The sequence below is a fragment of the Photobacterium frigidiphilum genome, from assembly GCF_003025615.1.
GTDB lineage: Bacteria > Pseudomonadota > Gammaproteobacteria > Enterobacterales > Vibrionaceae > Photobacterium > Photobacterium frigidiphilum.
The window spans coordinates 1-48,245 of the sequence record NZ_PYMJ01000040.1 but is presented as its reverse complement, the minus strand read 5'-3'; the positions used below and the strand labels follow the sequence as shown (position 1 = coordinate 48,245).

The following is a 48,245-nucleotide window of genomic DNA, read 5'->3' as shown; positions in this document are numbered from 1 at the left end:
TAATATTCAAGAGGTTATCGATTTTCTGCTAAGCGATATTGAAATCGATTTTTTGGCTGCAGCCTAGTGATACCAAGGGTTACAGAGGAATCTGGTGACAAACCGTTCTTTTAGTCAGAGAACCCTTGTTATCAATGTAACTAATCACACAACTATACGGTCTGCCATACTATATATTAATATCCTCTCATAAGAAGGCAGTAATTGACAATAAACATATCGTCTTTTGCATCATCTCACACGCATATTGTTCCTGCCCACGTGCCACTTTTTTAATTATCATCGTCATTAGCTTGGGCTGTTGGTATTAGCTGAGGTTCATATCTCGTTAGAAACCTTGAAGCTAATCACCTGCCATATTTCACACGCAGAATTAGTTGTACTTATTATTGTACAATAATATACTATTCCTAAATGAACACACCAAAGGTGAATTAAATGGAAATCTACACTTACTCAGAAGCTCGACAAAACCTGAAGTCTGTAATGGATAAAGTTGAATCAAACTGTGAAGAAGCAATCATTCATCGTCGTGACGGTGAGAATATGGTTCTAATGAGCGAGTCAGAATACAACGGTTGGATTGAGACAATGAGAATTTACTCTAACCCTGCTCAACGCAAGCACATTGAAGAGTCTATCGAGCAATTCAAATCTGGTGATGTAAGTGTCTTCTCGCTTGAAGAACTTGAGCGATTATCTAATGACTAGGCTTATAGCATTCAGTGTCAAATCACTTGCTGACTATAACGAATGGGCGTTAATGGACAAAAAGGTGTTCAAGCGCATTGGTAAGCTAATTGTATCTATCCTTCGCGACCCATACCAAGGAGAAGGAAAGCCTGAACCACTCAAACACAATCTGTCTGGTTATTGGTCGCGTCGAATAACGCAAGAGCACAGGTTGGTTTACCAAGTAACCGAAACCCACATAAACATAGTCTCGTGCAAAGAGCATTACAGCTAATCACTACACATACAAAAAAGCGTAAACAGACTTACCGCGAGGCAATTTGATGAATCATTCAACTCAAGTAAAGACGCATCAAGGGAGGATGATACAACCTAGGGTGCTCGACTACTCCTGTCCCTAAGCCTGATTCACCGTACCACTACAGTATGCTTTCGCTTATTCCTACCTTTCTTCCTGTAACATTCTCATTAACAGTTTACATTCTGGTGGTCTTTCTTGACCTCTATCCCATCGCGTGATGGTTCTTACACTAAAACACAACACGTAGTGACGGTGTAACTAGCAAAGCTTACAACTAGACCCCGCCTACCCTTGAAATCTATTTATCCCTGTAAGAAGGTAAACTTTTTTCTTCGGTTGCGGTTGCGTTCAATGCATCGTTCGCTTAACTATGGCTTCATTTGACGCCTTAAATTGGCGATTTGAGCGATCTTAACTTGCTGTTTTTTATGGGGTTGTTTTTGTTGGTACGGTTGATATTAGGTGATAACCTTCTGGTTCAATATTAACGAGGAATACTGATGGCAAAAGATTACGAGGTATTTGATCAAGTCGATTTTTCTAATCAAGATCTGAGTGATTCATATTTTAAGGGATGCCAATTTTTTAGGTGTGACTTTAACCGCACAAACCTAAGAGATGCTAAATTTGATGACTGTGTCTTTATAGAGCAAGGTGCTATTGAGGGCTGCCATTTCGATTATAGTGATTTGCGCGACTCATCGTTTAAGAACTGCAAACTTTCATTGTCTAATTTCAAAGGTGCTAAGTGTTTTGGTATTGAATTTAGAAGTTGTGATTTAAAAGGCGCTAATTTCATACAAGCAAGCTTCTCGAACCAAATTAGCAATAGTATGTATTTCTGCTCGGCTTATATCACAGGCTGTAATCTCTCTTACGCGAACTTTGAACGACAATGTATAGAGAAATGTGACTTGTTCGAGAATAGGTGGATTGGTGCTAATCTACAAGGCGCTTCATTAAAAGGGTCAGATCTAAGCCGTGGTTCATTTTCTGAAGATTGTTGGGGGCAGTTTTATATACAAGATTGTGATCTCAGTAATTCAGAATTAAACGGCTTAAACCCACGGAAAGTTGACTTAAGTGGTGTAAAGATCTGTGTATGGCAACAAGAGCAATTACTTGAACAGCTTGGGTTAATCGTATTGCCTAATTAATGTATGCGGTGCGCTTGGTAGATACATCGTAGCGCACCGTTAACAATATTGTGGCCAATCAAAAAGATTATTACGCACTTGGATTTTTGAACTACCTTACATAGTAGTTTTTGGCTAGCGCCGATGTTTACACGTACTCGAATGCTGTTCTTCACTTTATACAGGTAGTTATACATGATTAGATTTCTTACATTTACTCTTTTAGCGGTGTCGATTAGTGCCAATGCTGCAACGTCTACAGATTTAGTAAAAAGCACGACAACATGGGATGGCCATAAACTTCCACCCTATTCACTTGTGCAACCAGAAGTGACTATAAAAGAAATCATAATAGAACCAGGAGAAAAACTGCCATGGCACCAACACCCTGTTATAAACGCAGGCGTACTGATCAGTGGTGAGCTAACTGTTCATACAGAGGAGAAATCTTTAAAGATGAAAGCGGGTGATAGTCTTGTTGAATTAGTTAACACCTCTCATTATGGTGAGAATACAGGTAAGGTGCCGGCTAAAATTATTGTGTTTTATCTGTCAGAAAAGAATCAAAAAGTAACAGTTATTGATAAAACACAGTAATAACGTTGCTTAAAGCAATAGATATACCTTAAGGGAATGCGGTAATTAAGCGTTCGTTAATCGAGTAACCAAGTAGAAAGCGAAGCTCTTACATCAGAACAATGCCCAAATTGCACTAAAGGTCTATTTGGGTAGTCTTGATCTTTTAACTGACTAATTTGAATAAATGTTTCAGCTTTTACGTCGATATGGCTTACCAAAACCCCATTATCATGTTGAAATATAAGGTTATTTCTTGTTGCAAAAATCAAATCATCTGCTGTATATGTTAATTTTTCATTTGAGTTTGATATGGTGCAGATGATGGGAAGCTCCTGAGCTACAACGCTAGATACTGAAAACAACATCGACGCTAGAATAATCCCCTTAAATATCCGCATAATTATACCTATATACCTTTGATAATAAGAAACGTGCAGCGTTACTCATCAGATTAACGTCTTTAGACCAAAGTATTATACCTATTTATCAAGTTATTATACTCAACGCGTAGTATATGTAATGACGGTGTGTTAATGTTTCTTGGTGTTACAGATAAGTATATAATAAGTAACGGCGTGTAATTTAGAGTTAGGGGAATGATATGGAAATCAAAAAAGCTGAGACTCAAACTTTTGACGCAGATGTAATCCAGCTCTATTTGCGAGAAATCGCTTTAAAGCCTCTTTTAACTAAACATGAAGAAATTTTGTATAGCCGAAAAAGCCTTACTGGTGACAAAGAAGCCAAAAAAGTTATGATCGAGAGTAACTTGCGTCTTGTTGTTAGTATTGCCAAGAAGTATCGTGGAAGTGGCATGCAACTCAGTGATCTAATTGATGAAGGAAATATCGGTTTAATTACTTCAGTTGAAAAATTTGACCCAGAGCGTGGATTCCGTTTTTCTACCTATGCAACATGGTGGATTAAACAAACTATCGAGCGTTGTATTCATAATCAAGCGCGTACAATTCGCCTTCCTGTTCATGTTTCTAAAGAAATTAATACAATCATTAGAACGCATAAGCAGCTAATGAAGAAAAATAACCAAGAGCCAACACGCGAAGAAGTCGCTGAAAAGTTGGAACGTAGTGTTGATGATATTTCTTCTGTATTAGCTTACGATGCCCCTATTGTTTCTTTTGATCAAACAATTAACGACGATGCTAATTCGCAGTCAATTTCAGTCTTTATTGCTGACGACTCTTCTGATAAGCCAGAAAGCCAAGTCGATAAAGACGATATAAAAGGCCTTGCTTTAGCAATGCTAGAAAACTTAAACCAGCGAGATCGTGAAATTTTGTGTCGTCGCTTTGGTTTACTTGGCTATGAAGTTCAGACGCTTCAACAAGTTGCGAATGAAGTGGGGTTAACCCGCGAACGTATTCGTCAGCTGCAAGTCAGTTCGTTGAAAAAGCTGAAAAATACGCTAGAAAGAGATAATTACGACTTAGAGTTATTGTTTGCTCAGTCTGCTTAACGCATATATAGAAAAGCATCTAATATAATTAGGTGCTTTTTTTATACCTCTTAAAAGTTACACCGTAGCATTTCCTTTCCCAAATAGTCTCGAGCCTCCGTTTTATACAAATAAATGCTCGAAAAACAACCGGATAACACTTGTTTAAGCAAATTATTAAATTTGTGATAGAAATATAAATGATCAATGCTGATAATTATGTAGTTACTTTAATTCATTTGTATTGAGTAGGCCTTATTTTGAAATACATTATTATTTTGTTGGTACTGTGTGTATCTGGATGTGCAAGTTACAGTGTCACGGAGGGTGAGATTCAAGATTATCTAGATAGCCGCACAACATTTGAAAGAACAGTTGGAATTAAAGGTATCGCTCACGCCAATGTTCAGTTTAATGATGTAAAAGTGGGAATTGGTCGCGTTGCAAATGATCGTGTAAACCTTTCTTCAAAAGCGCAAGCAGAAATCATGATATCAGGGCAACCAAAACAATCTGTAGAAGTTGATGTTGATTTTAGTGCTATCCCATTTTATGACAAAGATGAAGGTGCTATTTTTCTGAAAGATTTAAACGTAGAGTCATTGAATGTAACACCCGATAACCTTGGGATTTTTGCAAATAAACAGCTCATCGCACCCATTGTTAGTATTGTTGGGCAAATATTATCTACCCGCCCTGTCTATCGTTTAAATGATGATGATTTCAAAGAATCATTGTTGAAGACCGCTGGACCAGAATTGAAAATCAAAAATCATGAACTTGTTGTAGGGCTTTAACGTCGATTAAAATAGGCTCGCTCATTTAGGAGCCTATTAATGAATAGCTATTTCGTTTGTTTAGACTGCTCTAGAAAATTTGTACCTGCAGCTTCATCAATAATATAAACGGCTCGCTCTGCTTCGAATGCTTTTTTCATTGCTTCTGCGGCATAATTCCTAACAGTTTTACCTTGCGTTGAAACCACTAACGTTATTATCATAAAAATACTAAAAACGGTACAAACAGCCGTTAATACCATTTTTTTCATCACGCGTTTTTCTGATTCTCGCAATTCACTTCGCACCATTTCAAGTACATCATAATTGGTCAAATTTGGACGAACCTTTCTATTAAGCGACATAATACCAAGCCTTTTTATTATTATTAGGCCGAATTATATCAACAACAACTTAACGATAGCTTAATCATATGCTTACTAAACATATAGTGATAAATCATTGAATTATAGATATTATTCTTTTACTGCTATATAGTTATAGTGCATTAGGATGTAGGGTTATAAGTTACGTAAACCGTAACTTATAACTTTTGGTACGATATCACCTTAAATCAAAGCATCCATCACTACCTTATAAACAACAAATACCACGGCAAGTAACCATACTGGGCATCGTTTGTATTTCAATAATACATAGCCGCTGATAACTGAAACAATATCAAAAATAGAGCTAATCGATGTCGTGATAACAGGCGTAACAAAAGCGCTGCCCAGTAAACCAATGACACTAGCGTTAACCAAAACAATAGAAACTTTTAATCTTGAGTGACTAAACAGCGCTTTCCAAGCGGGTAAAAAAGCAAATAGCAGTAAACAACCCGGCAAAAATACGGCAACAGTTGCAAGAAAACTACCGAGAATAGGCATAGAAGGTAATGCAGATGCACCTAAATAACTCGCCATTGTAAACATAGGACCAGGAACTAACTGTGCAGCAGCATAGGATGTTAAGAAAGTATCAGGCTCAACCATTCCTTCCATCATTGGCTCTAGTAAAGGTAAAACAACATGTCCTCCCCCAAATACAAAACTACCCGCCTGATAGAAAACATTGATCAGGTTTAACGTTTCAGCCTGATTTGCAACCAGAGGTAGCCCGATAAGTAATCCAACAAATACCGAGAGTATAAAAACATTAGGACGAATAGGATCGTTCTTTATGGCCGTAGCATTTACAGCACTATTTGTAGTCCTAAAAGACATTAAATAACCGACTAAGGCTGCAATCATAATCGGGGCAACTTGCCCAAGTAGACCAGAACTAAAGAAGACCCAAATGGCCGTTAGGCTTGCAACAAATAAGGTAAGTAATGTTGTGATATTCTTTTTTGCCATCCCCCAAAGCGCATCAGCAACCACAACAACTGCCAATAATTTAGCGGCATGAATGACTGTATCAATAATCGCCATTCCAGTTACTTGGTTATTAGCGATTGCCAAAAATGTTAGCAAAACGAAAGAAGGCAACGTGAATCCGATAAATGCTGCAATCGCCCCCAAGTAACCAGCTCGTTTAAATCCTATGTACATGCCCAACTGACTACTAGCAGGGCCAGGTAAGAACTGGCACAAAGCGACAGCATGAGTGAAGTCATTTTGTTTTAACCATTTTTTATTTTCAACAAACTCTCGTTGAAAATAACCAATATGCGCAGCTGGTCCACCGAAACTATACAAACCAAGCACGAAAAAATTCCACAAAACGTTGAACATATTACCTCCTAGAAAAAGATATTTTACGTCACAACAAATAATTAATTAAATCGTTTGGAATGATAATTATCATGTTTAATTTTAATAGTTAAAAATCAATAAATAGCCATGGTGTGAATGAATATAATGCTCGTTGTTATTAAATTACGAAATACACCTAGTTACTGTGCACGCACGGAAACAGAGGCGGTACATTGTTGTTTTTAAAGGAATAAATTCCATTTCTGATGTTTGTGAATTAGCCGGTTACCTGAATGCTAGTGCACGAAAAAGTAGTCACTAACAAAAAGAAGCAACCAAAGTATTTAGAATTTGAGTTAGTCGAATATTATTTTATAAATTTAGAATTAGGCGCCTTCTATCTTCTCGATAATGTGGTTATTTGATTTGTTACGGTGTGACATTTATTCGCTGTATTATTAATGTCTTACATATATCAGTGTTATAATCGTGATATTGATAATCAAGGTTCTTCCCTATGCTAGAAAATCTTCAACAAATGGTGATTCTTGCCACCGTCGGTAATGAACAAAACTTCACTCGTGCTGCCGAGCGTCTTGGCATTTCCAAATCACAGGTAAGTAAACAAATTCGTTTTCTTGAGGAAAGGCTTGGTTGTCAGCTTGTTCAGCGAAGTACAAGAACCGTTGCTTTAACAGATATTGGTTTGCAGTATTCCGAGTATGGACAACAACTTGTCGATACAGTAAATGAAGCAGAAGCAATGGTGGCAGGTTACAGAGATGAGGTGAAAGGCGTATTGCGTGTTGGTGTTGCTCAATCTTTTGGAAATTCAAACATCACATCAGCCTTAGCCGAATTTCAAAAAGCACATCCCGATCTTGAACTAGAGGTCAGCTTATTTGATCACCGCCCTAACCTACTTGAAGAAGGCTTCGATTGCTGGGTGGCAATTCATGAACACCCACCTGAAGGTATGGTCGCACGCAGATTAGCCAACTGTAATTTTGTTGTTGTTGCCTCTCCTGAATATCTTGCCGAGCATGGTGTACCTCAACTACCCGGTGATTTACGGCGTCATAATTGTATTACTTACCAAAGTCGTGAGCGCAAGTATGTAAATTGGGAATTTACACGTGATGGTGTACACCAATCGATTCGTGCGCGTGGTAATTACCGTATTGATAATGCCCCTGCAGTACTTGATGCGGCAACAAGTGGCTTAGGTATAGCGTACTTATCGACATATCTAATCACCGATGAATTGGTTAATAATAAATTAGTACAGCTTTTGCCAGAGTGGAAAGCCGACGTTGAATTACCGATTTATGCCGTCTATCCAAGACGTAAATACCTAGCGCCGAAAGTTCGAAGTTTTATTGATTTCATGGCTGAACGAATGGCCAAACCGCCTTTTAAAGAACTCAATCCAATTACTTCATAACCTCATCAATTTAAAAGGTGATTTCTCGTCACCGTTTATACCCAAGCTACCTCAATATGCAGGATTCAGAGTGATCTCAGCGTGTTTAATTCGAGGAAAATGTGTGTAGGAATGGCATTCCCTTTCAAACACATTTGACACAGAAGTAGATACGCTGAATCACTCCCGAAGGGCGAGTTTTGTTGGGCTCTATGCGGTGTTACTTATTTTCAACGTAGAACGACTAGGTCTATAAATAAGTGCCTTGCCTAGAGCACAACAAATTCTCGCTGAAACGAGCATCTTGAGGTAACTTGGGTATAAAGAACGTATATGATTCTCAATTATTCAGTTGTGCTTTCCTAGATATGATCTAAACCTAAAAGATAATCGTCTTAGTTTAGGTTGATATGCGTGCTTTCAATTATTTATTTACGAGCTCTATAATCCTAATAAGTTGCGTATTTTTATTCGCTTGCACAACGACTAGCGAACAAAAAAGTGACAGCGTCACTGAAAAGTCACAGGGTAACACTGAAAACACAACATCTTCACTGAATATTTATACGTCAAGTAATGAACTTAACACTTCTCGTAACTCAGCGGTTGTCACTGACTCTATAACATATACAGCAACACCTGATGCAAGTATTCTTCTTGCTCAATTACCCGAACAAAAAGAGGTAATCTACTTCGATAATATGAATTATGAATTATCGGTGAAAAATCAACAATTACTAGACCCTATTGCTTTACGCTTAAAGCTTCATCTTGATAGTTACTTAATCGTGATTGGTCATAGTGACGACGCTGGTTCAAAAGAAGAAAACCTTGTCTTATCATTTGAGCGCGCCTTCAGTGTCGCTATTTATATATCATCTGTATTTGGAATCGAAGAAGAAAGAATTCAAATTATCGCGCTGGGTGATGATGAACTTATTAGCAATGGTAATTCAGAACAAGAACGGCGGTTAAATAGAAGAGTTGAAGTGATATCACCAAAGGCGATTGTTAGAACGCTTAATACGACACCTTAAAGCCAATCATAATTAATGGATTGGCATAACGATTACCTTGCCATTTCGCCAACAGAAAAGCGGCTAACCTAATAGGTTAGCCGCTTTTTGAAAATTCAAAACTATGACTGTTAACTAATAATCTGAATTAGCTCTCTAGCTGCTTACGGGCTGGATATGCGTACATATCTTTCAAAATAGTGGCAACACCTAAAGGTAACGGAGATAACTTTTCATCAAATTTCGCTTTTTCCTCAGGCGTAACGCTGTCATGTTCGATACCAGCAGCAATATAGTTAGCAGGAAATAATCTGTAATTCGCCGTTATCTGGCGATCAATCTCTACCGCTAGCTCTTCTGGTGTTTCAATCGGATCTTTGATTACATCACCAAAACTCACATGTATACGTCGTTTCTGACCAACGATACCTTGGATAATGCTATCTATATCTTCAAGTTCACCTTTTTCATAGCTTCCAGATGTCTGCTTTTGATAAAGCTCGTTAGCTTTGGCTACATCACATGGATCATTCTCATAAGAAATAGCAATAGGTACGATATTCAAGCTCGGCATGAATTCAGTAAAAGACTGCTTACGTTTACGCCCTTCCATAAAAAACATTTTTAAAATGGTAGGATCAGTCTTGTCGTTACCATCTTTAGCGCGCCCTTCTTTCTGAGCAATCCAAACAGGGTTACCTGTTTCTAAAGAGTTTGAAATATAACTAGACAATAAACCCAACGATTTGAGTACTTCACGAGGTGCTTTTGCAGAACGTTTAACAATAAAACTTTTATTTAACCGCATTAGTTCTGTCGCACATGGTTTTTTAAGTAAATTGTCACCAATCGCAATGCGTACAGTACTGAATTTTTTCTGAAACATACACCAATTCACCATCGCGGGATCCATCGCTATATCACGATGATTCGATACAAATAAGTATGCTTTGTTAGGGTCTAATTTATCGAGACCTGTACATGTTACACCGTCACATGATTGATTAATTGTAGCATGCATGTACTTAGAGACTTGACGTTGAACATCTTCAACAGTTTTAACATTTGACCATTTGTTAATTAAAAAACGTTTAATTAACGGAATCAATAACCAGCCGAGTACACCAGAGAATTGAGGAAAACGGTAATTCAAGATTGCCGTTGTAAATTCTTTGTCATTAACGAGTCGCTGAATAGCATCGCTCACTTCGTCATCATTGTATGGTCGAATTTCTTTATAAATATCGTTATCTGTATGCACAATTATGCTTCATATGAGGAGGAAACCGCGTTATTTTACGCATAAATTTACATTAACCCAATGGGTTGATGCAATAACTGTGAAGGTAGGAGCTCTTACCAGAAAGTTAAGGGTGAATTTTCACCACTTTACTGCTTTTTCGCACCACACATTAGTATGTTCACCGGTATTTAGAAACAAAAGTCACCATTTTTCCACCCTTTGTATTTAGCTTATTGACGATAAAGCCAAAACAGAACAATATGTGCAGGCAATTTTGTGAGAGAATCCGTATGAAACAGGCAATTGAATTTACCAAAAACGAACAAACTTACCTTCATGTTGGCCCTCGCCGTAAGAGCCACTCGTCGTACTTTATCGTTATAACTAAAGGTTCGGCTTTAATCCGCTTAGGCAAACAAGAATGTTTGGTGACACAAGGCACTGGTTTCTGGGTACCTTTCGATTGCCTTCACGCGTTAACAGTACTACCAGGTAGTCACTACTTTAAAGTCGAATTTTCGGTGCGCCTTACAACCCCACTTTGTCGAGAAGCTGGATTTTTTAAAGTCACTGAGTTAATGAGCGCCTTGCTGGTCGAGCTAACAAAACTATCTGAAAAAACACAAGATTGGGATAGTTCTTTTGGTCGATTACTTCGTGTGATTGCCGATCAAGTGTCAGAGTTAAAAGTTAGCAATAAACACGCTTCGCCTCATTTAACGAAACATTATAATGACGCATTAGCATTGCTACTGACGGGTGAAAAGGTTGTCGATACTGCCGCTTTGAATAAAATAACGAAACTCATTGATATTACTATTCATGAATTTCAAACCTGTATTCTGCTACGTGAGGCCGTAAAGCTATCTCGATCAGGTCGTAAGGCGTCGCAAATCGCTGAAACACTCAATACTAACGAAGCGACACTAAACGCATTGGCAATATCAGTCTTTGGTGAACAATTTTAATTGCGTATTTCAATTCATAATAAAGCGATGAAAATATCGCTTTATTATTGAAATGGGATTTCTAACTGAAGAAATACATCACTGAGATCTTCGTCGTGCCATCGATAATCAAACCTGAATCGTGGCGACTTGGCATCTTCTCCACCGATGCCAAAACTCATCTGTAAACCGTGACTTTTTATCCAGTCTTGCGCATCAGCGAAATTATCAAGATCCATATCATCATATTGACTTGGAAGCCAGACACCTAAGCCATAAAAAGTTGATTCATTCTGTTGGACTAAGAATGGAGAATCAACGGCCATATCTTCAGACCAGTCATCCCAGAACTCTCCGCTTGAAGGTGTCTTATCAATTTGCCAATCAATATTGGGCTCAGCTTGCGTTTCCAATAATAAATCATCGTCATTGGAGACTGACAAAGTAGAGCAAGACCGAAGATACACTTGTTTTTCATCATCAGAAAATGATGCGAGTTGAGCTTCGCTATAGGGGTTACAGGGTAAAGCAAATACGTCCCAAGAAATGAGCATAATAGCAACGAGTAACATCGTTAATAATTTAATCTTGCAACTATTCAAAGTACTCCTTGGGCATAATATCTATTATCTAAACATAAAACGTTTTTCATCCGATAAAAGTGTAGCGACTTTTGGTGTTGTTAAGTGTGAAATATCGCTCTTTTTGACAATTTTATCACGAATTACTGTACTCCTAATATTTACCGTCTCTGGGCATGCCAATACTTGCCATTTAGACAGTATTTGTTCAGCTTGATAAAACTGACTGAATTTAAGAAAGTTATCAGGGCCAACAACAAAGGTTAGCGAAGCGTTAGGGTGCCTTTTCTGTAATTCAACTAATACCGCATAGGTTGTTATTGATTCATCGCCTACCGCCATTTCTTCTTCTAACCGAGATAATGTCAGGTTTTTTTGTCCAATATCACTTATAAAAGCCTCTACAAGTTCGCAACGTGCACTGTAATCAATCATTACTTTGCCCCAAGCATGTGTAAAGCTAGGCAAAAGCAGCACTTGATCAAAATGCTTTAAACGTTCTAAAACAGATTTATGCCCCAAACTCGGTGGATTAAATGCACTACCAAAGATGGCGATAGATTTTATCATTAGTAAAATGGCCTCTTTTTATACTATTTCAGAACATAATGAGTGCAGATGCAAAGAAATACCGTCAATTTTGATTTTATTCATAATTCGGCATTGATCCTGCTTTAGAGTTATCGCATGATTTTAATAAAGGTTTAATGTATTGATGTGTTTTTTTCATTAAATCGCTTTAGTTGATTATATTTTGGGCAACGCCCTGAGGATTCATTAACATGGAACAGCTTATTCGTGCAGAAATGCACGTATTACCAGAGATTGATGTCGATTTTGAAATTCAGCGCCGTATCGCATTCATTCAAAAGAAAATGAAGATATCAGGATGTAAATCAATTGTACTTGGTATAAGTGGCGGCGTGGATTCAACAACGTGTGGTCGACTAGCACAATTAGCTGTTAATGGTTTAAATGATGAAAGCAATTCATCAACTTACCAATTTATCGCTGTTCGCCTGCCTTATGGTGAGCAACACGATGAACATGAAGCACAAATGGCGTTATCTTTCATCAAGCCTTCACACAGCGTAAGTGTGAATATTAAAGATGGGGTTGATGGTATACATGCAAGCACACTCTTCGCGCTTAAAGGCACAGGGTTAACACCCGAAAGTGACGCTAAAATTGACTTCGTTAAAGGTAATGTTAAAGCTCGAGCTCGCATGATTGCTCAGTACGAAATTGCAGGCCTTGTAGGCGGTTTAGTATTAGGTACAGACCACTCAGCAGAAAACATCACAGGCTTCTATACTAAGTTTGGTGATGGTGCATGTGACCTAGCCCCTCTTTTTGGTTTAAACAAGCGTCAAGTACGTCTTATCGCGTCTAAACTAGGTGCTCCTGATGTACTTGTGAAAAAAGTACCTACCGCTGACTTAGAAGAATTAGCACCGCAAAAAGCAGACGAAGATGCTTTACTCGTTAGCTATGATCAGATCGACGACTTTTTGGAAGGCAAAACTGTTGATAGTGAGGTGTCTGAACGCCTCATTAGTATCTATAAAATGACCCAACATAAACGCCAGCCTATTCCTACAATCTACGATGACGAATAATCGTTTTACAGATTCAGTGTTAATACCAGCGTAATCTATATAAAAAGGCTTTCGATGAAAGCCTTTTTATTTTGTACGTTTTTGCAATAAAACAACGTCACAAAACATACGACTCAAGATAAACAGTTAACGGCCTACGGGTCAGCTCATTAAAATGTTACGCTCGGCGTTCGATTAGCGTATCCAGCTCCCACCAAATAGCTTCACATAACCCTTTACGATAAACGGCTTGCTTAAAGGCATTATGTTCTTGTTGGTACATTTTGAAATGAGCTTCTGAAGCTTTCTTACTTGCTCTTACATTGGCAAGTCGATCACAGGCTTTAACAATTAGGGCTAATCGGCCAGCTTCTTCATCGATATCAAGTGAGGCCAACCGCTGGTTGATTTCAATTTTACGTTTCATTCGATCTGTTAATTTTCCGTCTGTCATATACTTCACAGCATCTGCAACCAGAAAACCAAAATCTGCAGCTAATTCATCAACACTTGTTTCTGTATCTTCAATAACATCATGCAACTGCGCAACAATCATTGCATTAATGCCAAATGGGCTTGCGAGACGAGATACAGTTTCTAGATGAGAGTAATAAGGTCGCTCGCCATACTGTTGCCCAATATGCTTTACACGGGCTAACGTACGGGCCTTTATATATCGGTTATTCATCCTACCTCCTCAACTAAAACCAGCATACTAACAAGGTTAGCGATCATTCGAACTGTATAATATTCCAGCAGTATTGAATTTACTAAACCCATATGAATGGTATGAGATTTTACTCACATTTTGTACGAAAAAACGGCGCCAAAAGCACCGTTAATCATTTATCGCATGAATGTGACTCAGTTTTGAGTCAGGTATTACTCTTCGTCGTCTTCAGTTTCTACGACTTCTTGCACACCACGTTTTTTAGCGTCTGCTTCTCGAATTTCATGGGCAACAAGCATTATAGCCTCACCGCTACTGAGACCTTTTGCCATGAGATCATGAATACGGTCAGCGGCTACTTGTTGCTCTTCGTGGTTCAGCGTAGGTGTATTATTAAACATGCTATCTTTCTGCTTATCTCAATCGGATTGACATTTTAGGTGCAAATCTGCATTTTGTCACTTCATTAACTTAACCTGGGCGTCCATCAACACGTGGTTGAGTTAATATTGGAAAATAGACAATACTAAAAATGGTAAATGCAACGGCCCATAAAACAGCTGAGATAACGTAACTGTTCAATATCATTGTAGGTACAAGCGAAACAATTACTGTACGAACAAGCGTTGCGATAATTAAGGCTAAAAATGCAATAATAATCCAGCGACCAGCCTGTAAAGATCGACCAGTATGACCTAACGACACTCTCGATATCATTGCAAGAATCATACAACCAATACCACCAACAGTAATAAAGTGTAGTGCTACACTGTAACTAATATCACCCGTTAAGAAGTGAAAACCTAGCATAAACATACCAATAATCATAAACAAATACGCGGCATGTAAAGACCAAAGTAATGGTGTTTTAAGCGTTTGAAATGTTCTCCAGCGTACAAATCGAATCAAATGCGTTAAACCCGTAGCAAAAAATAATGCAGGTAACGTAACTTGATTAATAGCATCAGGAATAGGCAGTAAGACATTCGCCAATAGTAACCAGCTTGGTATCATCGCCAATAGTTCTATTGCTTTAACTCGTGTAATTTGAGCGGTATCAGTACCTCGCCATGTAAAGAATGGAATAACACGCCCACCCACAACAAGTACAATCACAGATATAACGGTGACAACAGAAAGTGAAACACCGCGTAAATCAAAATCAACAAAACCTAATACCATAAAGTGAAGGTACGCATTAAGTAGTGTCATCAGCAGTAAGAGCGGTACAAAAAACAAGTTATTCCACTGTTTACGTAGAATAAGAGGCTTAGCCAAAAAATACGTTGCTAATGGAACCCATGCAAGATCAATGATCATCCAAATGATATTAGCGGTACCAAAGAGCAAACCAACACGTGCTATTGCCCATAAAAGAAATATACTCGCTAATGGCCAACCCCTAACACCAGGGTTCCCTGTCCAGTTTTGAACAGCCGTTAGCAAAAAACCAATGATAATGGCACCGGTAAAGCCAATCAGCATTTCATGGCTGTGCCACCAAATTGGATTTCCATACATTAACATCGAAACATCTACTTTACCGGACCAAAAAATTGCCCAAATAATCATAGCTATAGCGGAAAAGATACTCGCACCTAAAAAGAATGGGCGAAAAGCCAATCGAAAAATGGGTAAGATGCGCTGTTCTTTTTCGTTATCTAAAATCTGCATCATTTCTAAACCTTACTTTGTACAACTCTAAACATGCATAAATTATACACCTTCAAAGGTGCAATTAAAATACCTGTTTATAATTCACTTTCTATAATTTGCTATAAGCATAGTCAGAAATACAGAAATGATAATGTTCTATAAAAATGAAGAGATATTCGCAGAAGATTACAAGCAACCTCAGAGTCAGGCGAGCATTTTGAGATAGTTTGGGCATTTGAATATGAAAAAATTAAAAACTCGGATAATCAACAGGCCGTGTTATACGTTGAATATCCAATATTGATATTTCACCCTGCCAGCGACTTTTAATCAAACCCACGCTTAGCCAATAGCGTCCACTTGGTACATCAATTTTAGGTAATGTTGTGGGAAGTTTACCATCAATTTCTTCCGTCCAAAGTGGCGTCCACGTCGTATCATTTAAATCGTATAAATTAATCGATAAGATACGCGATGGGCATGCAGGATTAGGTAAGCCTTCCTGTTCTATTCGCCAATTTTTACTGTCTCTCCATCCTAGGCTTTGTTTTAATGCTGGCTCAGATAAAACAACCCAACTAATCCAATCTTTCTCATCATTAGCTTTAACTGTGATCTTATAAACACCTGAACTTAAAGGCTTTTCCATACGACGAGCTTCTACTGAAAAGTACCCTCCCTCTTGGATAGAAGGTGTACTGACGATAATGTTATCTTCAGGCCATTTAGTGAAGGTTATTTCTGAAATTTTAGTGCGCGTTAAACCAACAATCGATAATTTCAACATCACCTGATTGAGGTTTTGAATAACTTCTCGCTGAATAGACAGTTTTGATAACCAACTAGGCAGCGCTTTTTGCTCAAGACTGTGTCCGCAATCTTCAGTGATCGCAAATTCAAGCAATTCATTAAGATTCGCTTGTTGCTCTGTATTGGGTGCTTGTTGCCAAGCTTGAATTATCGAATCAAAGCCTGCCGATGTGTTCCCTTCAAGTATTCTTTGATGAGAGGTTGTATACAAATCTTGCCCATTAAACCACTTTGCCATTACACTCGGCGTGTATAACACCGAATGTAATAACAAGACGGAAGACGTTATCGAAAGCTTCTTCATAATCATTAGGATCTTATTATAACTGATGCATCAGACTACGATTTCATCCGGTAACCAACACCACGAAGCGTTTCAATCTCTATACCCATCAATTTCTGACGTAGCTGCAAAATATGCGTATCTACAGTACGTGTCGTCGGATAATGATTGTAGCCCCAGACTTGATCTAATAATTCATCACGGGTAAAGACACGCCCTGCATTTTTGGCTAGAAAAACCAGTAATTCAAACTCGGTACGTGTTAACGTGACAATGTCACCATCATGGTTAACCTCTCGGCTTTCCATATTAATTGATATTTGACCAACCGTTATGATGTTTGCAGCCAAATGATCATCTTTACCATTTCTAAGGTGTAAGCGAATACGAGCAAGAAGCTCTTCTTCAGCAAAAGGTTTTGTTAAGTAATCCTTCGCACCTGAATCTAAGCCTATTACTTTATCTGTAACTGACACCATGGCAGTTAATAGGATAACAGGTACATGTTTAATCGATAGCCAGCCGCTTAAAAAGTCTAATGAATCACCTTCTGGTAATTGTCGGTCTAATACAACAAGATCTGCATCAGGCCATAAATCGGCAACTTTATTAGCACAATCAGCATATAAACATGTGTAGCCAGCTTGCTTTAAGCTTTCGAGTAAACCATCAGCAAGGTTGCGGTCATCTTCAACCAAGAGCAGAGTTTGATTCACACGGTATCTCCAAAATAAACGTTGTAGGTGGACCTTCAAGTTTGAGGCTTCCACCCATTCTACGAATCATCGATTCAACGATTGTAAGCCCAAGCCCAAGCCCTTTTTCACTGACAAAAGGCTTTCTTAATCTAGCCCAATCTTTAGGGCCCAATAGCCCATTATCTTGAACTCTTACAATCAACTTTCCATTTTTGAATGATGACGTTAGTGTAATTGGCGCATCGCCATATTTCTGGGCATTCGACAATAAGTTGTCAATACATGTACCCAGCCAATAAATATTCAATTTTACGCTCTTATCCTCTGATAAGAGCAGTTTTACATCATAAGGTTCACTTATATATTCAAGCCATTCATTAAATGAATCGACTTGCTGAACACTTAACTGTTGCTGATTGGCTTGAAGGTAATCTTTACTTGCCTCGGCAAGCTGACGTAAACGTCTAGAATCTTCCGTTAATCGCCTAAATTCATCATAAAGAGATTCAGGTAATGCATCAAAATTTCGGCGAAAGCCTTCAACTGTCATCGCTAAACTTGCTATAGGAGTGCGAAGTTCGTGCGTCAAAATCTGTAACACCAACATTCTTTCTTGCATCGCTCTTCGACGGATACGCCAGCGATACAAAATCCACCCTATCAATAGGCTTACGTTAGCAACCAACAGACCAATTAACAAATAAAAGGTCAAATAGGACTTATCATCCTCTTGCCAACAAATGTTACCACTTTTGGCTAAGCAAAAGTCAGTATTACTTAACCGCTTAAAATGTATATCATAACGGTTTAACACTACCGACCAAGTCGGTTGATCATAAATATGGTATTCATTCCCACTACGAACCCATAGCTCGCCATTGGAGATAAAAGAATCAGCACCCGAATTGAATACTTTGATCTCTTCATTATTCATTCGCTGTAAACGCCCTAACACCGAGTTTGTTGGTGCCAATTGACGCTCTTGTATGTGTAAGTAATCTGCTAAAACAGTACTATCTTCAGGGTGCTTCTCTATATAACGGTAAGCGTAACTACCACCACCTGGGTGAATATACCCTGAACGCGAGAACCACCCTCTAGGTAAAGCGGTGTTATTACAAAGTGCTCGTACAAAGACAACGGGTTGAGTAACCAAAGGGCTTACCGGCCATGGTCCTTTACACGTCTGTGCGTTCTTATACAGACGCTTCATTGAAGATAAAGGGTACTTCGCAGACTGCGGTAGTAAATTCGACAATAAAATTAATGGTGTCGGGTACTGGCTTTGCAGCTGTCTAAAATCGTACGTTGCTAAAGGATCACTTGTAAGTAAATCTGAACGCACGGCATTCAAACGATCAGGTAAAGTTTGCACATCTGCAAAACTAAAACCTGAGAATATGAGTGAGACTAACAATACATACTTTTTCATCATCAAAGCTTATCATTCAAAATAGTTATAATGTCATAAATTTGTCAATACTTTAAAGCGGTTACGTTTTAATCAATGGTCGTTCATTGACAATTACATTTTAGCATCACGTTACGCATTCCCTTATAACAATTTTCTTTATAACAACAGACTTATGGTCGTTAGTCTCCATTTTCAACAGATAAAAAAAGGGAGCTAAAGCTCCCTTCTTAATTGCTAACGATTAACAGTATTAAAGAAATTTAGAAATATTATCTACACTTTCTTTTGCATCGCCAAACAGCATCTGTGTGTTCTCTTTAAAGAACAATGGGTTTTGAACACCCGCGTAACCTGGATTCATTGAACGCTTAAACACAATAACATGCTTCGCATTCCACACTTCTAATACAGGCATACCTGCGATAGGACTATTTGGATCGTCCATTGCAGAAGGGTTAACCGTATCATTCGCGCCAATAACAAGTACTACATCTGTTTTAGACAAGTCATCATTGATTTCGTCCATTTCTAGTACGATATCGTAAGGTACTCTAGCTTCTGCAAGCAGTACGTTCATGTGACCAGGTAGACGGCCCGCAACTGGGTGAATACCAAAACGGACATCAATACCTTTGGCACGCAACTTACTTGTGATTTCGTGAACGGGATATTGTGCTTGAGCAACAGCCATACCGTATCCAGGAGTGATCACAACAGACGTTGCATCGCTCAACATTTCAGCCACTTCTTCTGCTGATGTTTCATGGTGTTCACCCTGATCTTCATCAGAACTAGAAGCAACAACGTTAGTACCGAAGCCGCCTGCAATTACACTAATGAAAGAACGGTTCATCGCCTTACACATAATGTAAGAAAGAATAGCACCAGAAGAACCAACTAATGCACCCGTTACGATAAGAAGATCGTTCGATAGCATGAAGCCTGCTGCTGCCGCTGCCCAACCCGAGTAAGAGTTAAGCATTGAAACAACAACGGGCATATCTGCACCACCGATTGAAGCAACTAGGTGATAACCGAACGCAAATGCAATCAAAGTAACAACAACAAGCGCAAACGTAGAACCTTCTACGTTAACGAAGTGAAGCATTAGAAGGAATGAAATAACAATCGCAGCTAAGTTTAGTTTATGGCGATGAGGAAGCATTAATGACTTAGAGTCAATAATTCCACGCAATTTACCGAAAGCAACAATAGAACCAGTAAAGGTTACCGCACCAATGAACACACCTAAGAATACTTCCACAAGGTGGATATTCAGTAGTGCACCCGTTAACTCACCGTGGTCAATATATGTATTGAAACCAACAAGAACTGCCGCTAGACCTACGAAGCTATGAAGAATAGCAACCAGCTCTGGCATTTCTGTCATTTCAACTTTCTTAGCAAGACGGATACCAATAGAACCACCGATAACCATCGCTAGAAGGATCCAGCCTGTGCCTTGAGCGTCAGGACCAAAGATTGTCGCGATAAGCGCAATACCCATACCCGCGATGCCGTAATAGTTACCTGCTCGCGCTGTTTCTTGCTTAGAAAGCCCAGCAAGAGACATGATAAATAGTACCGCAGCAACAAGATATGCCGCTTGTACGATTCCTGCAGACATGTGTTACTCCTTATTTATCTTTACGGAACATTTCAAGCATCCGCTTGGTAACTGTAAAGCCACCAAATATGTTGATACTTGCAATAAGAACGGCAATGAATGCCAAGACAGTAACCAAACTGCTACCCTGACTTACCTGCAACACAGCACCTACAATGATGATGCCTGAAATTGCATTAGTCACTGACATAAGAGGAGTGTGAAGCGCATGAGATACGTTCCATACTACGTAGTAACCTACAACACATGCCAGTACGAATACCGTTAGGTGAGCAAGGAATTCCGCAGGAGCGTAATTTGCAATCCAACCAAATGCAGCAATACCAGCAGCCATCAAACCGTATTTTTTAACCGGTGACATTGGTGTTTTTTCAATGACAACTTTGGGTTTTATTTCCGCAGCTGGTTGCTGAGGTGCGGCAGATACTTTGATTGGTGGCGCAGGCCACGTGATTTCACCTTCTTTAATAACAGTTAGACCACGTAACACTTCATCTTCAAAATCGATGTTGATGTTACCGTCTTTTTCTTTACAAAGAAGTTTTAGAAGGTTAACAAGGTTAGTACCGTAAAGTTGAGATGACTGAGTCGGAAGACGACCTACCATATCGGTATAACCAATCACTTTTACGCCATTTGGCGTGGTAATAACTTTATTGGCTTCAGTATAAGCACAGTTACCACCGTTAGCCGCTGCTAAATCGACAATCACACTGCCCGACTTCATTGAATCAACCATTTCTTTGGTGATCAACTTCGGTGCAGGACGACCTGGAATAAGCGCTGTCGTAATGATGATATCAACATCTTTAGCTTGCTCTGCGTATAAACGCTCGGCTGCTTTGTTGAAATCATCTGACATTTCTTTAGCGTAACCATCACCAGTGCTTGTATCTTCTTTGAAATCAACTTCAAGGAAGCTTGCACCCATACTTTCAACTTGTTCCTTAACTTCAGGACGTACATCGAAAGAACGAACAATTGCACCAAGACTACCAGCAGCACCGATTGCAGCCAATCCAGCAACACCCGCGCCAGCAACTAACACTTTTGCAGGTGGCACTTTACCAGCAGCAGTAATCTGCCCTGTAAAGAAACGACCAAATTCATGAGCAGCTTCAACAACAGCACGGTAACCCGCAATGTTAGCCATTGAACTTAGTGCATCCAACGCTTGAGCACGTGAAATGCGCGGCACTGAGTCCATAGCCATTACATTGATGTTTTTCGTTGATAACTTATCTAGCAACTCTTTATTTTGAGCTGGCCAAATAAAGCAGGCAATACTTGCACCTTCTTTGATCAAATCAAATTCATCAACACCAGTTTCATCGTTAACCTGAGGAGCGTTAACTTTCAGAATAAGATCTGACTGCCATACATCTTCAGTTGAAACGATAGTCGCACCCGCGGCTTCAAAAGCTGCATCGCCGAAACTAGCAAGAACGCCAGCATTTTGCTCGATAGCAACGCTGAACCCCATTTTTAACAACTGCTCTACCGTTTTAGGCGTAGCAGCAACTCGCGTTTCATTCGCGAATATCTCTTTAGGCACACCAATCTGCATTATTATTCCCTGAACATTGGCATAGAAGTAATGATTTTGTATCCAACCCGCAAAGTGATTTCAAGCACTTTGTAAGAAAAATACAAAAAAACCCAACAAAAACGTCGTAATTAACAACGAATGTTACCTTCTAACGGAAAGAAAAGAACGTTTTTAACATCTGGACAGAGGTCAAACCACATTACCAATCAACAATTTATGCAATGAAACCACACAAATGTCCATTAATAACGCTATAAGCCTCCTTTTAGCCCAAAATTTACACTTGTAGCAATCGATCTATTTGTTTAAAACAAATTATATAATAAGGCTAAGTACATAAAAATAAGGATGACTTAACCTAACAATTTTTTTTAGAGTAATCATTCAAACGAATGTTTAAATTTTATTTTTATGATAGATACAGAATGCATGGTTTTAATGACCAAACATTCCTTCACCATTTTGCTTTATGAACATTTTCGCTTTATTGAGCATAAATGTTTCAGCATCTTGACGTGAACCCAGTAAATCAGAACGAATAAAGGTATGTGTTTTCACTTCACCATCGATCTCTTTACAAATTCTGCCCGCTATACGAAATTGACCACCTTCAGAAATAGGTTCTGGGTAAATCAAATAACCTTCATATTCGACAGGTTCCACTTCAATTGTTTTCTGTTCTTTATCAAGACCAAATAGTTTTGAAAAAAAGCCCACTTAATACATCTCCATTCATACCTAATTTGATAATCTCTTTACAATATATAGCAAGTTGATACGTCAGCTAAACTTTGCTAACACGTTAAAGTTATCATGCCATATTCTTGCAACAAATAATTAAAGCTATATTAGATATATGAAAAAAAATAGTATGAATATGTTGCTAATAGAAAAGTAAACGTAAACTTAACAATTAAGGCGGGAACATTTAACACGCATACAAAAACACCAGCAAATGCTGGTGTTTAAAAGAATTCTTTATTTTTCGTATCGATTAACGGTACATACCGATATCTTTTTGAAGGTGTACAGGTAAATCAGATACATTGTATTGCTTTGGTGCTTCTGAACCACCGAATAAGATGTCTACTGCGTGTGCAATCAATCCTTTGATATTAACCGCATAGGCTTTCTTATCCAAAGCGCTAGGTGTTGCAATGGTGTCGAAATTAATAGCCTGTGCCATGATTGCCTCTTTATTTTTAGTTTGTTGTTTATTGTTTGTTGCTTAACTGAGCTCATAATAACCGCTTATTTTTCACTCTAATAATGACAATATCTCCATTGCAAGATTAGATTTCCTAATGTGTTAACAGCTTTTTAAATTCACAGCAATAATCGAAAATATTTTTGCAGCCACAATGCTTAACTACCCACTTTTAAAGGTTAAATTAGCTTAAATGGCATAAATTTGTGTTTGGCATACATTTGTAGTAACAATGGGGTAACAATTAAAATATAAAGATTTTTTTATGCTCAATTTTATATCCAAACATTCTCCTATCTTTTTAATGCTGGCTGCTATTTTAGGCTTTGTTATACCGTCTGCTTCTGCTGTGATTTTCCCTTTTTTACCCTACATCCTTTTCTTTCTTATGCTTTTTACATTGATAGGCATGAAACAAAACGAACTGATCAAAATGCTCGGTCAGTTCGACATATGGCTTTACGCTAGTTTTCATGCTGTTGGGCTTTCAGTATTAGCCTGCTCACTCGCAGGGTTATTTGGCGCATCGTCATCATTGTTACTTGCCATTTCAGCAGTGACCGCTACAGGCTCCTTATTTGCAACGCCTGCTATTGTACGATCGGTGGGGCTTGATGCGTTAAAAGCAATGGCTATGACTATCGCTTCAACCTTACTTATGCCTGCGGTGTTATATGTAAATCTATTACTATTTCAAGATAATAACGTCTCACTCGATATGCAAAGTTATATACAACGTCTTATTATTTTCATTGCAGGCCCTATGCTGATTTCGGCTATGTGCTATCGATTTATTCCTAAAGACCTTCTACATAGAACGCACGCTAAGCTCTCTCAAGTAACCATTATTTTAGTTTTCACCTTTCCATTTGGCTTAGTGGGTGAGTTTAGATCGATTTTTGATCAGTCCATTATGTTGGGTTTAACCTACCTGCTAATTGGTATTGCACTATGTACCCTCTTTTTCCTTATTAGCTTTCTGTGCTATCGCCACAAAGGATTAGACGATTCATTGCTTTCAGCCATTACTGCAGCTAATCGAAACGTTCTTCTCACTTATACTGTTGCGGGCGCATATTTAGGTCCTGAATATGTCGTATTAATGGGTGCTATCCAGTTACCCACTTATACATTGCCTTTATTAGTCAGAGCCATCTCTAAACACCTTTCAACACCATTAACGCAAAGCGTTAAAACACCGAAATAAATAGCTTATAAAATCATCAAGAAGCCTTTTAGTTCAAACTTATGCCTCTTACGAGAGGCTTTTACTTGCCTCTCTAGTATGTTTTTCCTAATATGTGTCTGAATTCTCAGGGCGGGGCGCAATTCCCCACCGGCGGTAATTCAGAGCACTCAATAGTGAGTTAACTGAAAAGCCCGCGAGCGCTTATCTTTTTTATAATGATAAGGTCAGCAGATCTGGTGTAATACTTCCTGTAAGTATGAGTCCAGAGCCGACGGTTATAGTCCGGATGAAAGAGGATCAGTGGAGGTAATACGTTACCTCGAGCAAATTTGTATCTATAGGCTTAAATTAGGTCTATAGTTATTGTCGTTCTTCCGATCTTATCGGAATGCTGCCTTTCTATGCCCTGATTCTGGTAAATTTTTTTTAATTTGGAGTTATTACCATGAATCAGTCTCTACTTACCCCTTACGGTACGGCTTTTGAACGCGTTGAAGCTGGTCTTACAGCTATTCGTGAAGGTCGTGGTGTGCTTGTTGTTGACGATGAAGATCGTGAAAACGAAGGCGATATCATTTTTGCTGCAGAAACATTAACGTCAGAACAAATGGCGCTTATGATTCGTGAATGTTCAGGTATTGTTTGCCTTTGTTTAACTGACGAACGTGTTAAGCAATTGGAACTACCTATGATGGTAGAAAACAATACTAGCGCAAATGAAACAGGCTTTACTGTTACGATTGAAGCGGCAAAAGGCGTAACAACTGGCGTTTCTGCTGCTGACCGTGTGACTACGATCAAAACAGCGATTGCCGACGGTGCAGTACCAGCAGATCTTAATCACCCTGGTCATGTATTCCCTCTTAAAGCTAACGCTGATGGTGTACTTGGTCGTCGTGGGCATACTGAAGCAACTATCGATCTAATGCGTTTATCTGGTCTAAAGCCATACGGCGTGCTTTGTGAATTAACGAATATCGACGGTACTATGGCGCGTTTGCCTGAAGTTATCGTGTTTGGTAAGAAGTTTAATATGCCAGTATTAACCATTGAAGATCTTGCTGCATACCGATTAGCAAAAGAAAGTAATACAGCAATGAACGCTAAAGAAGACGTGGCAGTCGCTTAATTGCATTTCCCCTAATCAGTGCGTATTAAAAAGCCGAGTGATCATTACTCGGCTTTTTTAGTCTGACGCTAATGATGTTAATCTGAGGTTTCTTTTCCAATCTCTCATTAAAATCCTGCTGCAGGAATCAAATAAATAAGAGCAGACCAAGCTGAAACCCATCCCGTCACCATTGCAACATCGACCCAATCACTGTTCATCTTTCCTCCTAAAAAATTCATACTCTACAAGAATTATTAACGACATTATTCGTTTATTCTTTAGGTATTTAATGCATTTTTTTGAAAAAAAGATCAAATTGTGAACTGAATAAAAATATGTCAAATTTACACGCTACAAAATCAAAAAAAGCGCCAACTTATCGGCGCTTTTAACGTTTAATACAAAAACAGCATTAATCTGTCGTACAAGCTATATCATACTGCTGTATCGCTATTTCTAATTGAGACAAATCAGAGCTGCATATTATTGGCCTCAACGATTCAAATTTCGCTTCAGACCAATTATACATATCAAACGAAAGTAACTTACTTCTCGTTTCTTCAAGGAAGCGGTACTTAATATGCTTCGCAGGGTTGCCCCCGACTACGCTGTAAGGCTCAACATCTTTAGTTACTACGCTGTTTGCAGCAATAACCGCACCTTCACCAATAGTGATACCAGGCATAATCATAGAACGCATACCAAGCCAGCAACCATCACCTACGTGGGTATCGCCTTTACCTATGTATGCTTCTTCGATATTGTCCATAAATGGGTACAGTGAAAACCAATCAGTCCGGTGATTATGATTTCCCCCCATCAAGATAACAACTTCGGCAGCAATACACACATAGTTACCGATATAAAGCTTATCAACCTTCCAACGAGGCGTGCTATTACGCGTTAGCTCATCACCTAAAAGATAACGAACTACCGATTGTTCAAAGCCATCATCCCAGCAGTCACTATAATAGCTGTGCTTACCTTTAACGATAATATTCTTATTTGTGACAACGTCACTAAGAGGCTGTGTTTTTGTCCAATGCTTTTTATTTTCGAGCCTATTCGTATTCATAATATGGTTTATCCAATATCAACTAGCGTACTAGTTGCATTTATATTGAGTATTTACCACCGAACGTTCTGCTCCTGTAACTCAGTTTAATGAATCAGGAGTAACGGCAATGGCGACAATTTTACGTTCAGAAAAATGTCGCCACTTTATTGATACGAGGCTGGTTCAATAAAGGCATGTATTGTTTACTAATATGCATTACACACTCTATTTTGTTGTTAAATTAGCTTGCAGCAACTTGAGCACATTCACAAGGAATGTAAGAAATAAGCTTTTCTGTTGGTGCTGATAATTGCCTCATGTCGCGGGCATAGTCTTCAAAGGCTTCTGCCATCGTTACGTTAACAGCTTGAGGTTCTACAACATAATCTAATAGCGCACTGTACCCTTCTTTGCCTGTTGCGGTATAACCGGATGAAACAGATGAATAAACTGTATTATCATCAAGGTCTACCCATTGTCCTTGCTTTTTTACCTGCAAGCTTTCTATGCGAGCACCTTCTTCAGAACAACAACGGTACGTATATTTAAGATCGGCAACATAAGGGAAACTACCTGTGCCTGTACCTTCAACACCATTATCAATCGCGTTATTTATTGCACCTTCAAGAGCCTGTCGTACACGTTTACCTTTTACTTGGTAAACCATTAACCCTATCGCAAACGGCAGTAATTTACCTGATATATCAGCACAAGTTATTGGCCCAGGATTTAAGGATGCACGAACGCCACCAGCATTATGAATGCCGAAATCAACGTTGAAACCTAACTCTCGGGCTTTCCATACAAAGCCGCTGACCACCAGCGGTGCAATTTGACTTGCTCCTTTATGATCGGGAATACGCACGTGTCGAAGTGGCTCTGTTATTTCTGCAATATGCTGAGTCTGTAACTTACGTACCGCTGGGCGGTATTTCATGTTCAAAATATTTTCAATGATAGGGTCTTTGGCACAGAATCGAATATTCGATTGCTCTGTTAAAAATTGTTTTACTCTATCATGAGTATTAGCATCAAGGTGCTCTGTACGCGTTGCATCAACGGTAAACTGCCGGCCGAGTAATAGCTGGTTCTTACCTGTAGCAGAAGCCAAAGTACCATCAGCATTAAAATCAAGCTCAAGCTGACCCATTGCCAGTGCGTTACACCCTGCTTGAACAACACATGTACCATTTATTACTTTGGCATATTCATCTGTTACGCCGTAACCAAGATTAGTAAAATCACCTTGCATGGTATGTGTATGCCCGCCAATGATCGCCGCAACACCATCAAGTTCTTTAGCCAACAGTAAGTCACGCTCGTAACCTAGGTGACTTAAAATAACTATCTTATTAATACCATTGTGGTGAATGGCATCAATTGTTTTGTTAGATAGTTCTACAACGTTCTTAAACGAGGTATCTGGATCGGGGTTGGCAATGCCGGCCATGTTTTCAATTGCCAAACCAAAAATGGCAACGGGTTCACCATCGACGTCTTTCACAAGATAACGACCTATATCATTACTTGCATCATAAGCGTATACGTTATGTTTATCGCGCAAGGTATTAGGCTTCGATTGATCTTCTTGTGATAGATCCCAATTAGCCACCAGCATAGGGAAATCAACACGATCTAGAAAATCGGCAACAATGCCATTGCCCATGTCTAGCTCATGATTGCCCAATGCCATTGCTTCAACGCCTATCGCATTGAGTAATTCAGCATTCGCAAGGCCTTTATACAGTGAGAAGTACAAAGTGCCTTGAAAACAATCACCGGCATGCAAGAACATAAATTCACGTTCTTTTAAATACGCATGATTTTTTGCTTCTTTTACCGCAGATGAAATACGAGAGAAACCACCACAACTCGCATAAACAGATGTTTCAGCATCTAGTACACTGGTTGGAAGCGTTAGCGATATTGATGAAGGCTCGAAATGTGAGTGAGTGTCATTGATATGTGCAAAAGTAATTTTTGCGGTACGGTGTTTAGTCATAATTAATCGATGCTCTCCATTTCGGAAATAAAATACAGCCACGTTCTGGTGTAACAGTAAGAGTGAGAGTTGATAAACAAACGAAGAAGGCATTTACTGCTGCAGATAAAAATCACAGTTCTTAGTTAAAAGATGACCAACAAGACATACAAAACGTGACAGGCAGCAAATATAACACAATCTTTCTTATTTCCACTCATGAATCATTCCAATTTGCCTATTTCTTATCAAAGAACCATTTCCCACACTTTGCGTGTTAACGATTATATTTAATAGACATGCATAATTAATGGGCTGCTTTATGCTCTCTTACATACTTCCCATCCTTCTTGTTTTTCTTGTTGGCTTTCTTGCTCAAAGAACTGGGCTATGCATGGTAAGAGGTGTACAGGAATTATTAGCCAAGCGGCCTGGTTTTCTAATAACGATAATTTGCTGCGGTTTTTGGTTTTGGTTAATTAGCCCTAGTGCAGAGGAAATATCGTTCAGTACTCCAATGAGAAGACACTCAGTAACACTCCCATTTGTGTTAGGCGGCTTTTTATTTGGGCTGGGGGCTGCGATCAATAAGGGTTGCTCGGTATCAACAATATCAAAACTGGCTAAGGGACATTTCCACATGTTTGCAACCCTTATTGGCTGGATCATAGGTTGGTGCTTATTAGCTTCAACATCGGTAGCGCTTTCTTACACTGAACTCTCTCCGATACAAAGCCCATCGGTAACCGTCATGTTTATCTTATTTATCCTGATCGCCCTCATCATGTTCAAAATTCCAGTCAACAGACGGCCTATATTACTGGGAATCGTATTATTTGGGATAATAGCGAGCTTACTGACATCGTTGATACCTGAATGGGCGCCTAGCCAATTACTCAAAGATATAACAGCCGCTTTAATACATGGAGAATCTAGCCGATGGCCTTCCATTCAACGCTACTTAATCATTGCGAGCTTAGTTCTTGGTATGGCATTAGGCGCTAAAAAGCGTTTAGCATTGAGTGAATTCCAATTACGCCCCGTTCAACTCGGTAAACACTTAATCGCAGGGTTGATTATGGGGATAGGCGCGTCACTCGCGCTCGGAGGCAATGACTCACAATTGTTGATAGCCCTACCGTCTTTCTCGCCAGCGGGTGCTGTTACCATATTCAGTATGGTGATTGGCATAATAACAGGCATGATGTTACGAAAGGCCAAGCAGCGATTAACTCAACCTCGTGCAAACTAAATCACATGAACACAGAGACTTATAAGCACTAATAGTAATGAACGAATACAAAAGGCGACATTAAGCCGCCTTTTAACGAATATAGCCTGACTGCTTATGCTTATACTTATTGATAGTGACCATGACGGAGTAGAAACTCAATTTTGTAACCGTCGGGGTCTTGCACAAAGAAGAACTTCGCCAGTAATTGTCCATCACGGATAAATTCTTTAATTTCAGCAGGCTGATAACCATGATCGGTCAGTTTTTTATGTTCAAGTTCAAGATCGTCAACAGCAACAGCAATATGCCCATAACCCGTACCGTGCGTATACGCCTCTTCTGTATCTGCATTCCAGGTTAGTTCAATCTCCATGTCGTTTTCTTCATTGCGTAGGTAGACTAAGCTAAACCCATCAAAGTCTAAACGCTTAGCAATATCGAGATCTAACGCCTCTTTGTAAAAAGTTAACGATTTATCAAGATCAATAACACGAATCATTGAGTGAATTATTTTAGCCATCTGACATCTCCGGTCATTTCATTTTATTACTTCTACGATAAGCAATTGAAGAAGCACCTTATTTTAGCAAGATGATACCAATCTGTGAGCACAACAGGCAAATTTCATTACAAGGTGCTGTAATCTAATAGAGCATATCTTGATGATAATGTGCCATTCAACGTCAAAGGTGGGCTATGCATTTAGAACGTATTGAAGTTTCTGGTTTTCGAGGCATTAAACGCCTGTCGCTGTCTTTCAACCAATTAAGCGTACTGATTGGTGAAAATGCTTGGGGTAAATCATCACTCCTTGATGCATTAAGTATTGCACTTGCTGTTAATACCGAATTCTACACATTTAAATTTTCTGATTTTCATGTCGACTACGCACTCGGGCATGAAAAACAAACAAATCTTCAAATAGTCTTACACTGGAAAGAAGATTTCGCTGGAGAACATAAAGCAAGAAGATACAAAGCGTTCTCTCCTACTTGGGTTACTCGTGAAGGCATTAAGCACTTATATTATCAACTCAGTGCCACAAACCAAGACGATAAAGTAACAACGGAACGTTTCTTTTTAGATCGCAACGGGACAAAAGTCGAGTGCGAAGATACAGATAAACTTATTAAGCACTTAATGATTCTTCACCCAGTTGTACGAATTAGAGATGCACGACGGTTACGTGATGAAACGTTAGAACAAGCAATACAACATTCTGATGAACAAGCCAAAAAATTACGTATTGAGCGTCGCCTCGATAATACCTGTCGGCGTTTAATGACACAGCCCGGTCATGTCAATTCAGGTGAACTAAAAAGCAGTGTAAACGCCCTACGCACGCTTGTTGATCATTACTTTGCTTTTACTCCTCATAATAGATCGAGCCACTTTAACCGTGCTCACTTCCCAAGCTACAGCCAATATGGCGAAAACCCTTTAGAACAACTGACTCAGCCTCAAATGTCTAAACAAAGTCGTCTTGTCTTAATGGGCTTATTAAATGCGTATATACGTGCAAGAGGGCCTGTAGAATTAAAACGTATTTCTCGCCCAATTATGATCTTGGAAGATCCTGAAGGTCGTTTGCATCCAACAGTATTACATCAAGCATGGACATTCGTTGACAGTATGCCAATGCAAAAGATCCTAACAACGAATAGCCCCGATCTTTTATCGATAGTGCCACTCGGTTCGATTAAGAAGTTGATCCGCCAACCAGATAGAACACAGGTTTTTGCTCTTAATAAGAATTCACTTTCACGCGATGAAGAACGCCGGATCTCATTTCATGTTCGCCTTCACCGCCCTAGTGCGCTCTTTGCTCGTGCATGGTTATTAGTCGAGGGAGAGACAGAAGTATGGCTATTTAACGAACTAGCACGAATCTGTGGCTATAACCTCGCCGCAGAAGGCGTACAAGTTATCGAGTTTGCCCAAAGTGGGTTAAAACCTTTAATCAAGATTGCTCGTTTGATGGGTATTGAATGGCATTTAGTAGCTGATGGTGATGCCGCTGGCCGAAAATACGGCGAGACGGTAAAGAACTTACTAGGCAATGATGCAGAACGACACCGTTTAACTATTTTGCCTAATCGCGATATAGAATATTTCCTTTATCACCATGGCTATGAGCAAATGTTTAGAGACTTAGCTCATGTAAAACCTGATACACCGATTCCCCCTCAAAAAATCATATCTCGCGCACTAAAGCGTTACGCAAAACCTGATGTTGCACTCGCTATCGTAAAATACACCGATGAGTCTGATATAGAAAAAATCCCATTACTTATACGTTGGACATTAAAACGTATCGTCGCCATGTCACGTGGAATGGGGTGAATCACCTTAATGAATAGAGCCTATCTGGCATTTGGGCTCTATTTTGTCTCTTTATCATTAAGTATCGCTATTCTACAACATCTTGCTTTTCAAAAAATAACGTCACTTTACCGACACCAAAGCCCCACTTTCGCATTTCAGCAATATTAAATACATGGGTTTTATCTTGGCGATACATCCAATCATCAAAGGCGATGTTATAAACCGATCCATCAACAGGAAGGCGCAGTGAATATTGCCAATTTAACGCGTTACCCGCAACCACGCCTGTCGCTTGCCCAACCACATCATCAGCTTCCCCTGTATACGTCCCGTCTTTATTACGGGTTATTTTCCATATTCTTTGTTGCTTTTCTCCATCATCATAAGTGAAGTCTTCCTTTAACGTTAAAAGGTCGCCTTTCACTACCCCTCGTATTTTGACATCAAAACGACGTGTTAGCTTTCCATTGAAGTCTTGTACCATTCCCCATGCCAGTACATCCCCTTCAAAATATTCGAACAAGTTAAACGCTGGCGTATTTTCTTTGTATTCCTGTACAGACGTCGAGCACCCCCATAATACAAAGCACAGGCTTAATACTACAATGAATCGACTTTTCATTTTATTTCGGAATCGCAGGGTAAAATTAGAGGGCATAAAATTCCTTTCAATATGGCGGTATTGATTTGTTAATTATGAAGCATCTTCGAATAATAGCGTTCTCAATTTGTAGGGAATATATTCAAAGATAATGAAATGCCCGTATTTTTCCATAGCCCGAGTAATATCCTGTAAAGGCAACCACAATCTTTATGTGCAGCTACCTTTAATGATGCTGAAATTGGACTTATTCCGACAGCTCCGCAGCAGTATCCATAAAGATACCTTGCATATCTTTTGCTTCACGCTCGGTTTGTCCGCCGTGCTTTAGAAACGCCCCGATGATGGCTTGGGTCTTATCTTCTTTAGCTCGTTCAAGGAAATAGCGTAACTCTAATTCTGCCCCTGCATTCTCATCTTTGATTGAAGCTTCGATGATCGCTTTATACATCACAATATCGCGCACTTCTAATTGCCTAATAACCCCGAGAGTCTGGGATAAAAATCCATTCATCTCCGCTTTAGGTACATACTGAGTAATAATATTTAACGCTTCTGCTTGCTGAGCCGTGAAATCATTGCCAAGAAGCAGTGCTTGTAACGCTTTGTTTTTACCAAGTCGTCTAGCAAACTGTACAGCGCCTTGACCACCCGTTGGGATATTCACATGAATTTCTGGCTGAGCAAACGCAGAATTTTCTGTGCCATAAGCTAAATCACAAGCCATCACAAACTCATTACCGCCCCCACGCGCCACACCATCAACCACTGCAACAGATACCTGTTTCATCGTCTTAATATTGGCAATCATGTGATTAAATTCAATTGATGCAGCTTGCCCACCTTGAGTACCATTGATCACATTCAGATCCAAGTGAGCTAAAAAGAATTCAGCATGAAGTGATTTGAATACCACGACCTTTGTATCACGATCATCTTTTAGCGATAAAACAAACGCATTAAGTTCATTAATAAGATCAATCGTTAACACATTCACCGGTGGATTATTAATCGTAACGGTTGCGATGCCACTGTTATGGGTGATTGATAACTTGTTCATGGAATTTTCCTCACTTGTTTAAATGGGCTTTATCAGCTCAAGCCCTCAATATGTACAAAGTATAGGCTTGGTATAAGATAAGAAAAATGCTTAAATTGACATGATATTGGTGCTAATAGTGCAACAAAGGGTGTGTATGGATTTTTCAAGTCGATTATTACTACTACTTGAAGTGATTGAACTCGGTTCATTTACTAAAGTATCTGAGCAAAGAAATGTAGATAGATCTGTTATCTCGAAGCATATAAGTCGCTTAGAGGATGAAGTCGGTGTACGTTTGCTTAACCGAACAACACGTTCGCTATCATTAACCGCAGCTGGCAATGAAATGGTGAACCAAGCCAAATTATTACGAACCTTGTTAAATGACACTCACCGATTAGCACAGAATTACCACTCTGAGCCCAAAGGTGTGTTGCGGATCACCAGTACAGCGATGTTTGGTCGTCAATATGTTCAACAAGCAGTATTGGCATTTCAGCAACAATACCCTGAGGTAGATGTTGAATTGCGTTTAGAAGATCGATTCATGGACATGGTCAGTGAAGGGTTTGATATTGGTTTTCGTATTGGCAAGCCGAAAAACTCTAGTCTTATTATCAGAAAAGTGGCTCGTAACAGGTTATTAATTGTCGCATCCCCAGAGTTCATTGAAAAACACGGGGAAATTAAAACAATAGAACGATTGGAAGCATTACCTGCTGCTGTTTATGCCGCTCCGGGGCTTTTAATCGATAAATTTACCTACTTTGATGGCAACAAAGAAAGCAAAAAGCTTCAATTGAATGTTGCTTATAAAGTAAATGATGTTGAAATGATTACGAAAACAGCGGTAGCCGGAAACATGTTAGCCGTAGTAACCGCGCAAATGATTGAAAACGAAATATTGGAAGGTAAACTCATACCGATAATGACGCAGCTTCACTTAGATGATTTCGGTACGTTTTACGCCGTATATCCTCACAGAGATGCTCCTATAAAAACTAAATTGTTCATCGATACGCTGAAATCCATAATAGGTGAAGATATACCAATATGGGAAAAGCATATCCCTAATTTTGATGAGATGTACGGCAAACAAAATAGAGTCGAACAATCAAAGTGAACAGACTCACAATTGAAAGCGAGTCCTAAGACCCACTTTCCAGTTTGAACAACGTCTTACACACTCCAGCGTTCTTCACGCCATTGTGTTTGTTGTTCTTTCGATAGAAATGTCCATGCCACAACGCGGGTCACTTTTTGCCCTTGTGCCATATCAATGGTACGAACATCAACAGCGTTCACTTGCTTTAAGGCTTTATAAAGCGCTGGTAAGTTTTCTTTCTTAGATACTAGTGTCGAATACCAGAAGCAATTTTCAGGCTTATCTGAGCTCTCGGTGATCATACGCTGAATAAATGCAGCTTCACCACCTGGGCACCAAAGTTCCGCTTTTTGACCACCAAAATTTAAAACAGGTTTGTTGGTATTACTCTTGGCAAAAAGTTCGGCTTTTTTGTTGCTGCCTTTTTTGTGCGCATTCGTACTAAGGTTACGTACCTTACGTTCAGATCCCGCCGTTGCTTCTTCTAATGAAGCATGAAACGGTGGATTACACATGGTGAAATCAAAGATATCGTTAGCATTGATTATGCCAGTAAAGATATTATCCGATTTTTTCTGTAATCGGCACTTAATGCCACCCGCTAATGAACGATTAGAATCGACAATAAATTTTGCCGATTTTATTGATAATGCATCAACATCTGAACCTACAAAACGCCAACCATAAGCTCGATGACCAATTATCGGGTAAACGCAATTCGCGCCCATGCCAATATCTAAGCCATTAATGTGCTTACCTTGAGGAATAACGCCTTCGTTAGACTTAGCCAATAAATCCGCAATATGGTGAATATAGTCAGCACGACCAGGAATAGGTGGACACAAGTAACCTAGAGGAATATCCCAATTTTCGACGTTATAAAAATGGTGTAGTAATGCTTTGTTTAACATTTTTACAGTAGCAGGATCGGAAAAATCAACAGACAGATCACCGAATTGATTTTCAGCAACAAACGGCGTTAAATCAGGGCAACTTAATATCAACGCATTAAAATCATAACGTTGACTATGAGGGTTACGGGGGTGTAACCCTTTTTTCTTCTGTGTTGGTTTGTTTTTCTTTTGAGTCATTACACTTTACCAATGGAACATGAGGTTCGCATAACATCCGAATCGCATTCGAATTTAGCGTCGAAGCTGAACACTTCAATAATGCTTCCATTGTACCTGTTTCAAATGAATCTAAGGAGATTCTTTATGACAAACACGTTTATTTGATGAAAAGCTACTCACCTCTTTCTCATTAAGGACTTGTGCTAACTAGGGCGCAGTTACTCTTCTTTATTCGAGGCTTTCATTACTTCTGTAAACTTTGCCACCATATCGATAGGCATAGGAAAGACAATGGTTGTTGTTCTATCATTCGCCACTTCAGTTAATGTTTGCATATAACGAAGTTGAATCGCATTTGGCGCTTTATTTAATACTTCCGCCGCTTGACGTAGCTTCGCTGACGCTTCTAACTCACCCGTCGCATGAATGACTTTCGCCCGACGAGATCGTTCTGCCTCTGCTTGTTTAGCTAAAGCACGCACCATGCTGTCGTCCAGATCAACATGCTTAATTTCAACATTGGCAATTTTAATCCCCCAGTTATCGGTATGTTGATCAAGTATTCCCTGTAAATCCCGATTTAACTCTTCCCTTGCTGACAAAAGCTCATCAAGCTCATGTTGACCAAGTACAGAACGCAAAGTGGTTTGAGATAACTGACTGGTTGCTTCAAGGTAGTTTTCTACGTTATTGATGGCCATTTTCGGTTCGACCACCCGAAAATATACGACAGCGTTCACCTTAACCGACACGTTATCTCGGGTAATCAAATCTTGTGTAGGTACATCAAGTACAATGGTTCGTAGGTCCACTCTTACCATTTGCTGAATAATAGGTACAATGATGATTAATCCCGGTCCTTTTACTTCATAAAACCGTCCGAGTAAGAACACAACTGCACGTTCATACTCTCGTAATATCTTGAACATACTAACAAGTAGCACAAACACAAGTGCTACAATTGTCGCAATAGTATAGATGAACATAATTAGCCCCTATTATTAGTTATTCTTCAATATGGTCTTACTCGTGCCATTACTCTTTATCCGAATTTTTATCGACATAGCTGGTTTCAACATCAAGCCATAAACCCGATACCTTTTTAACTATTACCCGTTGACCTACCAGTAAACCATCTGCGCATCTTGCCTGCCAAATTTCACCATCAACCAGAACTCGCCCTGAGCCAGGAAAACCACTCACAACTTTGGCGTACTGACCAATAATAACGTCGACCCCCGTTGTAACCGGTTTTCTTCGTGTTTTTAATAACAAGGAAAGCATTACAAATGTAAATAAAGCTGATACAACGGTTAACCCAATAATGAGTGGTAAAGCAATTTTGTATCCCGGTAATTCCGTATCCATCAGCATAATAGAGCCCAATACAAATGCCACTACTCCACCTAAGCCAAAAATACCAAAACTAGGTGTAAATGCCTCTGCAATCATTAATGCGATACCTAACAGCAATAAGCCAAGCCCCGCATAACTCACTGGTAGCATTTGCAATGAATACATCGCGAGTAAAAGGCAAATGCCGCCCATTACACCGGGTAGCCCGACACCAGGGTTATAGAATTCAAGTAATAGACCGTAGATGCCAATCAACATAAGAATATAGGCAACATTAGGATTGGTGATGACAGATAACAAACTAAAACGCCAATCTTGCTCTCGTTCTATAAACTGAACATTAGCCAGTGACATTTCTTGTTCAACGCCATTGATAACAACCGTTTTACCATTCGTTTTTTCGACGACTTGATCTAGGTTTGATGCTAGAAAATCAATCACATTTTCAGTTAGCGCATTTTCTGAATCTAAACTGGCTGCTTCACGAACGGCTTTCTCTGCCCACACGTCATTCCTGCCGTGCAATTTTGCCAAGCTCACGATGTACGCAGCCGCATCATTGATAACTTTCTTTTCCATTGCCGTAGTGGCTTTTACTCGTCCTTCTTGTTGATCCGATTCGCTGCTTTTAGCCTCATCATCTGACTTGCTTGTTACTGACTTATCGTCGCTCGTTGAATCATCTTTCTTGGCGCTGTTTTCATCACCTTTTTGCGAATCACCTTTCGGCGCAAATGGATTATCTGATTTATCAGGTGCTTTCCCGCCCCCTAATGAAACAGGCGTCGCTGCGCCAAGGTTGGTACCCGGAGCCATTGAAGCGATATGACTTGCCAATAATATATACGTACCCGCACTGGCTGCACGAGATCCCGCAGGGCCAACCCAAGTAGCGATAGGTACAGATGACGTAGTTATTGCACGAATAATGTCTCGCATAGAGGTATCTAACCCTCCGGGAGTATTCATTTTGAGAACGACAAGGGATGCGTTATCTATTTGCGCTTGTTCGATTTCCCTAGCAACAAAATCGCTTGTTGCAGGTCCAATACCACCGTTTATTTCGACAACCCATACATCATCCGCTAACGCCGAAATAGAATGAAGCAATAGCGTAGTAACGAATACGCAGAGAGAGAGAAATTTCATATAGACTCCTCTACCTAATTAAGTGTCGATACCAACCTAAAACGATAGTGTGCTGGTGGGTTAGTATCTTAGTGACGATAAGCTCGACTTTATAAGCATAGTTCAACCTTAAATACACACATAAAAAACATGGTGTAATACAGTTACCTAACTACCTCTCAATAATCATCACGAATAGCAGTTATGGGGCTTATACTTATATTTATATTTATATTTATACAAACAATCATTCGCTAGATTGTTCGTCATTTTTTAAAGGAGGGTCGTTATGGCAGAAACTAAATCAATCACCAAACCACTTTCTATTCTGTTCTGCCTCTTATTCATGTTTATATCGGTTCCTGCACAAAGCACTTCAACCAACAATATAAAACAAGACTCATTGATTAAAGTTGGAAGCTATCATTGCCCTCCCTTTGTTATTCACGAAAACGACGAAGACTACACCGGGTTAACAATACTACTGTGGGAACAAATAGCTAAACGTTTAAATTTACAATACGAAATCAAGCAATACCCCCTGACAGAATTACTCGATGCCGTCGCTGAAGGTAAGATCAACATTGGAATTTCGTGTATTTCAATCACCCCAGAAAGAGAAGAACGCTTAGACTTTTCACACTCGTTTTATGAAACACACCTTGCCATTGCAGTTAAGAAACAAGGCTACCTAGCATCAATAATCAATATTCTAACTAACAAAAAACTCTTACTGGTATTAGCAATTCTCTTATGTGCCGCCGCATTAATTGGTAGCGTCTTTTATTTTCTTGAAAACAAGGTAAACGACAAGCTCTATTCTATGCAAACCCGCCCAGCACGGTTCGTTGAAGGGTTCATTTTAGGCTTACTCTTTATAACCAAAGGACCCTTTAATTATTTCGAGTTTAAGACGCTGTCGGGGCGCGTTTTGACTGTAATCCTTGCCATTTTCTCCACACTATTTATTGCCAGTATTACGGCTGTTCTCGCCAGTACATTTACATTGGGCTTATTAAATTCAGATATCAAGAATCCGAATGATCTCGCGAACATTAAAACAGGCGCTAAAAAGTCATCTACATCGTCTCAGTTTCTCACCAATCACAGCATTGTTCATAAAGCGTATAATACGGTAGAAGATATGCTAGTCGCATTAGAAAAAAATGAAATAGAAGCCGTGATCGCTGATGATCCTGTCCTGAAATATCAGATAAAAAAGGCGAAAGAACGTGGCGTGTATACAGATATGATTGTACTGCCGTATCAATTCGAAAAGCAGAACTACGGCTTCGCCATTGAAGATAACAGCCCTTATGAAGAAGAGCTGAATCGATCGCTGTTAAAAATTCGTCAAAGTAATGAATGGCGTCAAGCACTGAATAAGTACTTTACTGATATACCCTAATAATAAAAAAATAATAATAAAAAGCCCTTGCTGTATGTCAGCGAGGGCTTATACCCAAGTTACCTCAAGATGCTCTGTGGATCTTCTATCTCCACTTTAATAAGCGGCTTAGTTTTGATGGATGGTATGACCAACAGTGATCAAACATTGTCATTAATTCAGGGTTACCGTAGCGAGATAAATTAATCGCATGGAATCGGTTCTTTTGTTCTTTAAGCTTACTGATTCTTGCCAGCATTTCTGCTGGTTGAGAAGGTGCGATAAAGTCAGATAACACAACCAAATCGGCATTTTTGTACTTATCGGACGTCATTAGATCAATCGACTGATCCAATACTGGCCCCAAATCTGTACCACCATGGAAAGAATAAGACAGAAAGTTCAACACTTCCGTTAAACCATCTTGTTTCGTGAGTTCGTACGTTATCTGTTGAGTCGAGAACATAATCACGTAACAATCACGATCTTCTGCTAACGCAATTTGCATTAAACCATACGCAAGTGCTTTAGCGCATTGCTCTGGAAACCCAGACATCGACCCCGACGCATCGATACAAACAATAAAAGGACCTTTATCTTGATCGACTTGCTTGGTTTGACGTTTAAATGCTTTTACTTTTCGCAACTTACGTTGTGAACCCTGCACGCGATAATTCATTAAACGCTTATCGACAAGGTGCTTATAGAACACAACTTCAAGCTCTGGGTAAGCAAGAAACATGGCTTCATTGGGTAACAACTTGGATAAGTCATCACTTTCATGAATACCGACAATATCATCCGTTACGCTGTCACTCTTTTCTTCGACCATTCGCAAGTCTTCAGATTTCACACGCTCTTTATTAGGGTCATCAATTTCATTCGCCATTCTTCCGAGCTTTTCTGCGATTTCTTTCAGACCATTATTCTTCTTTAAGAAAGAGGCAATAGACTTCATGGAATCGATATCTGTACGCGTTAGCTTCGCTTTCGCCATATCCCACAACCGACCCGCTTTTTTGGGGTCGCCTGCTTCTGTAACTTCTTCCATTTGTTTCATGGTTTCAATACGCTGGTATAAATCAGCAATCAGCTTATCTTTATGTTGCTCAAGATCGTTGGCTTGTGCTTCTTTTAGCGCATGTGACAAATACTCATACCATGTATTGCAGAAGTAACTCTGAAACATCGGGTTATGCTTTTCATGTTCTCGTGCGTTTAACCGCTTCGCTTTAAAATAAAAGGCCGACTGACCTTCTAATTTACGAATAACTGTATCAATGTTATCCATAAACTCTTCTTTGCTCCAATTACTTGCAGCCTGGTAAAGTTCAAGCTCTTGGCTAAATTGTTCTTCAATACTGACATTTGAAATTTTGTTCTTAACTTGACCGCGCCATTTCATGACCTGATTTTTCATCGCACTTTTAATACCAGGACTGGCTTCGGCTGCCATCAATAACTGTGGTCGAGCCATTACTTCATGCACAGCATTATCAATAATTCCCGATTCAACGAGCATCAGCGCTAGATTAATACCTTCAGATACTGGCATAGACCACTCCCTTTAGTTATGAGAAAAGTTACGAGAAAAACTCGGATAATTGAGAAATTCTGAACGCACTTTTTTCAATCACTAACTTTAATTCTGAAACAGATTCAGCGGCATCTGAAATACTGCATTCAATTAATGTTGGAATTTCTTTCTCAACAAAATTATGTGGAAGTGCACCGTGGAAACTCGTACGAGAGATCTTAATATTATGCTCTGCATCGGTCACTTTACCTGACGCCTGCTTCACACGTTCTTGCAGCTGTTCATTTTGTTTTGCTGTAATACCTTTATTACCCGCGATACCGACTAACACATCACGATTCGCGATATCTTTAATCACTAAGCGGCACTGAGCATCGATTTCAAACTGAAGGCGGCACAGGTTCGTATTTTTATTGACGAAACCATAAACATCACAACGCCCTGTTCGGATTTTTTTATCGAACTCATCACCATCAACGTAAACCCAACGGCTATCGCCTTGCTCTTTTTCAGAAACAGACGGGTTCTGCTGAAGCATAACCAGTTTAATCATGCGTGGGTTGTTATTCACATTGTAGCGTTTCGAGGTACTGAAGTTATATTTAAACCATTCTTTACGTAATGTAGATTCACGGCTGAATGTTACAACAAGATCAGAGGCAACCTGTTCATTTACTTCATCAATGATCTGTTGAGCTTCGTTCGCATCAGATTGTGATGCACTTTGATCAAAGGCTTTTTCTGTCGCGAATTCACGTACCAATGTTCGAATAACATTGCGCGATTCTGGGCTGTGCCATAAACAATCTTGAAGTAACAAGAGATCGAGCGGATTGATTTCGTCTCGACCATTAAAGAAAGCACTCGCTTTTAATAGGCGTACAGACTTCTTCCAACGTCGATCTGAAATATACAGTTCACTATCTGCCTCTGCGATATCAGCCGTTTCAGATTGCTTTTCTATCATGGATTTAAGTTGATAGATTTTTTCAAAAATATCTTCAGATAATTTAACGTCTTCAATGCAAGCCTGCCATTGAACATATTCTTCATCTTTAATAGTTAAACTTGGATCTATGACGATAGATGTTCGACCGTCATCCATTAGCATCGATTTGAAGTTTTTCTTTTCTTGAATACGATTAACGAACACGCGAACAAGCATGCGGTCATAGAGTGCATCAAGCCCACTATCTTCATCTGGTAATTCGTTCGACGCTGTAATCAGCAAACGCATGGGTACAGGTAACACATCCTGACCATTTTTAAAGGTACGTTCGTTTACAACTGTCAGTAATGTATTGAGGATTGCAGGGCCAGCTTTCCATATTTCATCAAGGAAAACGACTTGAGCTGTTGGCAAATATCCGTCAATTAAACGCACATACTTACCATTATCTTTGAGTTCTTGAATTGATAAAGGGCCAAACACTTCTTCAGGTGTGGAAAAACGGGTCATCAAGTAATCAAAGAATTTACTGTTATCGAAGGCTTGTATTAAGCGTTTAGCAATTAAACTTTTAGCAATACCAGGAGGGCCAAGTAAAAAAACACTCTCACCCGCTAAAGCAGAAAGTAAGCAAAGCTTGATGGTTTCTTCACGCTCGTATACACCGCTAGAAAGCGATTTAATAAGCTTTTGAATCCTCTCAGAAATTAACGCTTTATTCGGTTGTGCAGATTTTGCCATTGTTAGCATAATTCCCGACCTCTCTAATTGTTATGTCCATGTGCCAAAGCACAACAATTGCTGCCATTACTTAGCATAGACACAATACCCCAATTGTTGCAAAAGTGTTAACAACAAATACCTTTTAACACTTTTATATCAAAGAGATCTATCAACAACAAGCAAGCAAACATTGTTTGCAAAAATAATACTTTGTCGCCAATACTTACCACCCGAAACACACTGTTACATTTACTTACAAATATTCCTTAAATCAATGTGTTAAATCCGCTTAATTCTTAAATCTATTTTCATGCCAATAATTTTCGATTAAAAATTTAATTTTGAAATTTCAAACCATATCGTTTTGTCGGAAATTTCAACATGCCTTCATGGCCATTTTTTAGTAGAAGGTTATATTTTATAAAGACGATAAAAATTTATAGAGTCAAAATTAACTCATTTCACTTTGAAAATTAGTCACACAAAAGACACAGCCAATGTTTCCTCATTGAAAAAGGTAAACATCTTGTCCAAGCATATGCACTTTGACAATATGGACCTGTTATCTCAAACAAAAACCCTAAGGCTACAATGAACAACGTATCTCAACTTCCTATGCGACTGATTATTATCGTGTGCATTGGCTTTTTGCTATCGGCATTAATACCATCAAGTGAAAGCCTTGAAGTACTCACCTCAATAATAACCTTAGTGTTAATTATGATGTTATTACGCGAAGATTTTGGTATGGAAACTAAATCTTGGCTTATTTTGGCTTTAGGCACTTATAGCCTTGGTGTTTTTGCAGATCTATTAGATGAGATTCCAGAACTGGGTAACCATAAACTACTCAACAATGCAGATGATGTTTTCATGCATATTGGTGTTTTTCTTATGTGTTTTTGTTTTATTAAAATACTTCATCAACGTCGTACATTAATAGACAGCCTAAATACACAGGTAACCAAAGCACGTGATTTAGAAAGTGTACTCAGCCGCCAGGCATTACAAGATGAATTAACCGGGTTATTAAATCGTCGTTCGTTATTCCGACGTTTTGATGAAATGGCGATTAACCACCAGCGAGGCATGCTTGCTTACATCGACATCGATAATTTCAAACAAGTTAATGACCGATTAGGTCATAGTCGAGGGGATGAGTTACTTGTTATTACAGCGAACAGTTTATTAAAAACAGCACCTCTTGGTAGCCGAAGTTATCGAATTGGCGGGGATGAATTCATTGTTTTGCTGCCTAGCGATGATCAGCAGATGTGCGAGGAATGGATCAGCGAACTTTACGATATAACAAAAAACATACGTGAAGAATATAATATCGGCATCAGCGTCGGCATTGCACCCTACTACCCAGGAAACCTATCTGATCCTGACTCTATTCTTATGCAAGCAGATAAAGCAATGTACACAGAAAAAAATAATAAGAATAGAGAAAAGGCTTAATGTTTGAAGTCTCATTATTGATATATTAAGTGCGTACATTATCAACAACTAAACTTATTACACGGGAACCCACAAACATCTTCATTGAGTTAGGCATTTTTCACAGAACTGTCATACATCCGTAATAAGATGGTGTGAAATCTAACTTATTACGGAGAAAGTCAATGTTTTTTAGGGCAACTACCCTTGTGGCATTGTGTGCAAGCGTGGCGTTTAGTGCACAAGCCAAAACAGATACTGTCACAGTTACTGGATCAACATCAGTAAGCCATGTGATGGAAATTTTAGCAGAAGCTTATTCAAGCTCTCATATAGATACTTTTATTGCTGTTCAAGGCATAGGTTCTTCTGCTGGCATTTCTGCAGTAAAACAAGATGCCACAGAAATAGGTATGAGCTCTCGCCGTCTTAGTGAAGAAGAGATAAACCCTGATGTGAAAATGGTAACAATTGCACATGATGGCATTGCTTTGGTCGTCAATAAAAACAACCCTGTTAACAACCTTACAAAAGAGCAAGTATCAAAGATTTACCATGGGGAAATTAAAAATTGGCAAGAAGTCGGTGGGCCAAATCTAAAAATGGCTGTTGTTAGCCGTGAAAATGCTTCTGGCTCACGCTTTTCTTTTGAAGACTTCATGGGCTTAACCCAACACATTGAAGGTCAAAGGGTGTCTGATATAAACCCACAACTCTTAGTCGTTAACACTAATGGCATGGTGAAAAGTTTAGTCTCTCGTAATGTACATGCACTTGGCTATATGTCTTTAGGTTCTGTGGATGACTCTATTAAGCCGTTGTCTTTTGAAGGCGTTAAGCCAACCATTGATAACCTCGAATCAGGAGAATATTTAATCTCTCGCCCTTTTTTAATGTTATATAAAGAGAAGAACGTATCAAAAAATGCACAAGCGTTTTTAAACTACGTTACCTCTAATGAAGGGCAGAATATTATCGGTGAACGTGGATACATTGCTATTAATAAAAGTTAATCAATAACAATTAAAGCAACTCGCTGTTCTCATTTGAAAAGCTAACCAAACTGTATTAACCATCTACGTTGGTTAGCTTTTATTTCAATCGTAAAACTTATTTCACCACTGGGTATTTATACGTAGAACCCCACTCAGTCCACGAACCATCATAGACTGTCAGCATTTTACGCCCAGCAAGTTCAGCCCCCAGAGCCAACACACATGCTGTCACACCCGAACCACAGCTGAATATTAATCGCTGTTCTGTATCAGAAACAGCGTTAAAACGATTAATAAGCAACTCTTTCTCAATAAAAAATCCATCTTTAATTAATTGCGAAAATGGAAGACTTTTCGCGTTAGGCATGTGACCGCCTCTAACACCTTGTCTTGGTTCTGGCTCTGTACCAAAAAACCGAGCAGCACCACGGGCATCAAGCACAGCAACAGAATGGTCATCGAGTAGGCTTTCTAATGTATCAGCATCAATAACCCATTCAGGTTCAAAAGCCGCTTTATAGGCCGTTATTTCTGCCGCGGCTAACTCGCCCTCTTCTATTGGGTTATTTCCTGCTAGCCATGCTGGAAACCCGCCATCAAGCACAGCAACATTTTTGTGACCCATTGCTTTAAACATCCACCACACTCTAGGCGCTGAAAATAGCCCTTGGGTATCATACACAATAACAATATCATCGTTATTAATACCTAATTCTGATACTGCTTTTTCAAACAACTCTGGCGATGGCAGCATATGTGGAAATTGTGTATTGGGCGCAGCAATTTTCTTATCAAAATCAAAATACCGAGCACGCGGAATACGCTTTTCACTCCACTCTTGCTGTGGATTTCGTGTAGAACCTGGCATAAACCAGCTTGCATCCAATATAACAAGATTATCATCGGTTAAATGTTCAGCTAACCAGTCCGTTGTTACTAACGATGAAGGTACTAATGGCATTCAAAATTCCTTGTAAATAACGCTGAATAAAAAACTTACAAACCGACAAGTTAAGAGAAAAACTTGAGCTTTAAATATTGAGCGCAAACTCTTTAAACTATGTGGATTAACCCTATCTTTTTTCTTTTGCTATCACAATGATAGTTTATCTCTCAATACTGCAATGGCAAGATTTCGCTGATAAACCACACTATGTACGAGGTTTACGATATTGCTCAGGTGAGTAACCCCTAAGCGATTAAGTTTGTTCCCGGATCGAGCAGATAACATGGTAAAGCCAATCTATAAGCAGACATTGGCCAACAGCGCCAATCTAAAAGATTACCAGCAAGCCAAGACAGAACTCCTCCCGTCGCATGCCCAGCCTAAAGGGCTCTTATCAGGCGGCCTCAATATCGGCTTTGAGGCAGTTGATCGCCACTTAGGAACCCCCAACGAAGATAAAGTCGCCCTGCGCTGGATAAGCAAAGATGATCAGATTGTAAATTTTAGTTACCGCGACCTCAGCAAGCAATCTAATCGCTTTTCCGATCTGCTCGCGCAACTAGGACTCCCCGCCGGTAGCCGGGTGTTCAGCCTTACTGGGCGCAGACCAGAACTCTACATTGCCGCGATTGGCACCCTAAAAGCGGGCTGCGTTTTTACGCCGCTATTTTCTGCCTTCGGCCCTGAACCTATCCGCTCACGAATGGAAATTGGCGAGGCCAATCTAATCCTGACCACCCGCAGCCTCTACCGTCGAAAACTCAAAACGTGGTGGCGCGAACTGCCCCACCTCAAGGCCGTACTGCTGATTGATGGCAACCCCGATAACGAACCCGGTTGCTACGATCTGACAACCATGATGACCAATGCCGATCAAGAAAGGCCGTGCCATCACACCCAAGCCGAAGATATGGCGCTGCTGCATTTTACCAGTGGCACCACAGGAAAACCCAAAGGGGTGATCCATGTTCACCAAGCTGTGCAGCACCACCTGCTGTCAGCTTATTATGCCCTTGACCTCAAACCGTCAGATATCTACTGGTGTACCGCTGATCCCGGATGGGTGACCGGGACAACCTACGGCATCATCGCCCCCCTTTGTCTTGGCGTCACCATGATTATTGATGAGGAAGAGTTTGACGCCGAGCGCTGGTACCGTATCTTGCAAGACCAGCACGTCACGGTCTGGTATACCGCACCAACCGCAATCCGAATGTTGATGAAAACCGGAGAAGAGCTGACTAAGCAGTTTGATCTGTCCGCACTGCGTTTTATGGCCAGTGTCGGTGAGCCGCTGAACCCCGAAGCCGTCGAATGGGGCGACAAAGTACTGGGGATGCCCTTCCACGATAATTGGTGGCAAACCGAAACGGGCGGCATCATGATTGCCAACTTCCCGAGCGAGCCAGTCAAGCCTGGCTCAATGGGGCAGCCGCTTCCCGGCATCGACGCGGCGATTGTTAATCCCGATAAGGACGGTGTGCCGCAGGTTGAAACCGCGCCGATGCAGGTGGGCGAGCTGGCGCTGAAATCCGGTTGGCCATCAATGTTTCGCGGCTACCTCCACCAGCAAAAGAAATACCAACACTGTTTTGCTGATGGGTGGTACTTAAGCGGCGATCTAGCAATGAGAGACGAAGCAGGCTACTTCTGGTTTGTCGGTCGCAAAGATGATCTGATCAAATCCTCCGGTCACCTGATTGGCC

At 39.7% G+C, this 48,245-nt stretch carries 46 protein-coding genes and 1 riboswitch; of the genes, 19 read left to right on the top strand and 27 right to left on the bottom strand.

Annotated elements, in window-relative coordinates:
* The first annotated feature begins 438 nt into the window (after positions 1-438).
* The 4 genes from C9J12_RS25380 (at position 439) to C9J12_RS25360 (ending at position 2,727) form a co-directional block, all read left to right on the top strand.
* Positions 439-711, top strand: a complete 273-nt coding sequence (locus tag C9J12_RS25380) for a type II toxin-antitoxin system Phd/YefM family antitoxin (protein WP_006229720.1) — start codon at positions 439-441, stop codon at positions 709-711.
* A complete protein-coding gene (locus C9J12_RS25375; protein ID WP_006229719.1) occupies positions 704-967 on the top strand; it encodes a Txe/YoeB family addiction module toxin in 264 nt (87 codons plus the stop codon). The genes C9J12_RS25380 and C9J12_RS25375 overlap by 8 nt, the downstream gene beginning before the upstream one ends.
* Before the next feature lie 527 nt (positions 968-1,494).
* Positions 1,495-2,151 (top strand): Qnr family pentapeptide repeat protein, encoded by a 657-nt coding sequence (locus C9J12_RS25365; RefSeq protein ID WP_107245241.1) that lies wholly within the window; start codon positions 1,495-1,497, stop codon positions 2,149-2,151.
* Positions 2,152-2,325: 174 nt separating this feature from the next.
* A complete protein-coding gene (locus C9J12_RS25360; RefSeq protein ID WP_107245240.1) occupies positions 2,326-2,727 on the top strand; it encodes a cupin domain-containing protein in 402 nt (133 codons plus the stop codon).
* A 56-nt stretch (positions 2,728-2,783) separates the two neighbouring features.
* Here the strand turns inward: C9J12_RS25360 and C9J12_RS25355 are convergent, their stop codons facing one another.
* Positions 2,784-3,107, bottom strand: coding sequence for a hypothetical protein (locus C9J12_RS25355; protein WP_107245239.1), 324 nt, complete (start codon positions 3,105-3,107; stop codon positions 2,784-2,786).
* A 203-nt stretch (positions 3,108-3,310) separates the two neighbouring features.
* Here C9J12_RS25355 and rpoS point away from each other — a divergent pair, with 203 nt between their 5' ends.
* Positions 3,311-4,186, top strand: coding sequence for an RNA polymerase sigma factor RpoS (gene rpoS / locus C9J12_RS25350; RefSeq protein WP_006229715.1), 876 nt, complete (start codon positions 3,311-3,313; stop codon positions 4,184-4,186).
* A 239-nt stretch (positions 4,187-4,425) separates the two neighbouring features.
* A complete protein-coding gene (locus C9J12_RS25345) occupies positions 4,426-4,962 on the top strand; it encodes a DUF1439 domain-containing protein (protein ID WP_107245238.1) in 537 nt (178 codons plus the stop codon).
* Positions 4,963-5,009: 47 nt separating this feature from the next.
* Here C9J12_RS25345 and C9J12_RS25340 read toward each other — a convergent pair whose 3' ends face one another.
* Positions 5,010-5,306 carry a hypothetical protein gene (locus C9J12_RS25340; protein ID WP_107245237.1) on the bottom strand — a complete coding sequence of 99 codons (297 nt, stop codon included), beginning with the start codon at positions 5,304-5,306 and terminating at the stop codon, positions 5,010-5,012.
* Positions 5,307-5,510: 204 nt separating this feature from the next.
* Positions 5,511-6,677, bottom strand: coding sequence for a chromate efflux transporter (gene chrA / locus C9J12_RS25335; protein ID WP_107245236.1), 1,167 nt, complete (start codon positions 6,675-6,677; stop codon positions 5,511-5,513).
* 478 nt (positions 6,678-7,155) lie between these two features.
* Between chrA and C9J12_RS25330 the strand changes: the two genes are divergently transcribed.
* Both C9J12_RS25330 and C9J12_RS25325 read left to right on the top strand, forming a co-directional pair.
* Positions 7,156-8,082: a LysR family transcriptional regulator gene (locus tag C9J12_RS25330; RefSeq protein WP_006229711.1), complete on the top strand. Its 927-nt coding sequence runs from the start codon at positions 7,156-7,158 to the stop codon at positions 8,080-8,082.
* Between the two features lie 389 nt (positions 8,083-8,471).
* Positions 8,472-9,098 (top strand): OmpA family protein, encoded by a 627-nt coding sequence (locus tag C9J12_RS25325; RefSeq protein WP_107245235.1) that lies wholly within the window; start codon positions 8,472-8,474, stop codon positions 9,096-9,098.
* A 127-nt stretch (positions 9,099-9,225) separates the two neighbouring features.
* On the opposite strand, the gene C9J12_RS25320 is transcribed toward C9J12_RS25325, so the two are convergent.
* Positions 9,226-10,338, bottom strand: a complete 1,113-nt coding sequence (locus C9J12_RS25320) for a 1-acyl-sn-glycerol-3-phosphate acyltransferase (protein WP_107245234.1) — start codon at positions 10,336-10,338, stop codon at positions 9,226-9,228.
* 272 nt (positions 10,339-10,610) lie between these two features.
* On the opposite strand from C9J12_RS25320, the gene C9J12_RS25315 reads away from it, so the two are divergent.
* The gene (locus C9J12_RS25315; RefSeq protein WP_107245233.1) at positions 10,611-11,288 is read left to right on the top strand and encodes an AraC family ligand binding domain-containing protein; all 678 of its coding nucleotides are present in this window, start codon (positions 10,611-10,613) and stop codon (positions 11,286-11,288) included.
* 44 nt (positions 11,289-11,332) lie between these two features.
* On the opposite strand, the gene C9J12_RS25310 is transcribed toward C9J12_RS25315, so the two are convergent.
* Together C9J12_RS25310 and C9J12_RS25305 are read right to left on the bottom strand one after the other, a co-directional pair.
* Positions 11,333-11,869: a hypothetical protein gene (locus C9J12_RS25310; RefSeq protein ID WP_107245232.1), complete on the bottom strand. Its 537-nt coding sequence runs from the start codon at positions 11,867-11,869 to the stop codon at positions 11,333-11,335.
* A 24-nt stretch (positions 11,870-11,893) separates the two neighbouring features.
* Positions 11,894-12,418: a nicotinate-nicotinamide nucleotide adenylyltransferase gene (locus C9J12_RS25305; RefSeq protein WP_107245231.1), complete on the bottom strand. Its 525-nt coding sequence runs from the start codon at positions 12,416-12,418 to the stop codon at positions 11,894-11,896.
* Positions 12,419-12,630: 212 nt separating this feature from the next.
* On the opposite strand from C9J12_RS25305, the gene nadE reads away from it, so the two are divergent.
* Complete coding sequence (gene nadE / locus C9J12_RS25300; RefSeq protein WP_107245230.1) at positions 12,631-13,467, top strand: ammonia-dependent NAD(+) synthetase; 837 nt, start codon at positions 12,631-12,633, stop codon at positions 13,465-13,467.
* 157 nt (positions 13,468-13,624) lie between these two features.
* Here the strand turns inward: nadE and C9J12_RS25295 are convergent, their stop codons facing one another.
* The 10 genes from C9J12_RS25295 to C9J12_RS25250 all read right to left on the bottom strand — a co-directional run bounded on the left by C9J12_RS25295 (position 13,625) and on the right by C9J12_RS25250 (position 23,339).
* Positions 13,625-14,134 (bottom strand): HD domain-containing protein, encoded by a 510-nt coding sequence (locus C9J12_RS25295; protein WP_107245229.1) that lies wholly within the window; start codon positions 14,132-14,134, stop codon positions 13,625-13,627.
* 194 nt (positions 14,135-14,328) lie between these two features.
* Positions 14,329-14,517: a YoaH family protein gene (locus C9J12_RS25290; protein WP_041395094.1), complete on the bottom strand. Its 189-nt coding sequence runs from the start codon at positions 14,515-14,517 to the stop codon at positions 14,329-14,331.
* Positions 14,518-14,587: 70 nt separating this feature from the next.
* Positions 14,588-15,793 (bottom strand): NnrS family protein, encoded by a 1,206-nt coding sequence (locus tag C9J12_RS25285; protein WP_193944703.1) that lies wholly within the window; start codon positions 15,791-15,793, stop codon positions 14,588-14,590.
* A gap of 229 nt (positions 15,794-16,022) precedes the next feature.
* Positions 16,023-16,892 (bottom strand): DUF2861 family protein, encoded by an 870-nt coding sequence (locus C9J12_RS25280; protein WP_107245228.1) that lies wholly within the window; start codon positions 16,890-16,892, stop codon positions 16,023-16,025.
* Between the two features lie 29 nt (positions 16,893-16,921).
* The gene (locus C9J12_RS25275) at positions 16,922-17,581 is read right to left on the bottom strand and encodes a response regulator transcription factor (protein ID WP_107245227.1); all 660 of its coding nucleotides are present in this window, start codon (positions 17,579-17,581) and stop codon (positions 16,922-16,924) included.
* The gene (gene vxrA, locus C9J12_RS25270; protein ID WP_107245244.1) at positions 17,556-18,995 is read right to left on the bottom strand and encodes a sensor histidine kinase VxrA; all 1,440 of its coding nucleotides are present in this window, start codon (positions 18,993-18,995) and stop codon (positions 17,556-17,558) included. The genes C9J12_RS25275 and vxrA overlap by 26 nt, the downstream gene beginning before the upstream one ends.
* Before the next feature lie 232 nt (positions 18,996-19,227).
* Complete coding sequence (pntB, locus tag C9J12_RS25265) at positions 19,228-20,604, bottom strand: Re/Si-specific NAD(P)(+) transhydrogenase subunit beta (RefSeq protein ID WP_107245226.1); 1,377 nt, start codon at positions 20,602-20,604, stop codon at positions 19,228-19,230.
* Between the two features lie 10 nt (positions 20,605-20,614).
* Entirely contained in the window at positions 20,615-22,171 is a 1,557-nt protein-coding gene (gene pntA, locus C9J12_RS25260; RefSeq protein ID WP_107245225.1) for a Re/Si-specific NAD(P)(+) transhydrogenase subunit alpha, read from the bottom strand.
* Between the two features lie 417 nt (positions 22,172-22,588).
* Positions 22,589-22,870 (bottom strand): HlyU family transcriptional regulator, encoded by a 282-nt coding sequence (locus tag C9J12_RS25255; RefSeq protein ID WP_107245224.1) that lies wholly within the window; start codon positions 22,868-22,870, stop codon positions 22,589-22,591.
* Positions 22,871-23,147: 277 nt separating this feature from the next.
* Positions 23,148-23,339 (bottom strand): hypothetical protein, encoded by a 192-nt coding sequence (locus C9J12_RS25250; protein WP_011220973.1) that lies wholly within the window; start codon positions 23,337-23,339, stop codon positions 23,148-23,150.
* A gap of 286 nt (positions 23,340-23,625) precedes the next feature.
* Between C9J12_RS25250 and C9J12_RS25245 the strand changes: the two genes are divergently transcribed.
* Positions 23,626-24,567: a hypothetical protein gene (locus C9J12_RS25245; RefSeq protein WP_107245223.1), complete on the top strand. Its 942-nt coding sequence runs from the start codon at positions 23,626-23,628 to the stop codon at positions 24,565-24,567.
* Between the two features lie 98 nt (positions 24,568-24,665).
* Positions 24,666-24,851, top strand: a riboswitch (FMN riboswitch).
* Between the two features lie 143 nt (positions 24,852-24,994).
* Entirely contained in the window at positions 24,995-25,678 is a 684-nt protein-coding gene (gene ribB / locus C9J12_RS25240) for a 3,4-dihydroxy-2-butanone-4-phosphate synthase (RefSeq protein WP_107245222.1), read from the top strand.
* 394 nt (positions 25,679-26,072) lie between these two features.
* Here the strand turns inward: ribB and C9J12_RS25235 are convergent, their stop codons facing one another.
* On the bottom strand, positions 26,073-26,735 hold the full coding sequence (locus tag C9J12_RS25235; RefSeq protein WP_107245221.1) for a CatB-related O-acetyltransferase: 663 nt from the start codon (positions 26,733-26,735) through the stop codon (positions 26,073-26,075).
* A gap of 223 nt (positions 26,736-26,958) precedes the next feature.
* The gene (locus tag C9J12_RS25230; RefSeq protein ID WP_107245220.1) at positions 26,959-28,719 is read right to left on the bottom strand and encodes a bifunctional metallophosphatase/5'-nucleotidase; all 1,761 of its coding nucleotides are present in this window, start codon (positions 28,717-28,719) and stop codon (positions 26,959-26,961) included.
* 496 nt (positions 28,720-29,215) lie between these two features.
* On the opposite strand from C9J12_RS25230, the gene C9J12_RS25225 reads away from it, so the two are divergent.
* Positions 29,216-29,950 carry a YeeE/YedE thiosulfate transporter family protein gene (locus C9J12_RS25225; protein WP_407675702.1) on the top strand — a complete coding sequence of 245 codons (735 nt, stop codon included), beginning with the start codon at positions 29,216-29,218 and terminating at the stop codon, positions 29,948-29,950.
* Between the two features lie 106 nt (positions 29,951-30,056).
* Here C9J12_RS25225 and C9J12_RS25220 read toward each other — a convergent pair whose 3' ends face one another.
* A complete protein-coding gene (locus C9J12_RS25220) occupies positions 30,057-30,452 on the bottom strand; it encodes a VOC family protein (protein WP_006229687.1) in 396 nt (131 codons plus the stop codon).
* 176 nt (positions 30,453-30,628) lie between these two features.
* Between C9J12_RS25220 and C9J12_RS25215 the strand changes: the two genes are divergently transcribed.
* A complete protein-coding gene (locus C9J12_RS25215) occupies positions 30,629-32,275 on the top strand; it encodes an ATP-dependent endonuclease (protein WP_107245219.1) in 1,647 nt (548 codons plus the stop codon).
* Positions 32,276-32,342: 67 nt separating this feature from the next.
* On the opposite strand, the gene C9J12_RS25210 is transcribed toward C9J12_RS25215, so the two are convergent.
* Both C9J12_RS25210 and C9J12_RS25205 read right to left on the bottom strand, forming a co-directional pair.
* Positions 32,343-32,915: a DUF3833 domain-containing protein gene (locus C9J12_RS25210; RefSeq protein WP_193944702.1), complete on the bottom strand. Its 573-nt coding sequence runs from the start codon at positions 32,913-32,915 to the stop codon at positions 32,343-32,345.
* A 190-nt stretch (positions 32,916-33,105) separates the two neighbouring features.
* Entirely contained in the window at positions 33,106-33,918 is an 813-nt protein-coding gene (locus C9J12_RS25205) for an enoyl-CoA hydratase/isomerase family protein (protein ID WP_107245218.1), read from the bottom strand.
* A 136-nt stretch (positions 33,919-34,054) separates the two neighbouring features.
* Between C9J12_RS25205 and C9J12_RS25200 the strand changes: the two genes are divergently transcribed.
* Positions 34,055-35,023: a LysR family transcriptional regulator gene (locus tag C9J12_RS25200; RefSeq protein WP_107245217.1), complete on the top strand. Its 969-nt coding sequence runs from the start codon at positions 34,055-34,057 to the stop codon at positions 35,021-35,023.
* Between the two features lie 56 nt (positions 35,024-35,079).
* On the opposite strand, the gene rlmF is transcribed toward C9J12_RS25200, so the two are convergent.
* The 3 genes from rlmF to C9J12_RS25185 form a co-directional block, all read right to left on the bottom strand.
* A complete protein-coding gene (gene rlmF / locus C9J12_RS25195) occupies positions 35,080-36,096 on the bottom strand; it encodes a 23S rRNA (adenine(1618)-N(6))-methyltransferase RlmF (RefSeq protein ID WP_107245216.1) in 1,017 nt (338 codons plus the stop codon).
* Between the two features lie 200 nt (positions 36,097-36,296).
* Positions 36,297-37,064 carry a slipin family protein gene (locus tag C9J12_RS25190; protein ID WP_107245215.1) on the bottom strand — a complete coding sequence of 256 codons (768 nt, stop codon included), beginning with the start codon at positions 37,062-37,064 and terminating at the stop codon, positions 36,297-36,299.
* Positions 37,065-37,113: 49 nt separating this feature from the next.
* Positions 37,114-38,583: an NfeD family protein gene (locus tag C9J12_RS25185; protein WP_107245214.1), complete on the bottom strand. Its 1,470-nt coding sequence runs from the start codon at positions 38,581-38,583 to the stop codon at positions 37,114-37,116.
* Positions 38,584-38,851: 268 nt separating this feature from the next.
* Here C9J12_RS25185 and C9J12_RS25180 point away from each other — a divergent pair, with 268 nt between their 5' ends.
* Entirely contained in the window at positions 38,852-39,970 is a 1,119-nt protein-coding gene (locus C9J12_RS25180; protein WP_107245213.1) for a substrate-binding periplasmic protein, read from the top strand.
* 85 nt (positions 39,971-40,055) lie between these two features.
* Here the strand turns inward: C9J12_RS25180 and viaA are convergent, their stop codons facing one another.
* Both viaA and C9J12_RS25170 read right to left on the bottom strand, forming a co-directional pair.
* On the bottom strand, positions 40,056-41,504 hold the full coding sequence (gene viaA, locus C9J12_RS25175; RefSeq protein ID WP_107245212.1) for an ATPase RavA stimulator ViaA: 1,449 nt from the start codon (positions 41,502-41,504) through the stop codon (positions 40,056-40,058).
* Between the two features lie 28 nt (positions 41,505-41,532).
* Positions 41,533-43,185, bottom strand: a complete 1,653-nt coding sequence (locus C9J12_RS25170) for an ATPase RavA domain-containing protein (RefSeq protein WP_107245211.1) — start codon at positions 43,183-43,185, stop codon at positions 41,533-41,535.
* A 564-nt stretch (positions 43,186-43,749) separates the two neighbouring features.
* Here C9J12_RS25170 and C9J12_RS25165 point away from each other — a divergent pair.
* Positions 43,750-44,619, top strand: coding sequence for a GGDEF domain-containing protein (locus C9J12_RS25165; RefSeq protein ID WP_107245210.1), 870 nt, complete (start codon positions 43,750-43,752; stop codon positions 44,617-44,619).
* 164 nt (positions 44,620-44,783) lie between these two features.
* Positions 44,784-45,611, top strand: coding sequence for a phosphate ABC transporter substrate-binding protein (locus C9J12_RS25160; RefSeq protein WP_107245209.1), 828 nt, complete (start codon positions 44,784-44,786; stop codon positions 45,609-45,611).
* 97 nt (positions 45,612-45,708) lie between these two features.
* Here the strand turns inward: C9J12_RS25160 and C9J12_RS25155 are convergent, their stop codons facing one another.
* A complete protein-coding gene (locus C9J12_RS25155) occupies positions 45,709-46,554 on the bottom strand; it encodes a sulfurtransferase (protein ID WP_107245208.1) in 846 nt (281 codons plus the stop codon).
* Between the two features lie 268 nt (positions 46,555-46,822).
* Between C9J12_RS25155 and C9J12_RS25150 the strand changes: the two genes are divergently transcribed.
* On the top strand, positions 46,823-48,245 hold a 1,423-nt coding region (locus C9J12_RS25150; protein ID WP_107245207.1), incomplete at its 3' end, for an AMP-binding protein.

Bases quoted from the DNA above. Each gene is read 5' to 3' on its own strand.
- pntB (WP_107245226.1), bottom strand. From the start codon at position 20,604: ATGTCTGCAGGAATCGTACAAGCGGCATATCTTGTTGCTGCGGTACTA.
- C9J12_RS25220 (WP_006229687.1), bottom strand. From the start codon at position 30,452: ATGGCTAAAATAATTCACTCAATGATTCGTGTTATTGATCTTGATAAA.
- C9J12_RS25190 (WP_107245215.1), bottom strand. From the start codon at position 37,064: ATGTTCATCTATACTATTGCGACAATTGTAGCACTTGTGTTTGTGCTA.
- C9J12_RS25185 (WP_107245214.1), bottom strand. From the start codon at position 38,583: ATGAAATTTCTCTCTCTCTGCGTATTCGTTACTACGCTATTGCTTCAT.
- C9J12_RS25295 (WP_107245229.1), bottom strand. From the start codon at position 14,134: ATGAATAACCGATATATAAAGGCCCGTACGTTAGCCCGTGTAAAGCAT.
- C9J12_RS25375 (WP_006229719.1), top strand. From the start codon at position 704: ATGACTAGGCTTATAGCATTCAGTGTCAAATCACTTGCTGACTATAAC.
- C9J12_RS25235 (WP_107245221.1), bottom strand. From the start codon at position 26,735: ATGAATACGAATAGGCTCGAAAATAAAAAGCATTGGACAAAAACACAG.
- C9J12_RS25355 (WP_107245239.1), bottom strand. From the start codon at position 3,107: ATGCGGATATTTAAGGGGATTATTCTAGCGTCGATGTTGTTTTCAGTA.
- C9J12_RS25205 (WP_107245218.1), bottom strand. From the start codon at position 33,918: ATGAACAAGTTATCAATCACCCATAACAGTGGCATCGCAACCGTTACG.
- C9J12_RS25200 (WP_107245217.1), top strand. From the start codon at position 34,055: ATGGATTTTTCAAGTCGATTATTACTACTACTTGAAGTGATTGAACTC.
- C9J12_RS25380 (WP_006229720.1), top strand. From the start codon at position 439: ATGGAAATCTACACTTACTCAGAAGCTCGACAAAACCTGAAGTCTGTA.
- chrA (WP_107245236.1), bottom strand. From the start codon at position 6,677: ATGTTCAACGTTTTGTGGAATTTTTTCGTGCTTGGTTTGTATAGTTTC.
- C9J12_RS25365 (WP_107245241.1), top strand. From the start codon at position 1,495: ATGGCAAAAGATTACGAGGTATTTGATCAAGTCGATTTTTCTAATCAA.
- C9J12_RS25170 (WP_107245211.1), bottom strand. From the start codon at position 43,185: ATGCTAACAATGGCAAAATCTGCACAACCGAATAAAGCGTTAATTTCT.
- C9J12_RS25290 (WP_041395094.1), bottom strand. From the start codon at position 14,517: ATGTTTAATAATACACCTACGCTGAACCACGAAGAGCAACAAGTAGCC.
- C9J12_RS25340 (WP_107245237.1), bottom strand. From the start codon at position 5,306: ATGTCGCTTAATAGAAAGGTTCGTCCAAATTTGACCAATTATGATGTA.
- C9J12_RS25305 (WP_107245231.1), bottom strand. From the start codon at position 12,418: ATGATAAAATCTATCGCCATCTTTGGTAGTGCATTTAATCCACCGAGT.
- C9J12_RS25245 (WP_107245223.1), top strand. From the start codon at position 23,626: ATGCTCAATTTTATATCCAAACATTCTCCTATCTTTTTAATGCTGGCT.
- C9J12_RS25315 (WP_107245233.1), top strand. From the start codon at position 10,611: ATGAAACAGGCAATTGAATTTACCAAAAACGAACAAACTTACCTTCAT.
- C9J12_RS25330 (WP_006229711.1), top strand. From the start codon at position 7,156: ATGCTAGAAAATCTTCAACAAATGGTGATTCTTGCCACCGTCGGTAAT.
- vxrA (WP_107245244.1), bottom strand. From the start codon at position 18,995: ATGAAAAAGTATGTATTGTTAGTCTCACTCATATTCTCAGGTTTTAGT.
- C9J12_RS25230 (WP_107245220.1), bottom strand. From the start codon at position 28,719: ATGACTAAACACCGTACCGCAAAAATTACTTTTGCACATATCAATGAC.
- C9J12_RS25285 (WP_193944703.1), bottom strand. From the start codon at position 15,793: ATGATGCAGATTTTAGATAACGAAAAAGAACAGCGCATCTTACCCATT.
- C9J12_RS25360 (WP_107245240.1), top strand. From the start codon at position 2,326: ATGATTAGATTTCTTACATTTACTCTTTTAGCGGTGTCGATTAGTGCC.
- ribB (WP_107245222.1), top strand. From the start codon at position 24,995: ATGAATCAGTCTCTACTTACCCCTTACGGTACGGCTTTTGAACGCGTT.
- C9J12_RS25160 (WP_107245209.1), top strand. From the start codon at position 44,784: ATGTTTTTTAGGGCAACTACCCTTGTGGCATTGTGTGCAAGCGTGGCG.
- C9J12_RS25215 (WP_107245219.1), top strand. From the start codon at position 30,629: ATGCATTTAGAACGTATTGAAGTTTCTGGTTTTCGAGGCATTAAACGC.
- C9J12_RS25180 (WP_107245213.1), top strand. From the start codon at position 38,852: ATGGCAGAAACTAAATCAATCACCAAACCACTTTCTATTCTGTTCTGC.
- C9J12_RS25280 (WP_107245228.1), bottom strand. From the start codon at position 16,892: ATGATTATGAAGAAGCTTTCGATAACGTCTTCCGTCTTGTTATTACAT.
- pntA (WP_107245225.1), bottom strand. From the start codon at position 22,171: ATGCAGATTGGTGTGCCTAAAGAGATATTCGCGAATGAAACGCGAGTT.
- C9J12_RS25225 (WP_407675702.1), top strand. From the start codon at position 29,216: ATGAGAAGACACTCAGTAACACTCCCATTTGTGTTAGGCGGCTTTTTA.
- C9J12_RS25210 (WP_193944702.1), bottom strand. From the start codon at position 32,915: ATGCCCTCTAATTTTACCCTGCGATTCCGAAATAAAATGAAAAGTCGA.
- rpoS (WP_006229715.1), top strand. From the start codon at position 3,311: ATGGAAATCAAAAAAGCTGAGACTCAAACTTTTGACGCAGATGTAATC.
- C9J12_RS25165 (WP_107245210.1), top strand. From the start codon at position 43,750: ATGAACAACGTATCTCAACTTCCTATGCGACTGATTATTATCGTGTGC.
- viaA (WP_107245212.1), bottom strand. From the start codon at position 41,504: ATGCCAGTATCTGAAGGTATTAATCTAGCGCTGATGCTCGTTGAATCG.
- rlmF (WP_107245216.1), bottom strand. From the start codon at position 36,096: ATGACTCAAAAGAAAAACAAACCAACACAGAAGAAAAAAGGGTTACAC.
- C9J12_RS25250 (WP_011220973.1), bottom strand. From the start codon at position 23,339: ATGGCACAGGCTATTAATTTCGACACCATTGCAACACCTAGCGCTTTG.
- nadE (WP_107245230.1), top strand. From the start codon at position 12,631: ATGGAACAGCTTATTCGTGCAGAAATGCACGTATTACCAGAGATTGAT.
- C9J12_RS25155 (WP_107245208.1), bottom strand. From the start codon at position 46,554: ATGCCATTAGTACCTTCATCGTTAGTAACAACGGACTGGTTAGCTGAA.
- C9J12_RS25325 (WP_107245235.1), top strand. From the start codon at position 8,472: ATGCGTGCTTTCAATTATTTATTTACGAGCTCTATAATCCTAATAAGT.